Raw genomic sequence first — 57,671 nt, 5'->3', positions numbered from 1 at the left:
AGTTTGTTATGCTTAATAAGGTAATCCATTGTCCGAATGAGACGGTGTATAGAGGCAATCGTATGTGGCTTAGTTGAAGTTATTGTCTATTGTTCTTTTTCGTTTCTCATAAAAGTCAGCGATATGGCAAGGATTAGTATGACTAGCTGAAGCGATGTTGTGAATGCACTTGAACAAGATTTTTCTGACATAGGGATTTCCTCGTTTAGTGATGTGTTCCTTGGCGAGAAGTTCCCAGATTCATAGTGTCTCAGGTCAATACCAATAAAAGCGTTGATTTGATTGGTAGACTGAAAGCGACGAATATCTTCCAATTCGCCAATGATAGATGTCGCTGTGGTTTCTGCGATGCCAGGAATTGACCATAAGATGTCATACTCTTGTAAAGGCTGAACTAGAGCTATCATGTTGTTTAAGACAACTTGTCTGCGTTCAGAAAGACGAAGCAATTCTTGAGCATAGTAACGGACCTCTTCCATCATGGGAGAGGTTTTTTTGACCGCACAATAAGACCTATTAGCTAGTTCGACGAGTTTATCAGTTAGGTAAGCAATACGCTTTTCAGAGATACGTTTGGAGGTAGATTGGCGGATAATTTCACACAAGTCACTTTGAGAAAGGCTTTATACAAACTCTTTGCATGGAAAAGCCATCAGTAAGTTCCAATATTGCTCTCCAGTTGGTGTGGATAAGAAATTTTCCAATTGAGGAAAAGTGACTTGTAGAACCTTGTGCAGACGGTTTTTAGCTCGAACAAGATCTTCATTCATATTTTGATAGAAACGGCTTAAATCAGGTAGATGTTGATAAACTTCTTGCTGCACGTAAGTTGGTTTACGATTGTGCACAAGCTAAGAATTAGCCAACTTTTCAGCGTCAATTTTATCTGTTTTACGAACTCACAAACTGTTCAATTGCTTCTTAGCTTCTAGTGGATTTAGCTGTGTGTAAGCGTAACTATATTCCTCAAGGAAGGCTTGAAGACGTCGAGAATAGACGCCTGTAGCCTCAAATATAATCTCAGGGCTATGAACAGTTTTCAAGTCGCCCAACAGGCGATTGAATCCAATGGCATCATTGAGTATGGTGTAGCCATGAACCTTTTCACCGTTGACTAAAATTGCCACCTCAGAACTTGTTTTACTTATATCAATTCCAAATACTGCACGCATGACATTACCTCTTTTGTCTTGAATGATTCCTTATTTTAGTGATGTCCTTTTCAATACTCGACGTCTAGCATCCAACATACTTTGATAATATTCCATCTAAAACAGGCATCTTGCCAGTTTGTCAAGCGACATCTAACGCCATTGAACCCTACGACTTTACAAGACACCACTACTTTAACATAAAGAAAAAGTAGTGAGTACTCTCTCCCGTCGGAGATTTCTTCACTACTAATCTTAGTATGTTCTATTTCACATAATCCCTAACAAATACAAAGATAAAGCTTAATTAAGTTGTTTGCCTACAACTCAGAAGTCCATAAAATACCCTAATTGCTCAGCTTTGTAGATAGCCTCTTGCTTATTATTTACTAGAAGTTTTGAATAGATATGATTCAAATGATTAAATACTGTTCTCCTACTAATTTGTAACGTTTCCTCTATATCTTTAACAGAGAGACCTTTCTTACTCAAATTTAAGATTACTATTTCTCGGTCAGTTAAAGCTTCAACATAATCCTGAGATTCAATTTGTTCAAAATACTTTTTCCCAGAATCCACTTTTTTTAAGATAGAGATGAGTTGTTTAGGGTCTATATTTTTATCTACAAAACCGTATGCCCCTATTGTTTTTGCTCTCTCTTCATAGATTGACTTAACATATCCTGTCAGCATAACAACTTTCAAGTTAGGAGTAGACTGTATGAGTTCCTCCGCTATCTCCAATCCATTCTCTTTAGAAATATTTGTTAGATTAATATCAAGTAATATAATATCGTATTTAGATAAATCAATCGTCACATCGTTAAAATTAGAAGTAATTGTATCTATAACATCTACCTCATCATACTGTTGGCATAACAGTTGGATACTCTTTGCAAATAGTTTATGGTCATCAATTAATAAAATCTTCATAGCATAATTTCCAATCTATGGGAAGTAATATTCTGATATTGTATTGTTTATTATCTATTTGTAGCTCCATATCTCCATCAAAAGCTACTAGTGTTTCTTGAATTGATTTCAAACCTCTGCCATAATTTATAGATTGAACTTTTTCCACCACCTGATTGCTCTCTTCTATGATAATAATATCAGATTGAACCTTTAAAGATAAATGAATATCTTTACTGACTCCATATTTTATAGCATTATTAATTAATTCTTTTATAAACCTGTAAACAATATCTCCATATGGAGGTGGGATTATTGTACTACTCGAACAGTTGAAATACAACAACTTATTACTTTTCCTCCTTTTAACAATATCATCAAAAAGAGACTGTATGTTTTCTTTCATTGTTCGATTAGAAGGAACTATTGGGTGATAAGTATCAATTTCATCCCTGATACCAGAAACTAGATCATTCAACCCATTAACAATAAAACCATGTGTTATATCACTATTTTCTAAAGAGAGTAAGTTTTTTATCGCTATGACATTTTGCAAGACATCATCATGCAAATAATTTGAGAACTCCACTCTCATGTTTTCCTCCGATTTCATAAAATAGTTCAGTCTTCTATTTTCATAGTCAAAATTTTGCTTAAAGTTTTCTAAATAACAAAAGATACAAGAAATTACCACTAGACAAAAAAACGTGCTTGCATCAACAACTATAAAAAATAGTAAAAAATCTTTAACTAGTACCTTTATAAGTATTACCCAACAAATGATAAGAAGTAGAAATAAAAGTTCTATACGAGTTTTGTAATTACCTAACCATCTTCGAGTAACTAGACTAAATTTATCATGTATGACCTTAAAATAGTATATTGTACTCATTATAAGGGGAAACAGATACCACCCCAAATTATTAAAGGCTTGATTAACATCTAGCATCTCTCCATAAAATTCACTACCAAGTATTGCTAGCAAAAGCAATGAAAATAATATCAATGAACGTCTTACTACTGATATTTGTTGCCTAAAATACCTATAATATAACACTATAACCAATAATGGATAAAGGTGTAAAATAGTAAAAACAACTAAGAATAAGAAATTAAATAAAGTTCTATTAACTAAAAGGCTAATTATAGAAACAAAAATAATTATTAATAAGCTCTTGTCTAGCTTATCTTTAAACTGTTTCTGCCCATATAATATTAAATCAGTAATCTCAACGGTATAACAATAGAGCAATATAATTTGCAGACCACTACTAAAAAAGAGAGGAGTTTCCCTTGATAGCACAGATGCCAAGTATTGCCAAATTGTTAAGAAAACGATAGAAATAATTTTTTTAAAAATACCATCTTGTTTTTGGCGTAATATTGCTGCCAGCCAAATAAAACCTGTATCAATAAGAGTCATTACAAGAGCTACTTTTTCAGAGAAAAGAAGAGACAAGTTTTCTCGATTATAGACCAAAATCAAAAAGGCTATTAATTGTTGTAACAAGATTATTGTGATCCCCAAAAATTTACTCTTTGTTATTTTTTCTATTCTCATCATATTATTTACTAAATCGTTAAAGTTAAAAAGTTTTTAGAATTAATTGTTTATTATTGATTTCACTGACCGCAATGTCAATAAATAAAATGTGCCATATATTATCAAAAAGAAAAACAGAAAAAGCAACAAAGATAGCATTATAATATTGCCTGCAACCAATGTATCCATAAATAAATATTTATAGAAAATAAGCAACATACTACCATTTATTATCCCAATTAATACAGGAATAAGGAAAAGTATACCTATTTCATATCCGACAATCCGATTAATCATTTTTTTACTATAACCTAACTTACTCAGATAGCTATATTCTTCTTTATTTTCCATGATTTCTATGAGGCTTGTAAAGTATAGAATACTACCTGTACAAATAATAAAGAGTATGGATAGGAAGGTTATAAAGATATAAGTCGCAATATTAGCAGTCTTTACTGTGTGTTCCCTACTATAACTACTGATAACATCAGGAACCGTACTAAACTGATTGTAAAATGTTTCACTTGACCTAATTGAATCTCCATTAAAAGTCCTAATTGTCATTTTTTTCTCTGGAAAACGAGAACTAAGCTCAGCATATAATTTATCAGAAACCACCAGAGTCGTGACACTTGTAGAAAAACTAAAAACATTATTCGTTGATACTTGTTTTACAGTAACATCGTATGCATTTTCCAAATTAAAGGTTTTCCCTAGGCTAATTTCTGTTGGAAAATAATTTATTAACAATGGTAGTGACTCACTACCTTCAATAGAATTTTTTCTTCCTTGAGCTTTCATTAACTCTTTATAATCACTGTAATTAATTATATCAAAATAAGGAATTGTTTGCCCAGATTCTGTGATAGTCACTTCTGGGTTAGTGTTCAATCTCAATAGGTTAATATCAACTAAACTCACTTGCCCATTCTCTAAAATATTTGTAACATTGACTTGACCATTTTCTGATTCAACATTATATTCTATCGCAGATGGAGTCAATCTTTCTATTCCATTAAGAGAATAAGCATAAAGCATTACCATGATTCCAGTAACTGAAACGGTTAGTGTTAAAAGCCCCCCCAAGACTGTTAATAATTTATTTTTTGTCGCAATACGATAGTTAAATTTAGGATAGATAATATTAGAGAGAGGACGATATAACCTTTTTTTCTTTTCTTTTAAGAAAGAAATTACAAAAGTCAATCCATATCTGATTGTAAAAATTGAGCCTAAAATAACTAAGATAATTATCAAAAGAGAAATTGGTACCATCCCTACGCTTAATAGCATCTTTCGTGTGGATGAAAACACTGTCGTCAAACATAAAACATATGACAATAGCAATGCGGTAATAGCAATAATAGCTCTGACTTTTCTTATCCTGATTTTTTTCTCAGCCTTTTTTGAGAAATTAACAAATTCAATCAATGACTGTTTAGCAATAATAACTCCATTTGTGATGAAATTAATCAGAAAAACTACGACTAATATTCCTAAAGACTCTATAATCTCTTTAACTGTAATAAACCACTGAACTTCCATTGTTAAATCCAATAGATGAGTAATTACCAGTACAGCTAAAAAATATAAAGTAGGTCCTAGCAATAAACTTACCAAGTAACTCAGAACTAGAATAACAAGATTTTCTAAAGTTAGTAATTTTGTTAATTCTCTTTTTGAAAACCCTAGTATTGCTAAGACTCCAAGGTCTTGACTGCGTTTTTTTACAAAGAAATTATTGAAGTAGATTAAGAATACCACCAAAAATACAATCAAAAATAACAATGAACCATTAGCGATAACTAGAGCTTGACCACTATCCCCAATTTTTTCTGCGATGATTTTATCTGAAATAAAATTTAAAAAAGCTATAAAAATACTTAATAAACCGATCGTAGCTAGAAAATAGATACGATATAACGGAAAATTCTTTTTAATGTTAGATTTTGTAATTGACCAAATCATATTACTCTCCTCTATCGGATAAAGCTTGACTAATTACATCGTAAAACGACTCTCCACAATCTTTTTTATCAATCTCCATGTGATGTTTCCCATCTTTGAGGAGTATAACTCTGTCGGCATAAGAAGCTGATAAAACATCATGAGTAACCATTAGAATAGTTACCTTTTCCGTTTTATTGATTTCACTCAGAATCATCATTGTTTCCTCAGAAGATTTCAAGTCAAGTGCTCCTGTTGGTTCGTCAGCAAAAATAATTTCTGGGTCTTTAATGATTGCTCTGATAATACTGGCCCTCTGTCTTTGACCTCCAGAAAGTTGATAAGGGTATTTTTTCAACTGTTCATGTAAATTAAATCTTTTTGCATAGCTATTTATCAAATCATCAATCTTTGAAGAATCAACATTTTTTAAAGACAAAGCAACAGAAATATTCTCCCTAATGGTTAGACTGTCTAACAGCATATAATCTTGAAAAACAAAACCAATATCATTTTTTCTAAAATTAGTTGCCTCCTTATCAGAGAATGTGCTAATCTCTTTATCCGCACAATAAATATTCCCACTATCAATTTTATCAATAATTGAAGTAACATTTAAAAGCGTCGTTTTTCCACTACCGCTACGCCCCATGACAGCTACAAATTCTCCTTTTTCCACAATCAAATTGATATGGTCTAGAGCATAATTCAGTTGATTGGGATATTTTTTGCAAACATCTTTTAATACTAATTGTTTCATTTTACCTCTTCCTCCTGATATTTATTCATATATGAGTCATATAAGTCACAATAATACTTATTATTTTTGTACAAACAATAATGGTTTCTATAGTCAATAATTTTGCCATTATCCATTATTAAAATCTTATCAGCTTTTTCAACTGTATTAAGTCTGTGGGTAACCAAAACCCTCGTACAATGTAAAGCCTCAACATTTTTTTGGATTATTCTTTCAGTTTTTACATCTAAAGCTGATGTAGGTTCGTCAAGAACTAAGATTCTAGGGGTGGTTACAAGTTCTCTTGCTAAAGAAATACGTTGTTTTTGCCCCCCAGATATTGATGGATTTTCTCGAAAAAGTAGAGTATGAAAATTCATTGGCATACTCATGATATCATCATATATTGATACTCTTTTACAAGTTTCAATAACCTGTTTTCCTGAAACAGATTCTCTCCCTAGCGAAATATTATACATCACATCCCCATCAAATATGGGAGAATCTTGAGATACAAAAGCCGATATATTCCTAAAATCTTTTTTACCACCAGCTACTTCCATAAGTTCTTTTTCAGAAACCTCTTCGATAGCATTGATCAAAATATCTTTTGAGTTTTTCATGGCAATCATTCTCCCTTCTGTTAGTATGTAGTAAATATTTTCTACGCGCTTATTGTAACCAATACATCTTTATTTTTAGTGAGTAAAAAGTGCAAATATTGTTTTTTTATTAATATTTTTAAAATGTAAAATATCGCTTTATAAAAAGCAATCTCTCATATGATAAATAAATTTCATTCTTTGTAGCTATTTTACAATCCAATACCTCCTTATTATAAAATTAGTCCCTTAAATGCAGACTAGGTGACTTAAAAAGAGAAACATTCAAAATAGTGTTTGTCTACTTTCTAAATTTTCAAGCTCATATTCTTGTTTCTTGTCGGGAGGTTTGAGTATGAAAAAACAATTTAACTTATACATACTTCTTTTTGAGGTAATTATTATAATATTTTCATCACTACCTTTTTTATAAACTTAATTCAAAAGGAGTCAGAATGACTCCTTTTGAACATAAAGAAACTTTTTAACCAAATATATAACAGACGACTATTCCAAATATCTGAAACATTTCTATTTATGACAATCAATAAGAGAATAGGATAACATCTCCTCAAGAAGATATTATCCTTTTTTATGATTAAACGAAGTCAAATAGTGAAATTTCTTCATAGACTTCTACTTCTGCTTCTACTACCTCATTAACAGAGGTTTCTAAAACTATTTCTTTAGAAACATTATCATTATGTTCTTCAGTCATACCAAAGAGTTCAGAAATGCTTTCTAGGAAGTCATCAGCCATATCAAGAACTTCTTGTGAAACAACAACATGAGTCGTTTCTTCAACGATTTCTTGAGCAACTACTACTTCTTCCTCAAAGCCAGTTTCTGCTTCATCTACTGACTCATTAATAACTTCAACAAGTTCGCTTTCTTCATCAGGATCATAGCTAGCACTATATTCCTCGGTGATTGAGCTAACTTTTACATCAGAGTCCTCATCCATTTCTGGATGGTCTACCTTGTACTGCAATTCAAAAGCATTGATAGCCTCTTCAATTTGTTCTACAGTAGGCTTTTTAGACTCGTCCTCGACTTCGATAAGAGGATTAACAATGGCACGTTTAGCTGATACATAGTCAAGACGAGCTTGGTCTGCAAAAACATCTGCAGCTTCTCCTCGCTTAATAGTATCTGCACAACGGTCAATGTTTTCCTGCAAGAGTTTGGCTTGTTTATCCATACCATCAATAACATTGTTGATACGTTGGATAGTCCCAATACCACTCGCAAAGTCTAGACGAACGGCATAGCTATTTTGACCAATAATATGCAAGTCAAGCATGCGTTCTGGTTGCCAAGGTGATTTTTGTTCCAACGCACGAAGGACAAAACCACGATAATGAGCAAGGGTTGTCATTTTCATATGGAGTGGATCAGAGGCAACATTCATTTGCATCGCATAGTTCAGTTGATTACCTGCAACATCTTTCTTAGTTGCTTCGTATCCATCTGGTTCAAATGTCATAACAAATGGGTTATGTTCGACCTCATATTTCTTACCATCTTCTTTTTCAACCACTTCTTTCCAAGGTCTTGTCTTTTCTGCAAGCTCTTTATCCTGGACTAATAGAGAAAGTTTCTTCTCGTAAATTGCCTTATCTTTAAGGGCTTGCTTAATACGTTTTTGAGACAAATCAATATCACGTTTCCAAGCCTTACGACGATTAGACAACAACTCAAATTCGTTATCAAGTTCCATCTTAAGTTTAAGATATGGATTGCCTGTCGCAATGGCTTTAAATTCAGAGGCTGAGAGTGTTTGCTCGTCAATATCCTCTGAAGCTCGCATCGGTGTACGACTGGTCATGATTTGCGTAATATAACGGAGCTTTGTTTCTTGAATCTGCCAAAGGTAGTTATCAAAACTTCCTTTAGTTATATAGTGAAAAATATTTACCTTACGATAGATATTTCCTTGACGAACCAAGCGTCCATTACGTTGGATAATATCAGACGGTTTCCAAGGTACATCGAGATGATGAACAGCTTTCATACGACGTTGTACGTTAAGACCGGTTCCCCCTTTTTCCGTTGAAGCCATGAGAATACGAATCTCACCAGCATTCATTTGACGTTGAAGTTGAAGCTTAGCCTTTTTGTTAGCAGCATCGTGAATAAAAGCAATCTCTTCTTCTGGAATTCCCCGTTCAACAAGCAAATCTTTTAATTCTTGATAAACAGAGAAACCCTTGCCATTAGGAGTTCCAAGGTCAGAGAAAATCATTTGTGTCCCTTTATGCTTAGTCTCCATGTGATAAATCTTATCCACTCGCTCAACCACTTGCATGAGTTTATCTGCATCAGCTCTTACATAGAACTCCGCATCAAGCAAACGCATGTCTAAAGCCAACTTTCTGGCTTCACTAGTGATTTTGAGCATGTTATCTTCACTAGGATCTACATTCCCATTTTTAACTCGGTCTGAGCGTTCTACAAGCTCATCCAAATAAACTTTTTGGTTCTCCGTCAACTGACTTTCAACCGCTACCTTTTCTACCATAGGAACTGGAAGATTAAGGTCTTCAGTCATTTGGATATCTGCAGTCTGACGGTAAATCGCCATCAGCTCAGGGAGATTCATAAATTTAGCAAAGCGTTTACGTGAAATATACTTGTCTCCTGTAGGGTTAAGTTCAAGACTATTCTCAACAATCCCAAACGCACCAACCCAAGCATCAAAGAAACTTACACCGAAATGTTCCATGACATCTGGTTGAAGATAATTCATCATCGTATACATTTCACTGATAGAGTTGGAAACTGGTGTTCCAGTCGCAAAGACAACGTGACGTGTATCATACTCTTCTTGAAGCACGCGCACCTTCATTTCCATATCCATATTCTTTTTTGAGGTACGGTTGGTAATACCAGCAACGTTCCCCAAACGTGTCATAGGACGGACATTCTTGTACCCGTGGGCTTCATCAACAAAGAGCATATCAATACCAAGACTTTCAAAGTTGATAAACTCATCAATACCAGTCTTGTTTTCAAGCAACGTTTCCAAGTTTGCCTCAAGACTTCTACGCATAGATTGTGCTTGCTTAAAAGTAATTTTGTCGTCATTAGCTTTTGCGTAACCAATAATCTCATCAAGCTCATCAATCTTTTCAGAAATAAAGGCTTGTTCACGTTCTTGTGAGACACGAACTTTCTCAAATTGAGAATGCCCAATCACAATACCATCATAGTCGCTTGTTAGAATACGAGAAACGAACAAGCGACGGCGTGACTTTTCAAAGTCCTGCTCAGTCGTAACAAACACTTTCTTGGTAGGGTAGAAACGCATAATTTCTTGACCAAATTGTGCTGTTAGACTAGATGGAACCACAAACAATGGTTTATGAATAAGCCCTAGTTCTTTCATCTTGAAAGCTGCAGAAATCATGGTTAGTGTCTTACCAGTACCCACTTCGTGAGCAAGCAGTGCACGTCTCTCTTCAAGAATACGTTGTACGGCATTCTTTTGGTGAGGGCGAAGCTCTACTCCCTTAGCCAACCCATCAAATTCCAAGAGACTTCCATCATATTGACGTGTCACATAGCGATTAAAGACTTCATTGTAGGTATCTTCAATCACTTCTTGGACTGTTGGGTTTTCATGAATAAAGTTCTTAAAGCTTTCTTGTAGAACACATTCACACTCACGTAGGTTTGCTGTAGCCACTTCATCAACCTTACGTACAGGGTTTTCAGTCGTACCGAAATTACGCATAATTGTTGGTTGATTACTTGTAAGCAAGTGAGCCACAATATCTGTTGCGTGTGAGTAGCTTTTATTGTACTCATCACGTAGACCTAAACGCAGGTTAGATTGACGACTCATATAGCGGTTTAACAAGCGTTCGTTGAAACCTCGTCCGATTCTGGATGTCACTAATAGTGATTTAGCTTCTTCAGAATGGAGACCAACTTTTTCATCCAACAATTCACTAAACACCCATTGAGAAACAACGTTACTAGGAATCCAGCTAGAACCAATGCTGAAATCAATATCAGATAAGACAACTGGTTCTGGTACAACAGATAATATCAATTCCAAATAACGTTCCCAATCCGCTTGTGTATCTCCGTCTTCAATGAGAGAGTTAATGCAATCACGTTTAGCAAGAACATCACCTGAAAGGAATTTATCCTTAGTAACATAGTGTACAGTCTTATCATCAATATAGCGTTCCACATCAATCATCACTGTCTCACCTAGTTCTGAAATCATCATATCTTCTGAGACATCTGGATAAACAGAACTCATGAGGTTCAAATCAACGCCACGACCTTCCGAAAGCGACACATTCAAGGCTTCTACTGCTGACATCACTTGATGGAGGTGTTTTTTAGGACGAATAGTTGGCTTTTTAAAAGCATCTGACTTCACAAAAACTACCTTTGAGCTGTCATTCTCGTCCAACTCCTCTAACTCAAGACTAGCGATAAGAGGATAACGGTCATCTCGGTCAAAGAGACGAGCATTCACCGCTTGATTGATATAACCATACTTCTTCTTGAAAGTATCGTAGGCTTGATTAAGTGTTGCAAGCAGTTGTTTGAATTTCCCTTCATCATAGTCTGTCGTCATTTGAATATCAATAATGGCTTGATACGCATTTTTGATAGCAACCATGCCACGGATACGCTTATTTTCTGTATCCGTAAGGGGTGTTTCATAGAAATAAATACCTTTGTATAGCCCTTTACTTTTAGCTGCTTTAGAAGGTGTTTGACTTACCCATGTATTCGTAACAATATTAGGGTCTGCTTCTACTGCTGCTTCAAAGTCTAAAATGGCTTCTTCTTTGTATTTATCATCATATTTTACGAACTGTCCTTGTTCGTCTTGATAAAAAATCATTTCAGCTGCACGTGAGCTAGGACGAATAGACGTGTTATCACGATAATAGACACGCCCATTTTTATCACAAGCATACTCGTTCAATCGAATGTCAAGTGAAGTAAGTAAGTCTTGGTCAAGATGATTCACTTCTTCTTTAAGGATAATATCACGAGGTTCTAGTCTCTCTACTTCGAAAGGCACTGTTACTTTTGATAGTGCTTCTTGAAGCTCTGAAGCTAAGTCAAAAGAGCTATCTACCACAAGATCCAGTGTTCCACCATTGAAATGACGTACCTGATAATCACCTAGGACACAAGGATTTTTACAAACAGCATCCTGGAAGAAATAGGGATTGAGTGAGACACGTTTATCAAAGGGGAGTTTATTTCTATCTGAAGACCAGAAGTCGATATTATTATCGGGAACAGGGATAAAAGCTCCTTTTTGGAAAAAGAGGATATCTGTTACCACTCGTGTTCCAGCATCTTTAAAAGCAGTATTTGGTAAGCGGACACCACCTAAAAACTGAGTTCCGCTACGACGGAGTTCTGGCAGAATTGAACCAGCACTCTTATCTGCAGTACCAGTTGAAGTGATAGCAGCAACCATCCCATGATAGGGTACCAAATCAATAGCTTTCTTAAAGAAGTAATCATGAATACGATAAGGTTTATTATCATAAGCTTTATCGACAATGCGAACATCCGCAAATGGAACATTCGTAATGACCAAGTCAAAAGGTGTCCCTTCAAAGTTTACTGTTTCAAATCCTTGGACTAAAACAGTAGCATCTTGATGAAGGTGTTTAGCAATAGCACCAGTAATGGTATCAAGTTCAATTCCATAAAGAGTAGAATTCTTCTTGATATCCTCTGGCATTGTTTCAAAGAAGATACCAGTACCCATTGATGGATCAAGAATATTACCTCCTTTAAAACCACTTTCTACAATCTTATCCCACATTGCAGTAGCAATCTCTGGACTTGTGTAGTAAGCCGTAAGGGAGCTCATTTCCATCGCACGATATTCTTCTTTAGTGACAAGACTTTTTAGCTCATCACGTTCTTTTGCAAAACGATTAATCTTACTATCAAAGAAATCGTTAGCAAGTCCTCCCCAACCAACATAGTTAGAGAGAATTTCTTGTTCGGCACTATCAGCTACACGGTTATCTGCTTCGAGTGCTTTCACAAGTTTAATGGCAGAAAGGTTAGCTTGAACCTTTTCTGCTTTAGTCATTGTTTTATTTTGTTTTTGTTCTTCCATTCTTGTTCTTTCTCCTTAAAACTAAAAAAGACCTGGTATAATACCAAGTCTTTCTTTTTAGTTGTAGTATTTGTTTATACGACTCAAAAATATGTGAGCCTCTCGTGTTTTCCTGTTTTTGAGGAACTCAATAAAACTCTCTTGAATGTCAAAAGAGAATGTTCCAGCCAGTTCACATTGCTTATCAAAGCTTTTGCTGACTGTCATAGCTTTACTCTTACGAATAGCTACATGCGTGGGCATTGTTCTGGGAAAGGTAACTCCTAGAGAGTAACCAAAATCAAACAAAGTTAATAGATATGGCGGTTCATCTTTAGAAAAGATAATCCCAAAGTTATTCCAGTGTCTATCAACATTTAAGGTTAAACGATCAATCTCAAAGAGTCTGGCAAATATCGAATCAAGCTCAGCTTCTGAAAAACCAATCTCAGCCAACTCTTTTTTCAAAAAGTTATACTGCTCTTGAGGTTGTTTCTTGGCTATTTGTTCGATATCTGATTCCGTATACCCCCTTTGTTGCAGCAAACGAAACATCGTAACGAAGCTTCCACCTTCTGGTATGAAATTTTGTGAACGACAAAGATCACTACCTACTTTTTCGTAAGGTACATAATCTTCAATCCCACAACTTTTCAAAAACTCAGATACTAGAAACTCAGCTTCAGCCTCCCCACCAAAAAAGTCTCTCTTATAGAAATAGTCATCTTTCAACCATTTCTCTTGAGTTCCTTTGCTAGAGGTAAATACAGTCATAGTATCTCTCCTATTTTCTACTTAAATTAGGATGATGATCTTCTAAGACAAATGGCTCATCATTGAGTTCTGGTATTGATATCCAATAAAAATCATCGGTATCAAAACCGTGTGTCATAGCAATTTCGTGCCAGACATCGGGAGCTGTATAGGTATACCCTAAAAGTTCCTTTCGGTTTTTTCGTCCAAAATCAATTTGACGCCCTTTTAGAAAATCTACCATACGTTCATAGGTGAATTCTGTGTTCAACAAAAAATCATCTTTCCTTTCAAACGTATCTATGGTTTTACTGATTGTATCAACCAGGTATTTTCCAATCATCTTTTTATTGTTATAAAGAACAATAGTCAACTTCATGACGTTTCTCCCTGAATTATACATGAAATCACGTATAGTGTTATCTCTAGTATAACATGAAAACGCAGTTGACTCATAATGAGTTCTAAGTTTCATTTTTTCTCCTTTTATCTAAAACTGGATTTTAAGCTTTCCACAATGGGCTAAAAATTGTTCTGCTTCTTTCTTAGCCTCTTCATCTGCAGCTTTGTTCCGTTCTCCTCTCAGTTGAATAATCCTATTATTTTTCAATTCTAGGGTATAAAGAGGAGTTTCTCTGTCAGTTTTATCACGTACAAAGACAATAATAGAGGAACCGTAGACAAAGTGTTCCTTTGCATACCTTCCAACACAGTGATGTAGGTGTTTCCCCTCTCTGACAATATCACTTTCATTTTTAGGAAAGATAAATGCATACTTGTCAAATGTTGTCTGAGCCTTCATCATGTTTGCCAAGCGTTCAGCTGTTACAATTCTCAACTTCGCCTCTTTCTTTTCTTCCTCACGTCGTCTTTTCTCCGCTCTCAAATTACTTACGGCATTAGTTACACGTAAATGAGTCCCACGTTCTAGTTGATTCTCGAGAAGAACCGAATAATTTTCGACAATCTCTGTATGTTTGTTTTCCCAATTTTTAGGTATAACTACATAATCTCCATCAAATGGAATTCCCAGAGCTTCTACCATTTCTCGATAGTCCTCATAATCACGAAGACAGACCTCATTCTTCATCATCCAGTTAATGAAACGAATTGGTTTCACCGTGGATGGTAAGATACTATTTAAACGCTTAATTAGTGGCGTCCTAATAGGAACCATAGCATTTATAAGCAACTCGTATAAACCCTCGAACGTTCGACCATATTGTCTACGCATATCTTCCTCGAAAAATGCCTTTTCGATATTCATATCCGTATTTTTTAGATACTGTTTATTCCTTCTGAGAAAATTCATGGTAACCTTACCCATATTTGCATGCTTATGTCCAAGACTACGTGAGTAATAAGACCTATAAAACGTAGTACCTACCAATTCTTTGACGACTCCACACGCCTTTATTTTTTGAGCGAATTCAATACGTTCTCGATATTTATAGATATGAGGTAGCACTGAGCTTATCTCAAAATTATCTTTAATCACGTGTCCAAAATCTAAGTATCTCAACTCAGATTTTGATTGTAACTTTTCAATAAGATTTTCCATACCACCATAAAGCATATAGACACTAAATGCACCAGAACCGAAAAAGAGAGCATTTCTCTGATTTTGGAATCCAGTACTATAGATTTCTTTACCTTCTTTAGCTGAAAGATATGGATCCCAGTGTGCTTTTACCATCTTATTGTTGGCAAGCTGATAAAAGTTATAAAGGCTGACGTCAAACTTTTCTTTTCCTTCTTCAAATGATTGAGTCACTGCATACATTTGCATTTCAATGCGTTTCTTTGTGACTCCCATCCAGACAAAGTAAAAAGTATCTCCTACAAAGGTTAAACGGCTGTTAAGTGATAAGCGTTTTGTAACCTTTTCCGAGAATTTTTTTCGGTCGGAAGAGATAATTGTCTTAGACTTATTTGACCATTCATAGATAGGAAAATTATTCTTCGCCCATTTGAAAAATCCGTTAGGAACTTTTAAACGATTATCTACGATTTCTTGAATATTCTCTGCTTTTGTCATTGTTTTTCTCCTTAATTAATAAAAAATGGCCCTAGGACCATTTTTTATTTTGTTGTTGTTAAAATTCGCCTTCTTCAACAGATAAATCTGAAAAAAGATCTAACTGTCTCCCATCCTTTTCAGGAGTTTTCTTAGTTGGGATTTTCTTTTTAGTTTCTGTTTTAGTTAGGCTCTTATTCTGTTTCTTTTTTGGCTTCTTAGTTGGTTGCTTGGTTGATTTCTTACTACCAGTAGTCATTTCCCCTACAACTGATTTGGTCTCAACCTTCTCAGCGGTAAAATACTCTTTAACCCAAGAAAAGACTGTGGCATCATCAACCATAGCACCTTGACCATTTCTATAGTCAGATTTACTGGCTTTTCTGATGCAGTAAGCCATAGCATCCTTAATCGTACGATCAAGATGTTTGAGGATCCCAGCAATCAGCTCATCATCCTCTTGATGATCAACTATCCAATTATGAATAGCATCCTCAGTCGGTGTATGTGCTTCAGCCATCTCTTCATCAAAATGGCTTACTGCCATGAAGCGGTCAAATTCATTAATTTCCATCGTCATTGTTTTTCTCCTCTTAGAACTCAAACAAGCTTAACTGTTCTCCTTCAGTTGTTGGTTTATCTTCAAATGGCTTTCGGCAAGCTACTAGTGTTTTTGGCTCCTTCTCAACCTTATAAATAGGTTGCATTGCACGATAGTTCTCAAAGAACGTGTCAAAAAATGCGAACAAAAGGTGTCGACATTGCCTCAAAGCCCTATACTCTAATCGAGTATAGTAAGTTGCTTCATCAGATAGCAGTTCTGAATCTTTGGTATAAGTTTCAAAAACCCACCATTCAAAGCCACGTGCAAACACTTCAGTCGGTGTCAAATAATAATCCAACTTATTCTTAATATGAACAGCTTGAGCTAAGTCCGTTCTGCTTTTCTCTGCTATTTGAATAAGTTTTAGCAAGCTAGCCTTGTAGATATTACGAATATCTTTAAAGCTATGTGATGTAGAGCTAATGATACCTGATTGATCATACGTATAGTCTAAATAATGACCATACTCATGTATGAATGATGAGGTATCTCTTACATCAACTGCCATGATATTTAACCCTGGCACATAAAGTCCGCTTGCTTTATGTTTTCCTAGCTTTCGGAATTTGAGTTCAGGTTCTACGGTAGAATGAGGTAAGTGATTACACAACTTCTCCCATTCTTTCTCTAGAACCCTGAATTTCTCCTTATCAAAATCACTACGTCGATAACGCTCGGTATCTACTTCAACTTTCGAAAACCCTAAATCAAGAAATGACGTATTACTGTTCATTTCATGATCTTGAAAGATTTTATCCTCACGCACACTGGCTATCGTCTTAGTTGACTGATTAACATATTGTGCATTAAGGTTAGCTGCAAGAGCATCTTCATACTCTCTTTTAAGAACGTTAGCTATCTTTTGGATATTTCCATAATAACTACATTCCTTGTAGATACCTTCACTATGGATAGACATCAATTCAAGAAAGCTAAAAGATACTAGTCCATACCTCGTTTGAGAACTACTCTCTCTCCAAAAACTTAGGTTTTTCTTCAAAGGTACTCTAACCTTTGAATCGTCGACAATGAGAAGATACAAAGTGCGTTTGGTATCTTCTGCACTTTTAGTAGCAGGTAATCTACCTCCATCTAATGTGAGAAGAATCTGTTCACCGAAAAGGTGTTCGTGATTTACTTCATCTCTCAAACTCATGCCCTCGAACAGTCTTTTTAGCTTATTCGAAAAATGAGCTTGATCATAACCGATTGTTTCAATATCAGTCATAATGTCTTTGATTTTATAGGCTGTATAGACATTATCTTGTCCGAATACCTCTACTGCTACTGCTCCGACTTCTTGAGAAAAAAGTTCTTGACATTGATATCTGCGAATATTCGCATAATAAGTACAAAACTTTCTCACGATATTTGCAGCTTTATCAGTCTCTTTTATCTTCGGAAAAGTGACTTTTTTAGTCGTTTGTTGTGCTACTGCTAGTAAATTTGCCATTGTTTTTCTCCTTAATAGCAAAAAGGAAGGTAAAGCTTAAAGCTACTACCTTCCTCTTTCTCTTATATGTACTATGTACGATACACTATGAACTATACATAGTATGATATGCAATTTATTGCGTAAAAAAAGGAAACCTAATTATTGTTATCAAGTTTCCTTGCATAATCTCGTTTGTGACTCTCTATATTTCGAGAAATATCATTCTTATCCCAGATTTGTAATTCCCAAGGATAATAGAAATGACTCTTGTTTTTAAAGTAGAGATGGATGCCAGTATAGTCTTCAGTATCTTTTAAATACCAATTTTTAAGACCGTATTCTTCCTTCCAATCATCTAAACGATCCATCACTTCAGTAATGACAGATGTTGGCAAAATGACACGTGCTCCAAAAATATCATTTAAAACCGAATTTACTGGATACCCTTCTGGTTTTTTAGTAAAACGCTCAATCTTATCTAAAATAGATTCAGATGTCTTCACTCTATAGAAGTAACTAATATCTCTGACATCTGCTACCATTAAATAATCGTTGATAGATTCGTGCAGATTCAAACGATATTTTAGAATCTCATCAACTGGCACATTCGCAAAAGTGTGATTAAGATTGACTTTAGCAAGTTTACCACTTTCAAAATACTCTTCTGAATACTTTATATGAATGGTGTTGATTTCAAAGATCAATCGCTCTACTTTCTTGATATCCAACCCTTATACGTCTCCAAATAATTTTTCTTCATTATACCATATCCTGTTTATTATACGTTTTGAACTTAATCTTTTCTTCTGGAGAAGCTTTCAAAAGGAAATCATCGATTCCCTTTTCGTGAGGCCAGATTAGAGCACGAACCGTACAAGACTGCTTCGTAACTAGATCTTGAACCATGTCATACATACGTTCAAATACCGAGTCATTATCCTCAAAGTCTTGGTCAAATGCAAGATAAATTGGTTTAACCTTTTTGAGTTCAGTCTTTCCGATAAAGTCCGAGATAGGACGCCATGCTGCTACTCCTGCCATAGAGATAACACAGATATTCCCCAATTGAGAAAGACGTGTGTTTTTCGCAACTGACGCGGTGATATCTCCTTTAAGCAAACCTTCCGTAACTAGAAGGTTATCAACCTTACTCATAAGGTTGACTTTAGCCTTGCCTTCATCTGAAAAACGTGCTTGTTCTAAAATATCATCAGAATAAGCAAAATGGGGAAAGGATTTAGCACTAGTTCCCTCTGGCTTATATGCTGACGAAACAAAGACATATTTTTGCCCTTTTTTAAATGTCAACTCAAGTCCGGAACGAAGTTTAACACTAGTTTCCTTAGTTGTCCCACTTGCTAGTTCGTGTGATGAACCTTTAGCAAACACATACCAATCGAAACTTCCATCGTCATTTTGGAAGACCTTAGCAGTACGTGCATTTCGTCCCTCTTGAAAGACTTCGTTTACTTTGGCTTGATAACTAACGTTATCAAGACGTACTTGAAAACCTACAATTTGTCCCCAAGAATTGCGACATGGAATTAGGATTCCATCTTTTGATTCAAAAATAGGACATTTTGCGTTTTCGTTCCAATAGAAACCAGGAACTCCACGCCAAGCGTCTTTAGGAAGTCCATTTGCAACAAAGAGCTTTTCCCAAATAGTTGCTGGATGAGATACTGTTGTATCAACCTGCTTCTGGCGTGTTTGCTTTGTTGATGAAGCGTAGCCACGCAGTGCAATGGTCTCAACAGAAAGACCTCGTTCCGCACTTGTTAAGTGCTCGACATGTTCCTTAGTCAATCCCAACACATCAATAACAAGAGAATTTACTTTGTGAAGTGTTGAGATACTTGCCAAAGGTTGACTTTTCCAACTAGGTTCGAAAGTCACCTCTTTCGCTTTTTTAGGGTCCAAATCATAAATAGTCCCAGCACTACCAAATTGTGGTTTGTCTAGGTCAATCTTTCTAGCACAGACAGCCTTAATCTGATCTGCAAAAACCAGACACCAATCTGGTTTCCCACAAATAGGACAAGGGTAATCACGTCCTACCCTAATCATTTCGGTTTGTCCAATCGTAATAATTTTTGTCATTTTTTTCTCCTTATAAAATATAACATTGTTGTTGTAAAGTGACCTTGGAAAGTCTCAAACACCTGTTCGTAGCCTTTCCTCCGTTTGCCGACAAGTTAGAGTTGGGAACACCTGTTCCTCACCACTAATCATCGAGATGTCGCCTTCCTTTTTTGTCCATCTACCCAAACTCAAAACAAAAAAAGCATAACAAAGAAGCCGGCAAGCCTTGTCTCAAAAAACAAGGATGCACATACCTATGGAAAACCATAGGAAACTTCTCGTTATGCTTTTATCTGCTAATAACGTTTGTTGTAGCCTTTCAAAAAAATAAAGGCAAATTATCTCGTACCTGTTGTAAGCGTCAAGCCCCTTCTTCTGTCTGATGACTTAACTGATAGTTAAATGCGAGTACGCTCCCTTTTAACCCAATCAAACATGGTATGCTTATCGCTGGGACAGAACCAGTAATAGCATCTCCTCTTCCATGTTTACTTTTAAAATAGTCACTTGACTATGAATTCACCGTTAGAGGTGGTGAAATAGATATAAATATAATTATTTATGACTTTAGTATAGCAAAGAGAAACTAACATTACAAGTTAATCGTTATTCGAATTATAACTATATATACTACTCTTCATTGTATTATATACTATACATAGTCTATAGTTTACAACACATTATGTATAGCTCACCATTCGTAACAAACGTAGAACCAAACGTCATGAAACAAAAACATACAAGATACATTGCTAAACTATGTATCTTGTATCGTGAATCACCTATTATGCTCTTTATACTATTTTTTATATATAACTTATTAAACAATAAAATGTAATCATATATATAGTTTAAAATGTATCGTTCACTATACATCGTAGACTATCTACAATATACGATAAATAATAAACAATATATTATTTACACTACATATTGTATCGTGTATAGCAATGTATGTTGATGTTCTTTATTTTCAGAAGTATTTAATAAAAGATATACGATACAATACTTAGTAATACATTATTTAACTATATACTCTACATCGTCTAATATACATTATCTTATTTTATATAACATATAGTGTATCGGGTATACTCTAGTTATGGTTTGATACTCTGTAATATTTTTTGTTTTTGAATAGTATAAGGAATAGATGAAAGATATACGATATAATACCTAGCAATACATTATTTAACAATATATTTTACATCGTCTATAGTACACTATAAAGATTTATCTTTCTTTGTACTACACTATATATAGTCAGGTAATGTATAGTGTAGTGTATAATATTTAAGTAGAAACTCGAATATAGTGATATACACTATATATCGTTACATTATGTATTTTATATATGGAAAAAATACATCGTCTACCGTACATTCTTATATTTTATATAGTATATAATGTATCGTGTATTATTCTTGTTGAGTTTTGATACTATGATAGATGCTTTCTTTCAAAACATTATATAGTGAACGATACACTATGTATAACTTAATGCGTAACAATCCGGTTAGAAAAAATATATGCTATACATAGTGTATCTTGTATTATTTACGATATATCTATATACTACTTGATATTCGATTTCTATATGGTATACTTTAAGTAGTTAATTACATGTATCGTTTTGTTATACATAGTGTATCGTATATATTGTATTGAGAGGAGTAGATATGGTTGCAAATACAATCGTAGTAATGGATGAAAAAGGAGGAGCAGCCAAAACAACCTTGAGTTTATTATTGGCTCAAGCTCTAGGAAATGCTGGCTATAAAACGTGTGCAGGTGACTTAGATGGACAGTGCAATCTAACTACAGCAGCAGGAGTGAACGAAGACGAACAAGAAGGTATTTATTCTGTACTAAAAAAAGAAGTAGAAGTAGCTGATGCTATTGTCCCGGTTGACGGATATGATCTGCTTCCAGGTAGTAAGCTGATGAAGAACTGGGAGAGTGAAGCATCTGGTTTAAAAGATAGAGATTTTCGTTTAAGAAACGTTGTTCAAGATATCAATGACTACTATGATTTTGTTCTCTTTGATACCCCTCCTTTCTTTGGCGTTTCAACAACTAGTACGCTTTTTACTAATTCTAAAGTTTTTGTACTTATCCCTACAACACCTGATAAGTTTGGTATTGAAGGTGTAAAGGATACAATCGAAGATATTGAAGCAGTTCAAGAAGGATTCTCTTTCTTTGGAATTGATATTGTTATAGCTGGGATTGTTATAACTCAGGTTGATAAAGGGCCAGGCTTTAGTAAAAAATCAATTAAACAAGTCAAAGCAAGAGAAGCAGTATCAACTCTTGAGAAAATTGCGGAAGAACATAATACTAAAGTTTTTGAGCAATACTTATTTAATAATAAACAATACAAAGATATGATTGCTAATCAAGCAAATGTTTTTACAAATAGTGGCTATAGCATCCCTCAAAAACAAATCACAAATGTTATGAATGAACTAATTAAGACGATTGGAGAACACGATGCCGAAAAAGCTTAATACAATCCAACAAAGAAATTTTAATAACCTTTTATCAGCTGTTGAATCAAATGATCGCACAACAGCTAAAGAAGTATTTGACCGTTTTTTTAAAGGGAAAGAGATTGAAGAAGTAGTAATTGATAAACTTAAGGAGAAGCATGATATTGCTTTTCTAACTGAAGAAATTGTAGAACCCAAAAAGGCTGCTGTTTCTCCTAAAAAAGTAAACACTGTCACTCAGAAAAAAGAAAAAAACAAAATTCCTACTAAACTTGAACCAGCAAAAACCCCGGAAGAAAAAGTGCGTTCAAATCTAAACATGACACAATTATCAATGTCTCGTTTTAGTGCATTAAGAGCTGTTTTAAATAAAAAAGACCTCAAAGGAGAAAATGGCAATTATCCTAAACGTGGAGGATCTGATAAGCTATTCACTGAAATGTTAGATCAGATGTACCAACTTCTAGATGAAGAACAAAAAGAGTTGTTTAATACATTGGTAGAAACTGAGATGAGTTTTAAGTAATCTAATTTAACGTGTAGTTATCATACAAAAATGTAGGTAACTCGTATTGAAATCATTTTTTGCATACAAAAGTGTAGGTAATTACTACACTTTTTGTTTTGTAGTGATTTTAAATATAGTTTAGAGAGAACATATTGATGTTTTAAAGCTTAGTATTATTAATTTTGATTTAGTAATAATAGTTTAAATAGTATTAAGTAGTATTAAGTAGTATTAAGTGGTTAATAATAGTAACTAAGTAATTAATTATAGTTTAAGTAGTAGAACTCCTGAAACCCTTGCTGTTATTGAGGTTAGCTTACCGTTATCCTATAAAACTGTATGTATATCCTACAAATTGGTAGGTATATCATATAACTTTGCATGAAAGTCACACAAATTTGTATGTTAAGTCTACAAAAATGTATGTATGTCATATAAAATGGCAGGTGTATCCTACAAATCGGTATGTAAGTCCTATAAAGTTGCATGTTAAGTTTACAAAACTGCATGTATGTCATATAAAATTGTATGTATATCCTACAAAATGGTTGTAAATTTAAAAAAATACTATGAAAATCAGAATATTAGTGATATAATGTCATACAAAAGGGTTGTAATTTAATATTTTTATACCCTGTCACATATTGCAGTGAGTAATTAGCTTGTAGTAAAATAATTACTTTTATTTAAAATACGACCAAAATGTATGATGAATGAACTAAGAGAGGTAGAAGCATTTGGTAGAGAATAGAGAGTTCAGAGAAATCATCAAATATGATAATAAGTTCACCCAAATGTTTCAGCTGGGAGACCTTTCACCTCTTCAAGAAAATATGATTTACTCTATATTTGGTGAGTTGCGAGATGTTTATGATGAAAACGAAGCAGCAATATTTTCTTATTCGAGTCTGGCAATGCTAGCAGGTAATACATTTTACAGTTCTAGGGAACAAAAAATTGTTCCTAGGACTGGTAAGCGATTTGAAACTACAGTTGAGGAACTAGAGGAAAGAATGACTAAAATTGTATATCGACATCCCGAAAAGGTTGTCGATGGTAAGGTTGTCTCTTACACCTCCATCCCACTGTTCAAGACCTTTAGAGTAGACCACGAAAATAAACTCATTAAAATCCACCTGTCTGATGCGGAATATACTGAATATGATGAAGTAACTACAGAAGATGGATCAAAAGTAAAAGTAGCGGTCAGGCGTACAGTTAAAGACCTTTTTAACAACCCAGAGTGGGGTAAAAAAGCTAAGTACATTCAGTATGGACGTGACTACCATAACCTATTGAAGAGTAAGTATTCTAAACGATTATTTAGACATCTAGCAGACTGGCGTAAAACAGGCTTTGTAAAAGATACAGCTGAAGAACTAGAGCAAGAAGTTTTGATCTTGGATAGTCCAAGTTTACTTCGTTCGAAAGGTACTAAGCTGCAGCAAGCAATGGATGAAATCAATACGCTATTAGTTGATGAGCATGGGCTTCCTGTCATACAGGATTTAACAGTAGAGCGAATCAAAAAAGGAAAATCAATTACCCACTATATATTTAGGTTTAAACCGTTCGATGACGATTTGAGACGTATTGTTGCCACAAACGATAAAGTCATTACCTTTGAGAAGAAGAAGGAGTTAGACTTCAAACGTAAGATGGCTATCGTGATGGAGAAATTCTACACTGTTTTTCCTAAAGGGAGCAAGGCTGACAACTACAATAATAAAAATCAACTCAAACGTTGGCTTGAAACAATGGACCATGAACTAGTTATTGAGGCGTTGGAAAGAACAGGAAGTGATGCAAACCGTACTTTCGGTTGGACAAGAACGTTGCTCAATAAATGGGAAGTAGCAGGGTACACAAAACTTTCAGATTTGAGAGATAGTCATCCAACTAATAAGGATAATCGTCCTTCAAATGTTCCAGACTGGTCTGAGCCAAACTATGAAAATGGAACGGATGACAAAGACCGTTTAGGACTAGTAGTAGTAGCAGTTAAATCAGCAATTAAAATAGAACTCTCAAAGACGCCTGACGAAGATAATAAGGCGGATATTAAACATTTAGCAGAGAAACTGTTGCAAGAGAAGCTGTGGGAACTTAAAGATAAAGGTTTAGAGTCACTGTCTGATAGTCATTTTGAAGAGACAAGAGAACAACTATTGACTGAGATACTTGATTATTTTAAAGTATAACTTCAGATGTATTTTTGTAGATAGATTATATATATAATAGCGATACACGATGTATCGCTATTTTGTTTTAGAAATTTTTTTACTAGATAAATCTAAAATCAACATGCAATCTTGTATGATATAATAGGTTTAAAAATATAAGTGGTAAACCTGTAGTTAATTGCTATCATTATTGAGAGGAGGAGAATTATGTCAAAACAGAAAGATAAATATCTAGCACTTAGAAGGCAATTACCAGATATTATAGATGAGTATATATCTTACCTTCAAGTAGATGTTGAAGAACCTTCTCCCAAAATGGTCGAACGTTTGTCAGTGATCCAGAAATTTTTAAATAGCTATGCAATTACGATTGATAAAGAGGGTGTCTCACTATCATTGACAGACTTAGAAAAATTACCACGAGAATTTGTTCAAAATTATTTGGCAAATTTACGTCTTAAACCAGCGGGAAAAAGATTTATTCTCTATACTTTGGCAGGATTTTGGAATTATCTTACGAATACCTCTTTTACAATTGAGAGAGGGATGCCGTTGTTTTATCGTAACGTGTTTAATGAATGGAAGATAGTTTATAAAGAGAGTTATCACAACATAATATATTCCGAATCAAAGAAGAAGACTATTTTGTATACGCAGCAAGAACTCGAAGAGTTGCTTGATTTCATGGCAAACAGTTATGTTACAACGCTACCAACTCAGAAGAAGGCTGATAATTGGGAAAAGGAGAAGGAGCGAAATATTGCTATATTTGCAATCATAATTGGTACTGGAGCAAGTACTCAAGAAGTTGTTAACTTGACAGTCAGGGATATTGATATGCGTAAAAAAGGAATTTGGGTTGTTAGAAATAACGAGAAACAGTTTATACGTTTTCTCCCCTTCACAGTTCCTTACATAGCTCCATTTGTTAAGGAACGTCGGGGACGCTGGGACTTGGATCCTTCTATACCATCATTATTTTTAACCATGTTGAAAAAGCCTATGGGAAGAAATACAATAGGCCATTTGGCAAAGAACATTGGACATGCTTATGGTAAGGTAATCACGCCTAGTATTTTAAAAGACAGCCACGCCTCTATTGTTTATAAAGAGACAGGTGATATTAAGAAAGTTGCTGAAATACAAGGCTATAGTTTAGACAAGAATCATCTCATAAGATTTATCGAATAATAATATTGATAAATTTCTATATTAGTAAAAGGCCACTTGAGGCCTTTTTGATGTCACTGGGTTACGAATAGTGACTTCTAGGTCTATAATGAATTTATTGAGATTTAAGGAGGTCTTATGCTAAAAAAAAACAATGAAAAAAGAGGTTGTCTTGGCAGTCTGATTTGGATACCGATATCTATTATTGTTATGTTTTGTATAGCTGGATATGGTATGTCCCAGGGAATTAATGTACCCGGTATTTTGTCTGGTGGTTTTAATGTTATCAATAAGGGTGAACATGCCAACTTATTTGAGAAATTTATTCCAAAGTCAGAATCGTCGGAAACAGGGACCAGTTCTTCTAAAACCAGTGGAGGGAAATCAGATACTTTCAGTTATACTCCATTGCCTTTTGAAAACCATAAGCTAATGGTCAATGGAGATTTGGATAGTCTTGGTAGAGCAACATATGGGCACATCAGACTAAAGTATTCAGATAAGCCACAAGATGGTAGGGAAAGTAAAATTAATGTTGACCCAGTTGGCTGGCATAACTATCGTTTTAAGTACGAAGATGAGCATGGAAAAGTCAAAAAAGCTTATCTGATGAATCGCGGGCATCTGATTGGTTATCAGTTTTCTGGATTAAATTCTGAAATCAAGAATCTAGTGCCTATGACACGCTATTTGAATGCTGGAACGATGGCTGATAGTAAAACGGATACTAATAATCCAAACGGTATGCTATACTATGAAAACGCACTAGCCAAATGGTTGAAGAACAACCCAAATATGTACTTAGATTATTGTGTTGTTGCAAACTATACTGGCAATGAGTTAATTCCTAGAACTGTAACGCTTTACTGGACGTCCTTTGATGAAAATGGTACACCGTATGGTGTTGAACTATCAGAAGAAGGATTAGCAACAAGTGATGGAAATGTGAGTTCTGTCACACTTCAGAACGTTTCAAAGAATGCTAATATTAACTACTTAGATGGTACAGCCACAAGTAATTACTAACATTGATTATAGAATGTTCTATACTACAATATTAATCAGCGTAAACTTTTGAATACTAAAAAGAAGATAAGCATCATTTCTAAACGTGGTTATCATGCAGAAGCACACAATGAAATTTTTGAAGTTACCTTTATATTTTGGGTGCTCTAACCTTGCATTGATATCAAAAATCTATATAATAATAATTAATACAGAGCCAGAAGAAAGGGTGAGAATTATGTTTATGATCTTGGTTCTATTACTAACATTAGCGAGTTTCTTATATGTTACCATCGGTATCGCCAAGAAAATATTTTCAATTTTCGCCTTAATTACACCAATTGTAGTCTTGTGTGTCGGGCTTCTTATCGCAATGAATTAACAAAAGTCAAGGGGTGTCACTATCTTACAGATAGTGACCTTTTTTGTTATGCTTTTAATGTCAAAAAAGACATTAAAGGAGAAACATATGAAAGCACTTAAACTTATAAGAGAGGACGGTTATGAAAACGTCCATTATGCTAGTTTAGGGGAGCAAAAATTTAAAACTTTGGTTGTTGCAGATAGGAAAGATGAACAAGAACAATGGTTTGAGCAACCAGGAATTGAATGTGTCCCAGAAGAAGTATCAGACATCATTCGAAACTATACACTCCCATATATTGACCTCGGAAATACTGAAGATGAGTATTTGTTAGAACAAGCAACTAATAAGGTTGTATCAGTTGTGGTAGAAAATGTGCTTGAAACACAACCATTTATTCCTAGAAATAGAAATGGTCGCCCTATCGGTGAAGGTGTAGCTTTCTGCGATATGTTAGTAGGTCGTATCCAAAATGGAGAACTTGCTGGAACAACAGTTTATATTAAACAAACTGAATCTGGTTTCCGTCAGCCAAAAGATTTCTTTAAAATGGTCGGACGGATTTTTCCTTGTAAATTAACTGACATCCATATCCAAACTATCGAAAATTATAAACTCACAATCAATAACCCATCAAACTATGTTGTTGAAGGTAGTATTGAGTTAGCTGAGTGGTTAACGAATTATCAACTTCTTCAGCAAATTGAAAAGAGTAAAGATAACTCTTCTCGTAATCGAGATAGAAAAAACATCTTGGAACGTACTCATGAAGGTATTGTATCTGCCGTGATTAACAATGGTAGCAATGCAGGTATCATGGTAATGACCAAAAAATTACAAACGGTATTTATTCCAAAACATAGGGTAAGTTATGAGTGTGATTCTTCATTTGTTAACCTAGACGAAGTAGTATCAGTCTTTGATAGGGTGGAATTTAAAATTACTGGGGCCAATCCCCAAAAACCAAGTCCAAATCAAAGAGAACGTCACATTATCCATGACTATATTCGTATCGAGGGAGATATGAAAGTTCTCGAAGAAGCACCTCAAGATGCTTTGATTGAGATGATTGATAATAAGAAAGTCATAGGACGATTGTTTAAAGTGCGATTTATCAGTTTTGACCCACAGAGTCTACATACCGTAGAGTTGGTTGACTTTCCAGGTATCAAAATTAAGATGAAGGACTCAGGTTCTTTAAATCGAGTTCCTTTTAAGCAAGGAGATGAAATTTCAGTTGTTATTCAAGATGCTCATTATCGCTGGGTAGACGCAAATAGCAGGGGGCGTCGAGTGGCTAAAAAAACTGAAGAAGTGAGCAGTAATTCACAGAATACGGAAGAGAAAAAATGTCTGTTTCGTATCAAATCACGTTTCAATAGTTTCTATCCAAATCGTGTGAACAGTAAAATCTTATCAACATTTTTCACTAGTTGAGTCGCATATAGTTCCCTCTGAAATGGGAACTTTTTGTTTACGTTCGGAACAGAAAAATTTAACAAGGAGGGAACATGAATCATCATAATATCAATGCTATTGTCTATTATCTGATAGTCTTTATTCGCTATGTCTTACCTATTACCTTGGTCTTTATCGGTATCGGTAGGTGGAGTTATGCTAAATCTATCAATAATCCAGAGAAACAAATCATGGGAGTAAATTTTGCCTTAAAATCAATTTTATTCTTATATATCGTTACTTTTATCCCTATTTTCATCATCTATGGACTCGCAATGATATCAAAGGGAGGCACACATAGTGGTGACTTCTCTATGATTAGTTTCGTAGAGGTCTTTACCCTAATAGAAATTCTAGCAGTTGGAATATTACCTGCATATGGTTTCATACAGGGATACATATATCACTATCAATGGTTGTTTACAGAGGGTAAGAAAACAACAAGCTTACCTCGACGAAATCTATTCATTAGACTTGGAATAATAAGTCCGATTGCTATTGTTGTATTTATGGAATTCTTGAAAAGAATGTTTGCTTACTAGAGAGGTACTTTATGCGGAAGATCTTGAAATTATTTTTTAATCGTTATTATACAAATGGTAAGCGAACTATAGATATCTTACTGTTTTGTTGGCGAAAATATATTGATTGGGTATATCATATATCTTTTGGATTATTTGCTTTCAATATTATTATGTTTATCTTTAGATGGCGTTTACCTAATTGGGTATTTATATCTTTATTTATATTTTTGTTCGTTAATATGGCTTTAGTTTTATACATTGGTGTATGGCACAGTAATGTTACAAGTCGTCAAATTTTCGTGTTATTTGAAAAATATGATACCTTAAAACGAGCAGAACGAAAGAAGATTATTGGTAAGTATGCTATAAGAGCAGCGCTAGCAGCAGTACTTATATCTTCTGGATTATATGTATTAACAATCAATAACTTTATCTTATCCCTCATCAATCGTATGTATGATGTAGCCGATAATTATCTCAAATATATGCCCTGGTCAATACCAAATGGAAGTCAGACAGGTATTGTATTAAGTTATCATACCCTAAAACCCTTAATAGGAGCTGACTGGTTTAACAGTTTATTATTGTTGACTCCGATTGGAGCTATTGGTCTTATTTTTTACAATAGCTATGCGACTGGGATTGCTGAAAAAACCTATGAGAAACTTGTTGAGCAATGGCTAGGAGGACGTTACTTCCAAGATAGTGTATTAAGTAATATTGTTCATAATCAAGATGAAAAAGGTCAAGCGAATTTGGTTATGGGACTTAACTCTAAAACTGGAGAGCAAGTGATTTTACATGCTAATGAGAGGACTTATCACACTATTATCTTTGGTTTGATTGGTACTGGTAAATCGGCAACGATTCTGATTCCAGCAATGCTACAGGATATGGAAAATATGAAATACTATCTATTATCCTATCGTAAGTATTTGATGAAAGTAGATGAAGAACTGGAACAAGAATTCTTTAGCACAGAGTTTGAACGTAAGAAAAAAAGACGTGAATTGTTGGAGCAGTGGTATAACAATGGTTATGCTGCAGAGCTTACAAATGGTATTTATATGACTGAACCATCAGGTTCGATGTATGGCACAATTGTTAAGTACGCTCATAAAATGGGCTTCCCTGATGAAATGATTTGGACTCTAGATCCTACTAACCCAGGAACTGGTGCAATCAATATTTTGGATGGAGATACTACTCAGGTAAAAGGGGCGGTTCGAGACTTATTTAAACGATTTAGTGATCCAAGTGGGACTGGTTCTTCTTTCTTCCTTAACCAAGAAGGACAACTTACTGATAATATCATTACGGTCATTAAAGAGGTAGCGTTGATACCAGATGCCCCAATAAACTACATGTTAAAAGGTAAGTCTCCAACACTAACTGAATTCTCAAATATGTTACGTTCTAGTGATTGGATTGAAGCCTATATTGCTGTTTTTGAACAATTACTCAATCGAAAGAAAAGGCTTTTTGAAGAAACGTTGAAAAAGCATGAAGAGTTCTTAGAGCAGGAAAAAAAGAAGTGGTTAGAGGAATCAGAGTACAATCGTGAACACGAACACCTCTTTGATACTATCCTTAGACCAGAGAATGTTCATGAAGCTATAAACGCATTTAATGATGAAAGGAATAAACTTGAAAACCTCCAAAGTTCTTATGATTATTTCATCAATGCTCATCAATTAAATTCGTACACAGAGGAATATTATTACACCTTTGATGCTAACGTATCTGGTCTAAAAGCAGTCATTGATGACCTATCATCTTCACCAGAAATCCGTCGTGTATTTTTCTCTCAAAGCACCAAGGATTTGGATATCGTTTTAAAAACGGGTGGGATGATTTTGGTCAATTCTGCTAAAGGTGTTCTTGGTAAAGAAAAGTCTCGAATGGTAGCACAGATGGTAACACTAGTTATGCAAAATGCTGCTCAAAGACGTCTTCCAGATAAGTCTCCTTTCTTTGCTTTTTATGAAGATGAAAAGAATGGTTACTTGATGCCAGGTAATGATAGTAACTTCCTAGATGAGTCTCGTAAGTTCCATGTTCCAGTTATGCATGCTTATCAACATGACGAACAAATTAGGGATTCTATTGGCGAATCTGGGGCTGATGCAATCAAGATGTCTTATCGTAATGCCTTTACCTTCCAACAAACCTCAACAAAGGTTGTAGAGTTCATTAATCTACGTTCAGGAGGAAAACATTATGCTCTTAAAGAAACCAAACGTGCAGCAAACGATGATCTCCTAGCAGGGAATCAAGGGAACTCAAGTGCGACTTCAGAGGAAGTAGTAGAAGAAGATAACTTCACTGCTAGAGATGCAAATAACCTAGAGAAATTCCAAGTTGGTGGTGTTATCGTCAGTGATGATGAAGTCTCAAATATGATTTATTTGACAACATCTCCGCATTTTGAAATGGATATTTCGAAGGACTCTTTTGTCTCACATACACCTTTCAATAAGGTTTATGGGCTTGGAGAAGAAGAACCGGAAATTGCAAAAGCATATAAGTTGTGGAGAGCAGAAGTGATAGAATATTATGCTCAAAAAGAGTCTGAAAGCCACCTCTATGAAAGTGATTTTACTGACGAAGAATGGCAAGCAATCATGGATGTTAAGGTGCCAAATGTTGATAGTAATGTGAATGATACAGTTGGGAAAAAAGATGATTCCCCATCAGTTAAAAGAACAATCTTAGTCAACGATAGTATAACAGAACATAGAGAAGGTACTTCAATTAGAGAAGAGGTAACAGAGGATATTGAGCAAAAAGAAGAGGTCAATAACTCAGAGAACCCACCAGTTGTTGAAGAAAAACAAAATGTAAATAGCAAAAATGATATTGGTGAGTTAAAGGATAAAGAAATAACTCAAAGAGTGATCCTAGCTCCATCATCTACACCCGAAACAGTTGATACTCAAAATATACAAGCACCTAATCAAGAGTTTGAATTACCTCAAGATCTCTCTCGTGTAGCTCGTGAGAAAGCAACTAGAACTTTAGAAAGTAATGTAGAACAAATGGATATTGATGAAGAAGAAGGGTTTTAGATAACATAAAAAGCGACGGAAATTTCCGTTGCTTTTGTTCTAATTTTGAGAGTCATTATACGTTTCTTTATTTGCCTTATAGGCATCCTTTCTTGCTTTTTCTTCTGCTCTTTTTCTCTTAATTTCCTCTTTTACCTCTTTGACCTTATTTTGTGTTTCAACAACTAAATCATCAATAGATACATCTGGATTTTCTAGTTTTTTCAATTCGAAATAGATTTGGCCTAGTTTATCTGTTTGTGATTTTTGATAAGCCTTAAGCTGTTCCATAGCCTCTTTTTTTTGTTGTTCGTATGCCTCAATTTCCTTAATAAAATCTGATTCAGTTTTTTTGTTTTTTCCTGCCATAATTTGCCCCTTAATTATTAATTATATCTAATAGTATAGAGCAAGAATATTAAAAGTCAACCCATGTCACTCCCTTGAAAATAATCTATTCTAGGGTATACTGAACACTATAGCGACCTATTATAAATGAATCCTAATAGTAGTTATTAAGTGCTTAAAACCCTATAAAACCGGTTGTTACGAGTGTTATGTAATAACCAGATTTTATGAATGAAAGTAGAGAGAGAACAAAAGTCTAAGAGTTTACTGTATTTATAGGGTTGACGACTAATATTAGAAACTCGTAAATCATAAATGAGTAAATAGTGGCAACTATATAGCTAGAATAAACCATGTTTTTAGGGATTATCGTTATAAAAATAAACTACGACGTTATGAATGAGAGGAGATGAAAGTATCAATCAGTATTTTACGGGTACAAAGGAATGTTTGAGCAGGTCTATATCAAAGGCTAAGCATAACTTTAAAAATAATATCTATACTCTTCGAAAAAAGACCAGATTATATACCCTATTGATTGACTATTTTAGGACTAAAAAATGCAAGATATAAAAAATAGAGATTTTACCTCACTTATTTCAAATAAAAAAAATAAAATTCATTACACTCAGAGAGATAAAATAGCTTCTTATTTTGTTTCAAAAAAGCAAAATATCTCACTGTCGTTTTCAGAAGAGGAGCTTATCATCTTTTATCATTTACTGAGGTTTGGTTATTTTGATAAGGAAATAGTAGACCTCATTTATACTGCAGTAACTCGAAAATCCAAAACTCCTAATTCATGGTTTTATCGTCTTGTTGGAAAGGTGAATCATCCTATTTCAGCATGTTCGGATGCTAGAAGCGGTAAGAGAAAAATATATTATCTGAACAAAGGTTTTAGTACCTGGTTGCTTACTATGATTAAGGGGATTGATAAAATACGTTTACTAACGACAACGACAGAATATGATAGGTCAGTATATAGCATTGTCAGTAATAACCTTCTAGGAGGGAAACCTCAAACCGTAAATATTCATGATCTAGAGACCAGACATTTAGTTGCTAAAATCTTAAACAAGCTTTTTTTTAAAAACCAAGACAAGTCTGTTTATGACCTAAACATACAAGTCGTATTTCCTATTAGTCGGATTAATCTATTAATGGTTCCTGATGCTGTCATGTTCATAAACGATAAACCTTTTTTTATTGAGTATGACAGAGCAACTGAGCGACAAACAATTCTACTTTCTAAAATATTTGGTTACGCAGAAGAACCAGCATTCGAAAATTCTAGTTTATTTTTCGTTTTCGAAAATAATCGTAAAGATAATACACAAGTGTCTAAACGTTTAATGAACTTTTTAGAATATGTAAATGACGTTAAGGTTGAAGGTGTGACTGGACATGACATGTTAAAGCGTAAAAATATTTCTTTGTTTAGTCAGACCACAACAAATGCCTCTGACGTTATTGTAGAAATCATGCAAGAAAAGATGTTTTCAAATCGTAAAGATTGGTGTGATTGCGAGGCATATGATTTTTCAGAACTGCAGAAAATAGATTATCTCGTTAAGGAGATATCAGAACCTTTAGATGATGATAAATTCCAGTTATCAGCTGTTGTTGAAACTGACTCATGGGAATTGAAAGAGTACCCTATGATACCTATGGCATATATCAAAAATGACTTGATTCCACACTTAACTAGTCTCTATGAAGAACTCTCAATAGAGTATGAACATATGATCATTGTATTCCCAAAAGAAGTCTTGCCAGAAAAAATCAAACTTCCTTTTGATGATTATTTCTTTGTTGTTTATAGATAGAGTAAAGGAGTTTGTGAATGGATTATTTGGAATACTTAGGAAGAAGACTTGTATGGTTAGTTGTTTCGCTTGTAGTTGTAATCGTAGTAAAAAGACCAAGACTTTTGAAAGGATTGGCCCTAGTAAGTGATGAAGTTATCGGTAAAATCAACTACTTTATTTTCTTAACGATTGCTTGGCTAGTTCTTGTTACATATTTTATTTTGTACTTGTTTACGGTAGTTACTTTTTTCCTATCATGGCATTCGCTAACCCTGAATAATGTGCTGGAAGTGATTTTACAAACCGTATTAATCATACCAACACTCTATACGTTATTTGTTCCACATAACGAGGTTGTCAAGAGAGTTGATGAGTTCTTATCAGCGAAAAAAGAATAAGTCACGGGCAGCAACTGCAACATGTAATCATTTTCTCAACTATTTAAAAATATGTAAGAAAGTCACATGATAGTTTGAATTTGTTGTAAGTATCTGGTGTTGTTTTAAAGATAAAAAAGATTGAAAGGTAACGGTAATTAATGAAAATAAAAATTGAATCTGCTTGGAAAACCCTTTGTGATGCATTCCCCAAGTTAAAGGATAATCCTCTTTACAAGGGTTGGTATATTAGCTATGCGATTCTTGTGACGTTATCTATTTTGATGGTAGTTGTAGTGAACCATAGGGTTGTCTATGCATTTCCGTTTGATTGGTTTGGTTTGCTTTTTGGGATTATCTTACCTTGGGTTCTTACGACCTTTTATATCGTATATCAAGGTGTGGACCATGCCCATCAGTTTACATCGACTAAAGTTGTTCTTGGGTTATTTATGTTACCAGTCATTCTTATTGGTTTTACTTCTAATTTTAAGAATACATACAGTTATAGTAATCGTATGGTTACGATGGTTTTTGATCAGGAACTCACGCAACAAAGTTTCCACGCAACAAAGATTACATCAAACCAGCTTGATTATTTTAAAGAAGATAATGTCATTTTTCCTTATAAGAAGAATACAGATTCAGAGATATATGTGTTCTTTCGACCTGATTGCCCTTACTGTCAAAAATCAATTCCAGTACTCAATAAGAGTTTAACTGAAAAAGAACGAAACAAGATTATCTATGTTAATGTTCTTGACGAAAGTGGCAAGGATTTAGCTAAAGCTATGGGAGTAGAGAAAGCAGCAACAGCAGTTATCTATCATAAGGATAAGAACTCTGGTGGATGGTCCAAACGTATTGAACGAATGGCAGAAGGGAAACATGAAGCACCTCGTCTTGATGAGGATGCTATCCATGATATTGTGTCAGTCGCAAAGGAGGAAACAAAATAATGTATTTATCAAAAAAAGATATTTCAGAATGGATTGCTAGCCTAAAAGTAGGTAACGAGGTTGCTATCCAAATAACACGAATGGATGGTGTCATAGTTTCTAGTGAGCGTGGCATTGTCGACAAGTGGTTAGGAAAGAGACTTATAGTTGTCAACGGAAAGCATTTTGTTCCTAGCACTGGTTTAAGACAAAGTAACGCTTTTGTCCCTGGTCAAAAGACAATCGTGGAACAACTTTTTCCCTTGGATGCTTTGCTTTTAGATGAGGAAGAACTTGCCAAAAGAGACACCATTATTCAAAAGTTGAAAGAGTCTGCAGAACTTCTAGAGCACGCGCAGACTTATTCTTCATTAGTCGTTTCTAGGGTTCTTCGTAAGCTATCAGTCCTAGACGTTGGTGATGTATATGATCTAAATGAACTACGTTCCTCTAGTAACACAGAAGACTTAGAAGATAGTGCTTTATTGGATAGAAGAAAACTCTCAGAGAAGAAACGTTGTCTAAAGACTCTGGATCGTATGCTTACCAATTTAAGTCAAGATAATACTTTGGGTGCTTTTAAGTTAATCTCTCTTTTGGGAGATGTAGCTTCTGAATTTACTGATGCTGAAAATGAGGTAAGTGAATGTTAGCCTATGTAGTTATGTTTGTAGTTATGTTTGCCATCAAGTATGTTACTCTTACCTTTGTGAAGAATAAAGAGTCTACAGTAGTCAGTACTTTTCTGAGTGGGACGAATCAGATTTTTCTTAATACGATTGTCTGGTTTCTACGACTAACAGCCATGTTCCAGTTTTATCTTTTGGTGGTAGACAATAACCTAACTGTTATCCCTATAATTGTTGGTTTCATTTTACCTAATGTCTTGTTCTGGTTTAAGGGAATCAAAGCTTCTTTATCGGATTTGTTTGTACGTTGGTTAAAATCAGTTATTGGTCATAAGTATAGAACATGCCCATTTTGTCATGAATCACATTTATTCTTTCGATACACAGAAGACCGCACAGCTGCTTATTACTATCTCTTGACAGAAGATGATAGTCTTGTGGCCATTGGAGATTTTGATAATAGTGATCACCCTGCACGTTTCTTTTTAAGTAACGATGAATCGCATTTTGATGAACTGGCTGATACCATGCTACCTTATATGTTGCCTGGCATGGAAGAGGTGGTCTATGTAGGTGGGCGACAACAGCGGTTGGCTAGAGAATTGTATTGTGTCGATTGCCAGGAACGAGTCAGTGAGGATAGTGGAGTACAATTTGGTGAAGTACTTTTAAGCGAGCATCGGCATGAAGATCATAAAGCCCTTGTTTAGTTTTTGGTATTGAAGCTATTTTTGAATCAAAACAGCACCATTTCAAGTAGGACAAAAGATGCTGTTTTATTGACAATATTTTCCTTAATTGAAGTATATTTTAGTGTTTATTACTATTTTTGCGGAAGTTATATCTCTTGACAAGGATTAAATTTTTCGATAATATTAATATTCAATAAAATTAAAAGGAGATGTTGTGAAATTATTTGTTAAATATGGGATATTTCTTTTTGCTTCTGTTATAGCTTTGAACTCCTATAATATTAAAGCTGATGAAAGTTCAACAACAAGTACAGATACTAATGTAAGTGATACTACGGAAACAGCTACACATGAGATAATTATAGGAAATAATGCGAATGCACTTTCAAGTTTGAAGCAAGACGAAAAGAATGGAAGTACCGAACCGACTATTACTAATGTTGAAATTTCTGGAGGTGTAGACCCATCAGTTACAGGCACTGATTTCTTTAAGGATGTTGAAATAAATCTTGAAGGAAATAACTTAACTGATGATAACTTCTTAACAGAAGAGGGACTTCATTGGTCAGACAAGACTTATACAGAAATTATACAGGGAAAAGAAAATGGTATCATAAATGATCCTGAGAGGTTTGGGGCTTCTAATACACCCTCTACACCTGTTATAGCTTATAGCACGAATGTAGGAGATAGCGGTCGTATCAATTATATAGGTAAGACTTTATCAGGGATAGAGTTAGACTTGCTGTGGACTGTTCTAGAAAGTGATAAAGATGAATGGGCCTCTAACTCTGGATACAATGATAATCGTCCTAAAGGACTTGGATTTGCTGGAGAGCAGTCAATCTTGGGTGCAACAGGAAATTCAATTGTTATCTTATATAATAATGCGAGCAATCTTGCTCTCCATTATCAAATTGTCAAGCATGGAACAAAAATAGAACAGCCTGTGGTAGTAAGTTTCATATCAACAGATATTGATGCAGCCCAAGGGGTACAGACTAATCTTGCAAATTTGGTTGAAATTATTCCAACGGAGTCTAATCTTGTAAAAAAAGATGGCATTATTTATGATGCAACACCGGGTGTAGTAGGACTTAATGGGTCTAAGGATTTGCCGAAGGGTGGCTATTTAGGTGCAGGTTTTATTTCAAATTTTGATTATACCTTTTATTCGCCAGCACCAGAAAGAGTAAATGATTCTTATTCCTATCCAATGGCTGTTCGATATGACATTTTTGGAAGCAGTTTACAAGCAAATATCAAATCTCGCATTTCTAGGTCTATTATTGTTCAGTATGTAGACAATCATGGCAAAGAACTGAAGAAGACAGAGTTTTATAAAGGTTTTGATGATGAATCCTATAAGGTTGATTCTATAAGGATTAAAGACTATCGCTTAATTGATGTAAAGAAATTCTCAGAAAGCTGGGGTAGGACAAGGATTCAGTTTGCTTATCAGAAAGAATTTCCAGTTACTTTAAAATTCCAAGATGAAAATGGCAAAGTCTTATCTGAGAGTGTGAAATATATTGCACTTGATGGCCAAAAGGTGACACATACACCAAAAGTAATTAGTGGCTATAGAACGCCAGAAAGATTTGAAGTTTTGGTTAACCAACCACTTACAAAGGTTTTTACTTATAAGAAAATTCAACAACCTATACATCAAGTTCTGATAAATAAGAATAAAGGTAAAGAATCTCAGTCATAGCTCGCTTTAGTTGGTCATCCTTTGGTGCCACCAAATAGTGCTAGCCAATCATATGATACTAATACTAGAGTGCAATACCATTCTTCAAAAAGCTATGTTCCAACGCCGACTTTTTCTCATTACGGCAATCCTTTAGGAATAGAACAATACAATAGTCCAGGTTTACCAATTCCAAAAACTATACCTAAGAGGCAAGAAAAGAGTCAAGAAAAACCATCAAAAAATGAGAAGGAGAAAGATCCATTCTTAGTCAATACCAATATGACTAAGGATGAAAAAAAGGACTTTCTTACTTATATTAAGTCGGTTGGTGATGAAGCTCGGAAAAAATATGGTAAAGATCATGATAAAATTAATCATACAATTGCAAATGCCATTGCTAGAGTTTCATATGCTGATGATAAGCTACAATCGATGACAAATGACTTTGGCGAAGCATCGAAATTTTTAAACAATCAAGTTACTTCTTTATTAAAAAATTCACATGAGTATAAATCTTACACAATAGATTTTCCTCATCTGGCTGCTCCTATTGCTACCTCTTATAGAAGTGGATTTTTAAAAGAAATAGTTAAATTATTTGCAGGGCTGTCCCCGTATAATACTCGTTTATCTACTGAAGAGATTCTCTTCCAAAATAACTCCTTAGTGGGGGATATACTAACGACTATCGATAAAAAGGATTTGCTCACGGATATTGATGCTTATATCTTGAAACATCATAGTGAGTTTAAAGATATGGATCTTGATCAAGCCATTGAAAAATATTACAGTACTGATAATCTGGAACAGAAACGCCAAGAATACTATTCTCAAGCCTTAGAAGAGCAGTCGAAAAATACACCTACAGATAGATATATGAGTCTCTTATTAATTGGAAGCGTTGCAAGTTTATCTGGTCTAGCATTGATTGCATTAAAAGAACTAAAAGACATTGAAGCTTTTGTAGGAAGGTTGTTTAAAGACCCGCTTGGAACTTTTCGAACAGACCTCTGGGAGCCATTAAAGTCTCAAGCTATTACCTTTATCAAACAACCACTAAAATTCTTCGAGAAAAACCTTACTGCTCCAATTAGAAAAAATTTGGTTAGATTAAGCAGTAATACCATACAAACCATTTCTAAAGTTAACAAAAATTTCATCAAACCAGTAGCTAATTTTACTATTAATAAAATCGCAAAACCAGTATATAATAGTATTAGGACTGTTGCTAAACCAATTGTACAGGTTGTTAATAATACAGTGGTTAAACCTGTTGGTAAGGTTGTTTACAACAATATAAGTAAGCCAGTTTATAATCGTATCGTTAAACCAGTATCTGGGTTTGTCAATAGGAAAGTTATAAAACCAGTTTATAATAATATAGTTAAACCTGTCTACAATCGTGTTGTGAAACCAATTGTTAGACCGATTTATCAAAAAGTTGTTAGACCAATTGTAAGAGCAACAAAACGTTATATTGTAAAACCTGTCGTAAATACTGTAAAACGTTTTGTTGTTAATCCAGTCAAGAAATTGTTTGGTCGTAGAAAAGGAAAGAGAAGATGACAATGCAAAAACGAATTTTTTTAGGGCTTTTAGTGGGACTATATGTAGTCTCGGGAATGAGCCTATTTACTTTTTTTAATTTAAAATACAACTCTGTTTATTATGCTCAGCATATGCCTCATAAGGAGGGAACAGAACCCGACATCATTATGCTGATGGAGAATAAGGTTGGGGCCTATACACCGGAAATAGATGGTATTAGTTATGATGATGATGGGTCGTATTCTATAACTAGAGAAAAAGGAACTAAAACGTCTGTATTAGATCTTACAGGTGATACTCTATTTTTTCATTCGGAGTCAGATGATATGTATCTTCTTAATCGTAATTTTTCTATCAAATCTGCTCTTGACAAACGTTATCACAAGATTAAATATAATCAACGAAAAGTCTTAAAAGAAATTAGAGAAACTGTTCAACCTGTGATTGATGCTCAACCAAAACCCTTCATCAATCTTCAATGGTTGTTTAATTTAATTTATCAAAGTAGGTTTAATTAGAGAATAAGATAGCAAAAAAGCATTTTGTAAGGTTATTTATGTCTAAGGATGAGTTTATCTATATTACGGCAATTATTGTGAATTTAATTCAGGACACCTAGCAGGGTGTCTTTTTTATTTACTAAATTTGGAGTAATATTAATGATTTTAAAGCTATTTAGAGCATGTAGAATGCACGTGAGTCGGACATCCTGTAGGTTTCAAACACAAAAAAACTAGGGCAATGACCCTAGTTGTAAAGGAGGTTTGTTCACATCTGGATTTATAAGAGATTATGATGTGAACTGGATTGATTAGGAGTCTCTGTTTCTGTTAGGAGGATTAGAGACAGAAAGGATTAATTTTCGAGTGTAGTTTCATCGAACTACAAGAAAATTATAGCAGTTTATGGGGAAGGACACAATGCAGTTAGGGGGTGTCACACCCCCTATTATTAGAGAATAACTGACTTAAGGTGTAGTGGTATGTTTTATTGTGTGCTATCCTATAATTAGGCTAATAAATAACATAAATTATAGGTTAAGAGAATCCTAGCGAGGTGATAAATGGGTACATTAGTTACTGTGTAAATCACTTGGTAAAAACAGATTACTAGAGAACGAGAAGGATCCTAATCACAAAAAGTCTCTCTATTTTTAGTTATATCTATTGTTTTAACTGCTAGGATAGACGAAGAAAGACGTTGTTTGAATGAAGGAGAAAAAATGTTTAAAAAAAACAACTATGATTTTGAAATTTATAAAGAATTACGAAAATTAAATGAAACAATTGATAAGCGAGGAAACTTACATGAAGACACTGACATCAGAAACAAATTAGAATTAGAGTACATTTTGGATAATGTATGGAAGTATTATTCCGAAAAAATCGTTGGAGAAATTAGGTTTTTACCTGAAAGAATTAACTTCTCAGATGAGAGTGGTCGTAAATATAGATTTTTAGTAGCTTTGGATGTTAAAGGTTTATATAATAAGTCGAATTTAAAAATAAGAGGTTTTAATAGATTTACAAAAGAGTGGACTGTTGAGTTTGAAGGAAATGAATACTCCTTAGATAATTCATTGAGACTACTTAGACATTGTTACTTGATTGATCTTAACGAGTATCCAAGTGCTGAGGAAATTGTTAAGAAGAAGTCTATTTCCTTAGATAGTCTCTCTCAATCATTCCCCAATATCATTTCAGCAGATAAGTTCGTTAATACTATGGCTCTATCTCATGGATGGAGATTTGGCCTTCAACAACAAAGGTATGAGGGAGTTAAACAAAATCTGGAATTAATGGACCACGTAAAAAAAGAAATATCCCTGCGTAATTATTTCATTAGATTTTCACCCACTGATGAGGAATTTGAGGAACTTCATTTCTTTATTGAGCTTCAGGATTGTTTAATGGGATCAGGAACTCCTGAAAGACTTGAGCAATTGGGTTTTTACTCAATAGAGCCTGTCACTTTTATGGAAGAGTTTCCTTCAATTCCTAGATATCTATTGTTTGGCCGAGATGTTCGTGAAATTAAGGTTTTTGGTTATCCTCTGATTGAAAATGAGCTTACAAACAGTTATTTAGGTTTAATTAACAAATTACTATCGTTTTGTAGTGACACTATAGGCTCCCAGTCGTTTACTTACCAGCTAAATGAGGTAATAATAGATGGGTAGGCTATTGGACTCAAAATATTCCAAAACGGATATAACGGTAACAATTTCTTTCATGATGATTCTTGGTTTAGTTGTAGGTATGATGACGTGGTCAATATTTACTCCAAAAGGACATCTCAAAGGCATTCAAGGGGACCTTAGTGCTATATATGAACCATATGTTCATCAACTAGAAAGGGGAGTGGAGAAAAATGAAAAAAGTCGTTAAAAATAGTCTAGAATGGACGATTATAACGATAGCTTTGTGTATCTTAGTAGTGGTTTTAGCAGCAGTAACTAAAGGTATTGTTACTAATAGCAATCATCATTCTTTCTTTCAAATGATAAGCGATAGTTTACCTAAAGATAACTCATTGATAAAAGAAGGGACACCATCTCAGTCTATTGTCAGTAGTTCATTGGGTATTCTAACGATCTTGCTAATTTATGTAGGAATGTTCTCGATTCATATCTTATTAAAAAAATATGATTGGTCTTTAGAAAGATTAAACTGGTTTGTCATCCTTGTTGGAATCACTCTAGGCTTACTGTTAATGAATGTATTGGGCTTTATGACATTCAGCAATAACATTTTGATAAGATTATCGTTTAGTGTTTTAGCAGGGGGTAACTTTTACTTGCTGCTTAGACTGATTTTAGCTTTTCCATATTCATTTTTAAGGTTTCTTTCGGAGAAAAGGAATCACTTTCCTGAAGGGATAGCTACAAGCCATCATAAAGCAGAGAATGATAAGGAACAGTAGTTACTTTGAAACCCCATTTGGTCGAAACAGAATAGAGGGGAACGAGAAGGCATCATAAATGGTGTCTTCTTGTTTATTTATATGGGGTGCTTCTTGGCTTATGGTGGTAGGCTAGCTACTGTATCAACAAGTTTGTTAAATAAAGACATTAGGCTGTAGACTATTGTCCTTTTTTTATTTTATTGCTATGATAGGTGGATAATAGGGTTGCCACTATTTTTGGTGATAGATAACTAGTAGCAATTCATTTGAGTATAAGTCAGATAGAGGTCTATATGGCTAATTAGCAAGGATAAGTTCTTAGAGAAAGGAGTAGTAGAGTGTATACTTTAGAAATCCCTTTGAATACCAAAGGTTACGATGATTTTCTAGCCAAACGTTTTAAATATGGCTACAAGTTAAAACGAGCCGTAACAAATTGGATCAATTGCCAAGAACATCGTCGTGTTAGCTCAGAGGAATATAAGTCTTTGTCTCTACGTACTAAAGAGCTAGCAGAGTTAAAGGAAGTTATCTCTAAAGAGAAAGACAAGACAAAGAAAATCTCTATGGAGGAAACACATAAGGAGCTTTCGGAGACACTTAAAGCAGATTGGATAGCCTTAAATGATAGATTTGGTCTTAATAGTGGCAAATTCATCCGATATAAAGAATTAGGACAAGCAACTGCTATGTATGAAAGGTATGCAGAAGAAGGGATAATCCACTGGTCTACTATGGAAATTCTTAGTCAGACAGTTAAAGGGGCCTATCTTCAGCGTCGTAAGCAAGGAGAAAGTAGCAATCATGTCTCAGTTGGTCGCTTAGTGGATTTTACGACTTTATGGTACCGTAAATGCAATAACTACGTGACTGATGAAGGGGTATTCTTTGCGACTGGTAAAGGCAGAAACGACAAGTTATTTATTCCTTTTGCTTTTCGTCGAGGCCAAGAGATTAAGGTTGCCTATGCACTGGAATTTCAAAAGTTAGCGTTATATGCTCTTAAACGGACTCTTGTTAAGGGAAATGTTTGGAAATACAGTATCTTATTAGTCTTTGATGGTGTTCCTTATGGATTAGACCATGAGCTACCAAATAAAGGAAACGTGGAAATCAAGTTATCTGTTGAGCAGATGGCGATTACTGCTGCGCGTGATAATGAGACTATTGTTTATGACCTCTCCAATGATTTTGGGTATAGTGAACGGTTGGCGGACTTGGATAAAGCGATAGAAAGTAAGCATAGAGCCTTAAACCCAGACAACTACGATGAAAATGGTGTTCCGAAAAAAGGGAAGAGAGCATGGGTGCAGGACTCAGCCTATAAGAAACTTCTAGACCAAAAACGTTATATCTGGCATAAGGTAAAAAAAGCACGAAAGAACCGTTTTGGACGGATTGCTAATCAGATCTTGATGTTGGGTGATACCTTTACTCTTTATCAAGAGGACTTCAAATCCTTGCAACCTCGTAAGGACTACAATCCAGAAGAAATGTCTTGGTTTGACCAGCGTAAACAAAAAGGCTTTGAAATTATGTTTAATGCTCCATATGAATTTGTGGCTATTTTAGAGAATAAACTTTCTTTCAAAGACCTTAAACTGAACAAGATTAAACATAAGAAAAAGTGATATAGGGTTATTTGCTTGATTCCTTACCTCAAACGATAAATATGTTATAATAACTAAAAGGGTTTATTTAGGAACCTTCAAGGTAATTATGAATAACCTTGTAAATACCAGATAGCCTAACCGGAAGCCAAGGCAAGAAGGTCGGGAGCTGGTCCATGTCGAGGTTTTGTTACTGTTCTATTTGACATGGTACTAAAACTTAGAGGAAGGTTAACCTTTAAAGTACAAGGTTTTGTTACTGTTCTATTTGACATGGAACTAAAACATAAACTGTATATCATGCACCTTTTAGGTGTTTTTTTTATTTTACGGTAAGTCACTTTTATTCTTAGGTTGCTATTATTTTATGTGTTTGCTATACTAAAGACATAAATTTTTAATTTATATCTTTTTTTCACCACCTCAAACGGTGAACCTTTGGTCACGTGACTAAAGAAAAGAGGAAACATGGAGGAGGAGATGTCATTACTGGTTCTGTCCCAGCAATAGGCATACCATGTTTTATAATGGGTTAAAAGGGAGCGTACTCGCTTTTAGCTATCAGTTAAGTCATCAGACAGAAGAAGAGACTTAACGCTTATAACAGGTACGAGATAATTTGCCTTCAGTTTTTTGAAAGGCTACAACAAACGTTATTAGCAACTAAGCATAACGAGAAGTTTATCCTATGGTTTGCCATAGGCACGCGCATCCTTGTTTTTTGAGACAAGGCTTGCCGGCTTCTTTGTTATGCTTTTTTTGTTTTGAGTTTGGGTAGACGGACAAAAAAGGAAGGCGACATCTCGATGATTAGAGGTGAGGAACAGGTGTTCCCAACTCTAACTTGTCGGCATACGGAGGAGGGCTACGAACAGGTGTTCGGGGCTTTCCAAGGTCACTTAACAACAACAATATTATATTTTTAAAGGAGAAAAAAATGACAAAAACTTTCAAAACGAGCTCTACTTATAGAGCGGCACGAAAACAACAGAAAACCGCATATCGTAAAACATTTTACGATGAAATGAATTATATCATCAGTCCTAGTGAGTGGGCTGATGGTGTCATTAGCGGTTTCATAGATCCGAAGACCTCTTGTTCTAATGATCATGTTAAAGGAAAACTTGAGAGAGTTACCCCACGTAGTCATTGGACTAAGAGGGGGTATAAGGAATACCTTGGTAAATCAAGGTATGTTTCTCAGCAAGAGCCTGAAGCGGAAATTGTCGAGATGATGGATCTCGAGTTAGTGTTTTAGAAATTAGTGTTTTAGAAAAAGGAGAAAAATATGGCAAAATTTGTTGAAATTTCAACTGAAGGTATTTTTTCAAGAACCTTCAGAAACGAAAAAGGAAATACCGACTTATGTAATCCCACTGGAAGGGAATTACGTGAGTCTCAAGACCCAGCAGATTGGTGGGTAGAGTATGAGGACAGTTTAGGTGGTCTTCATTACGGTCGTTAAACAACATTCAATATCAAAGGAGAAAAACATATGCTTAATAAGGTAATTATTACTGGTCGTTTGGTCGCAGAACCGGAACTTCACTACACGCCTTCGAACAAGGCGGTAGCAACGGCTCGTATCGCTTGCCCTCGTGATTTCAAAAATCAAAATGGGGAGCGAGAAAGCGACTTTTTCCCTCTAGTTATTTGGGGTAAGTATGCGGAGAATTTCGCAAACTGGCTAAAGAAGGGATATCTTGTGACCGTTGAAGGACGGTTGCAAACTCGTTCTTATGAAAACCAACAAGGTCAGCGAGTCTATGTGACCGAGGTTAATGTGTCAAACTTTGACAACTTACAGCCTCGTGACCATAGCAACAGCACTTCTCAACAAAGTCCAGATTTTGGACCTGCAGAAGGGGGCTTTCCTGGAGGTGGAGAAGCTATGGACCCGACTATGTTTGAGAATATTCCTTTCTAGTATAGCAAGGTCTTTAGAAGAAAATAGAGAGAGTTCAGTCATACTGAGCTCTTTTTGTTTTGGAAAGGAGAAAAATGCTAGAAGTAGAGTTACTTCCTCCATTAACGGAGGATAATTACTACCAAGATAGGCATTACATGTCCACTTCTCGTTTTAAGGAGTACATCAAATGTCCCTTAAGGCAGGAAGTTGTTGACTTGGGCTTTTGGCCTGAGAAGACGGAGACAGAAAGCCTACTTGTTGGTAATTATGTCCATTCGTATTTTGAGACTAAAGAAGCTCATGAAGCTTTCTTGGAAATGAATCGAGAGAAGATCATCAGTCAACGAGGAAAAACCGCTGGCCAGGTAAAAGCCTCTTTCAAACAAGCAGATAAGATGATTGCTGCTTTAGAAAAAGAAGAGCTTTTTAATCGTTTGTATCATGGTACGGATGATGAGATGGTGGAGAAAGAACGGATTATCACTGGTACGCTGGAAGGGATTCCTTTCAAGTGCAAAATTGATAGTCTGAATCTTTCAGGCGGTTATTTCGTTGACTTGAAGACGATGGAGAGTCTTCAGTCGGAAAAATATTCGACGACACTTCATCGTTATACGAAGTCTCTTCTCTATAACATTGTAGAATATCAGTATACGCTACAAATGTACGTATATCAGGAGTTGCTGAAGCAAACCTACGGTTATGAGTTTACACCTTATATTATGGCAGTTTCGAAAGAACCTGTTCCAGATAAGGAGTTAATTCTAATCGATGATACTATTATTGAAATGGGGAGAGACATCTTCTATGGAAATGTTAAAGCACTTAAAGATGCTTTAGCACATAATTTTGTCGAAGGATGTGGTCACTGTGATTACTGTTTGACGAATAAGTCGTTAACAACAGCAAAAACAGTGGCAGAATTTTTACAATAATAATAAATAGTAAATAAAGTGGTCAAGAGACCACTTTTTATATTAAGGAGAAAAACAATGACTGAAAATACTGAAACTATGGTAAATAACACAAACATGCTAGCTGAACTCATTGAGGCAAAGGTGGCTCTAGCTAAGGCTGAAATGCAATTAGAATGGCAAAAGGCTGAACAAGTAAAAAAAGACCATTCTAAACCGGAACCAGAGCTTATGGCTCCATTGTTTGAGGCTTTGGCCAAGGCTCAAGCTGAGTTCGAGTCTGTAACAGCAACAAGTAGAGTCACGTTTAAGAACGTGGACTTTAAGTTCGCCCCTCTATCAGAGATTTTAGGGGCTGTACGTCCAGCACTTAACAAGTACGGCTTGACGTTGACTCAGCAAACCAAACATATTCCGTTTGGTAATGCCAATGGGATCAAAGTTGTGACGACACTACTTCATGAAAGTGGTGTTTCTTACGACATTGAGTCGGTTCCGGTATTCTACAATGTCAATGATATTAAGAATCTGGGAGCACAAGTAACCTACCTACGTCGATACGAGGTGAAAACATTGCTTGGTATTGAGGCTGATAGCGAAGAACTAGATATGGACAATGTGCCAAATCATTCGCAATCAGCTCAACAGACTGGTAATTATGATAGTAACCATAATTATCAGTCAAAAGCCCAAGCGAAAACACCTCGTAAGCCAACAGGTGCCCGCTATGGAAAGACTGCTCAGTCAGCGTCGCTTACTGCTTCTTTGAGTAGCAGTGAACAGACATCACTTAGTGAGGTGACATCAGATAACAAAGTGGCAAGTGATAGTGTATTGCAAGCAACTAGCGAGTCTGAAGTAGCTCCACAAACGAGTGAAACAGCTACAAAAGGGATAAAAGCTGCTTGTAACGATGATCAACTGATTCAAATGGTTGCTCGTGGTGAAGAAGCTGCATTGTCTCTTGGAGCAACAGAAAGCCAGTTGCTTGAGTGGTCTCAGCTAGGAGAAAGCCAAGGGTTGACTGTTCAACTCAAAGCTTTATCTGATTTTGTTTCTAAACAACGTCAGCAGGCACAACAACAATAGTAGTAGAACAAAAAGTGGTCAGACTTTATTACGGCAACAAAATAAGATAAATGTTAATTAGAGGTGTTTACCTGATTGGCATTAATTGAACATTATCCAGAGGGTAGAACTATACCTGGGTGAGAAAGAGTATGCTATAATAGGAAGAGAATTATACAACATGATATTATAAGGACGAAGGTAGGAATGGATATGCAAAATATTAATGATCTTTTTGAAGCATATATAGCAGAAGAGGACCCTATTAAGAAGGAGCTTTTACTAAATATGTACAACCATGCTTTGCAACAGAAACAAAAAGAGGTGATTAGTCGTGACTTTGTCAGATAAACAATCACCAGTATTTTAAATTTTTTCCATTCAAACCGAACATATGTCGAACAACAAGTTTGGTACACTTTCTTTAAATAGACACTTCCAGAGCTGTTGGTTATTCGGGTTGTGGCCATTCTAGGCTATTTTTCCTATGCAACTTGCTTCGCAACCAATTGGTTTTTAAACTATTAGTTGCCGTAGTATTTCTAATCCCTATTCTTTTGATAGAAGGGATTCAACACTTCTTTCGTAGTTGAACAAAGGAAGGAGACGTCTATTATTAATATACTGTGTTTTTTAGAGGGTGCCCACAAGCCAAAAAAACATAGGCAATGTATGGCTAAAGTGTGTACTTATCTAAAGAACGATGGGCATAAGGTTCGAGTAGGGTATGTTTCACTAGCGGGTCTTGAAGCTTTGGATAACAGAGGAGTCAATTCAATGAGTGAAGCCGTTCCCGGAAAAAGAGTCTGGTTAATCGTTTTTGATGAAAATCGTCCCTGTAAGTCCTATACAAATGAAGATATTCATTACTATAAGGAATTTGTGGATTTGTTTTCGTCACGTCTGAAACGTAGACTTTATTACGAAGCTATGCTTAACGAACTGACAGCCCTCAAAACAAGAACAGAAAAATGGTCCTAGGGGCCATTTTTTGTTTTATAAAGGAGAAAAAACAATGACAAAAAGAGAAAAAGCCTTGTGGTTACACGAGCACTATAAGAACTACTCCCTTAAATGGTACCTAGAGAATGATGCCAGATTAAATGCGATGTTTAGGAAAGTTTATCATCGCTATATGACTGACCTCAATGCACGCGCTTCGAAAGCGCAATTGTCTCATATTGAGGACCTAGGCAAACGTATGAGAGAAGTATACGAAGATGTCTATGGTACTAATTTTGATAGTGATTGTCGCTTAGACCGTGCAGAGACGAATCGAAAGGTGCAAGCTATCCGCTCTATGTGGGTAGTAGCGCCAGCCTAGGAGGAGGTAGTTATGGATAGAATTATGATTTTGACCAATACGCTACCTCACGAAAGTAACATTTCGGTTATCTATAAGGGTGACGTTGCTATTGTCGTTGCAAGAGATAACCAGGAGCGTTTGCTTTTTAAAGTAACCACAACCGCAGCCGTCGCTATGCAACTGCAGGCTGAATGGCTTGTGGTTTAAGAGGTAAAGGAGAAAAACAATGACAGAAACAATTACTAGGAGACAAGTTAGACATCCTAAAGACTTTGGTGATAGAGAGTTATTCAAAAGGGCTTTCACTCACTGGATCCCTTCAGAAAAGGTCGATGCCTTGTATTCTGAATTGCAAGGAGATTTTAAGAAGGTCTTTAAGAAGGTCTGTGAGTTAAGTATCGAGGAGTTAAAACATTATGGATTAACTCAGAGAGATGCTATTGCCTTTCTTTCAATGCTTGAACTTTTCAAACGTTCAGAAGGTGAGGAAGAAAAACCAACTTGTGTCACAGGGACTGGATATTTTGCTCAAAGTATCCAAAAAGCCTATGGACATAAGAAACAAGAGCATCTTGTAGTGTGGTACTTAGACGTGCATTATAACGTTATCGAGGAGCGAGTAGTTTTCATCGGTAGCGTTCATCGTAGTATGGCGTGTCCAAGAGAGATTTTACACTATGCAGTGAAGAATTTAGCTCGCTACGTGCTGGTAGCTCATAACCATCCCTCTGGAAGTGTATATCCTTCAAGTAATGATATTAATGTTACTGAGGCCCTTGAAGATGCTGCAAAGCTCTTTGAGATGGAGGTCTTAGACCATGTTATCGTAACGAAGGATAAATACTATTCTTTCAGAGATAACGGAAGAATGCGTTGTTTCTAGGAAAGGAGAAAAACAATGGGAAATATTTCTGATGCCTTTGGAAAGGTAACTATTTCCGCACCAACATTTTCAGATATTGAGGTGCTTGTGGCTACTCATAGGGTAATCAATGCCAAAGCTTGGAGACCTACGACTATAGAAGGTTCTCCAAGTGAAGCAGATTGTATCACAACTGAAGAAGGACTTGTCTCAGTGACACTTCCTTTTACAGCTTGTGGGAATTGGAATATTCGAGAGAATATCGATAGCTTTTTGCCTAACATCTTAAAGCAAGATAGCACTCTTAGTGATATCCCAATGTCTGTCACATTTGATTATGTGGATGCAGAGTCTGGCGTGAACTTTATTTATAAAGCAACCGTACTGACTTGCAATGTCCCAGGTAAAGGGGTAACCACTAAACTTTTAACAGATGAAGACCTTGGAGATTACTCAGAGTCTTATCTAAAAGAGCTAGAGGAAGCCTATGACCAAGAGCTTGCTTTAGGCCGACTGTCTATCTAAAAATGGTGTTATAATAGGTATAAAGAAAAAGATGTAGCGAGGAGACAAAGCATGAAAGAGACCTTCTTTTGGACCTTTAGTTCAGATGCGATTTCGACCTTATCTGATTTGACGTCAGAAGGTTTTGAAGTTGATTGGACGGTAAGGAGTTCATCTGATGCGATGACCAGTGGTTTTGTGATTCAAGGGGAGATTTCTGGAATGATTGAGTTCACTCCAGTGCCTAGAGATGCTTACACCTTTGTTCATAAGCTAGAGGTTCGTATGGATAAGAAAAATCAAGGGATAGCAGGGCTTTTGTTAGCACATGTTGCCCAAGATGCTTTCAATCGTGGTTTCGAGGGGGTCATGATCTGTCTTTCAAAGACTGCTCTTTTAGATTACTACGTACGTCGCTACGGTTGCAGTCGTATTGCAAACACCAATCGTGTGATGTTTCATACGGCAGCATGCCAGTTGCTCATTGACCGATTTTTGAAGGGAGGCGAAAGCTAACCATGAGGATAGTTGAACAATTTAAGGCAGACTGGAAGTCTTCAGGTTTACCGAATAAACCTTACAAGACACTAGAGGAGATTGAAATGATTAAGAATGGCAATCTTGTCTGGGCTGCGCGTGTTGAAGAAAAATTGGGGCGTAAGTTAAGCCCACGAGAACTTGATGAGATGCAGTGGTGAGTTACTGCTATAAATAGTGTATCGTGCAAGATACATCGCATATTTGATACATTAGAGAAAGAGGAAGGTATTAGCCCTAGGCTACACCTTCCTCTTTTTCTATGGAGGAGAAAAAACAATGACAACATTATCAACAAATTTACTAGGAAGAAAACTGTTTGAACGTATTTCCTCTGATAAAGAGGTTAATGGTTCATTTTCAGGAATGACCTTACATCAGTTTTTGAATAAGACTGGTAATAGCCATCTTTTTATTAAGAAGGATGGAATGGTTGCTATCAATACCTTGTTAGAACAAAGTGGGTTAAAGCCTATTTCTTATGATGAGGCGTTGGTAGCAATGGAAGACTTAAAGATGACTAGTTTAAGGTCACAATTTGGGTTTTTCATTAAACCAACCCAATATAAACGTCAAAATCCAGAAATTTTGGTACGTTTGGGAAGCAATCGTAAGGTTGTATTCCATCGCTATTACTTTGATAATGGCTACATGGCTAACCTGGTTTATCAGGTAGAAGATGACCAGATTGAGTTCTGCCAGTCTTCTGTCTTTAAGAGTTGGGACAATGGTGAGTATCATCTTACTTACTATACGCCAGTAACAGAAGATGTTGAAGACATCAACACGCGCAAGGAGCTTCCTTCTGTTAAGTAGAGAAGTTATGGTAGTCCAGTTTCTAAAATAAAAAGGAGAAAAACAATGACAAAAAAACATATCTATATTTATAAAAACAAAAAAACTCAAGAGGTCTTTGCGGATCTTTTTGCCAAAGACCTTCTTGAAGGCGTTACAACTTTCCCTCAGATTGATAACGCTCAATCCTATTCATTCTTGGAACTCTCTTGTCTTTATCTCAAGAGAATTCTGGAAATGAAGGAGCGTAAGGTTCAAACCCTATTCGTTGAGGGAAAACCCGAACCAGCACTCGCTTCAGCATTGTTACAAGCACGTGCTATGGGGCTGAATGTTGTCATCAAATTGAAGACAACTGAAAGCAATAGCGAGACACAAGAAGAGTTCAAGGAGCTCGGTCTTGACGATGTTGTAATGGCTTGACCTGAATAAAAAAGGAGAAAACAATGACAATCACTCAAGGACTCTATTATATTGAAAAGGTTCACCAATATAATAGTAATATTGCTGGATTTCCGTCAGACCTAATTGATGACCGGATTGCGTCGATTATTGATAGCAACAAGTCGGATATGCAACAAAGTTTGCTATGCCGACCAGTTAGGAACGTGGTCTTGAATCGAGAGGGAGTATCTAACCTTCCTCCGATTGAGATCCCGTTTGAATCTTCACTTTATTATGAAGTTGAGGAAATCAATCCTGGTCTATCAAAGTTGATTATTACCACAGAGCATGCAGAAGCTTTTCAAGAAGCTGATATACACATGTTGGAAACTCGCTTGATTATGTTACAGCGAGCAAAAGAATGTGGAAATTTTACGACAAGTAATTTTCCGAGTCGTTTTCCAAAAGAAGCAAGAGATGATTTAAGTCAATTAGATCTTCTAGCTTGGGGAACAAAAGATATGCCAACCTATCTTTTCTGTCTGATGGAATCTGCATTAGACAGTTACCGAGGATTTTATTCCTTGAGAGACCTAATGGAGGATGCTAACGGTACCCTTCAGCAAGGTTACGATAAAGCTGTGTATTGGCTCTATAGTGGAGTCAAAGGTCAGTACGAATATTAAAGGAGAAAGATAATGACTAAACATAGTTATACAGCAACATTTAAGCGTAAAGACGAAACAGTCTTTACAAAAAGGTTTCTAGCTTCAGATTTGTTTGAAGCTGATGAGCATGCACTACAGTATGCGACTAAGCGAGACATTCTCTATCTCGACTTAGGGCCTGCAGTTCAGTAGAAAGGTAAGCTACGTATTTTATACGTGGCTTTTTTAAAAGGGTTATACGGTCTACTGGTTTTTATTGCTTGCCAAAAACTCGTGCTCTGGTGGATCCTTATTGAAGGAATTAAACCCGAAATAGTTGATAAAAAAGAAATAAAATGCTAACATTTAATAAAAGTGTTAGCATTTTATTTCTTACGAAAGGATAGTGCTATTATGAATAATATTGAAATGATTATGGCTTCTTTTCAACAACATCAAGGATTTTTGACCTTTCAACAAGTACTTGAAGAGAAATTACCTTACAAAATATTGCTGAGAATGATTGATGAGGGACAAGTAGAGATTGAAGGAAAGGGGTTATATCGCCTCCCTGATACTTATCTGGACGAATGGTTTGTGGCGCAGCAACGTTTTTCAAAAGGAATTTTTTCTTTAGAAACAGCTCTTTGGTTACATGGATTATCACTAACAGTTCCCTTTGAGATGACGATGAGCTTTCCTTATGGAACCAATACAAAAAATGTTAAATCAGAAGGTATACGTCCGTTAGTTCTTCGTTCTTATTATGATGAAGGAATTATTGAGCTTGAGCGACAAGTGGGGCAGAAGATTAAGGTTTACGAGCCGGAGAGAGTTTTAGCAGAATGTTTGAGACCAGTTTATCAAGTTGATGTTCAAGTTATAGCTCCTGCATTTAAGATGTATTTTCAAAATCACAAAGTTAACTCTTCAAAACTGTTTCACTATGCACAGTTATTCAAGGTGACTAATAAGTTGCAATCTTACATGGAGGTATTAACCTAATGTTTTCCAATGCAAATAGCTTTAAGGCAAAGATTAAGAATATGGCTAAGGATAGAGGTATTCCTGCCCAGCAGCTTCAGCAAAACTTCCTGATTGAACAGGTATTGAAATTGATTGCTAAAAGTTCCTATAAGGATTCTTTCATTGTTAAAGGCGGTTATCTAATAGGACAGTTGATAGGACTTGATAAGCGAACGACAATGGATTTAGATGTGACGCTTAAAGGGACTACACTTAGTCAAGAAAATCTGATTACCATCTTTGAAGAGATTCTTTCGGATTCGGACGATGTCTTTTCATTTGAAGTAGATAAACTAGAGCCGATTCGCCAAGATGACGAATACGGGGGATTTTCTCTAAAACTCAATGCTACATTTGATACTTTAAGAGAGGTTGTTTTCATCGACATTACAACGGGTGATAAGATTACACCTAGAGAAATTACTTATTCGATGTCATCCCTATTAGCAAATGAAACCATTGAGGTTTGGACTTATAATTTGGAAACTGTTCTAGCTGAAAAATTGGAAACGATCATTAGCCGAGGAGTAGCATCAACACGTCCTCGTGATCGTTATGACCTTTTTACCTTGTACCATACCAGAAAAGATGAGATAGATTTCGATGTGTTGCGTAAAGCTCTGGCCAATACTGTAGAAAAACGAGGAAGTAAAGAGGCTATTGATATTTGGGAAAGTCAGCTAAATAGTATTGAAACTGATGAGTATCAAAAGCAACTTTGGACACGTTATCAAAGACAATTCAAATATGCACAAGATATTTCTTTTGAGAAATCAGTTCAGATTGTTAAAGAACTCATGACAACTATTATGTAATATAAAACGGTTCATTACCATATATTGGGTAGTGAACCGTTTTTTGTCTCTAATCCTTCTGGTAAAAGGAACATTCATATCCATTCGCTCGAAGGTTGCTATCAGGCATCCAGTTAGGTGCTATACCCATTAGACTTGCTATATCTTCAAGGCTTTGGTCTTTATCACACTCAATGAAGACTTCATCATTAAGGAGTTGCTATGTATTGGTGGTAGTGTAAAATAAGTTGTGTAAACACAAAATAATTGACAGTATATTTTTGGTTGAAAAGTCTTTACAAATATGGTAAAATAGCTTTAGAAACGATAATATTGTTATTCATGGGGATATCTCACCATGATAATGGAACGTCGTGGAATATCAACATGACGTTTTAACGCAAGGGGGAAAACTCTTGCGTTTTTTGTTTTGAAAGTCTGTTATAGTTAAATAGACAAAATGTATTTAATAAAGAGTGTCCCCCAACCCAAGATTAATGTGATGATATTTATGTGTTAAAAAATTAAGCTAGGAAGTTAAGAATATGGAAATCAAAAATCACTTTGGCGTCTATGGAGTTTGTCTTCAAGAGGGGAAACTGCTCTGCATTGAAAAAACAAGAGGACCTTATCAGCATCGTTTTGATTTACCTGGTGGTAGTCAAGAACCAGGTGAGGGCCTGACAGAAACTCTCAAGAGAGAAGTTCTGGAAGAGACGGGCTATATGCTTAGCGATTATTCAAACCCTAGAATCTATGATGTGCTGGTTCAAGAAGATGGGCAAGACTTTGTCGTACACCATATCATGGCCTTTTATGATATAGTACTTGACTTGGAACACTCTCAAAAATCCCTTCCTCATGAAGTTCTTGATGGAAGCAATGATTCAGCAAATGCCATTTGGCTTCCGATCGAGCAGATTACCGAAGAAACTGCCTCACCCATAGTATTGAAGGTGAAGGCAGAGTTACTAGGATTTCCAGAATTAGAACTGACAAGCTATAGAAATTGGAAGGTAAAAGAAAAGAAGGAGCAATCATGACACCGCAAGAAATGTGGAATGCCTACAAGCAAATCACCCCCTCTATTGGAGATGAGATAGACGCCTGGGCTTTTGGTGTGGAACCAGACCTTTTAGCGGATTTGGTGTTTACAGGTGAAAAAACAGCAACTGCCTCAGCCTGCGACCTCTATGCAGTAGGGGACGAACCCCTTCCACAAGAAGGAACCTTTGATGTGATTTTAGACAGCCAACATCAAGCTATCTGCATTGTCGAAATCACCAAGGTTTCTGTTCAGCCTTTCAATCAAGTGTCAGACGACCATGCCTTTAAGGAAGGGGAAGGAGATAAGTCCCTTGCCTATTGGTGGCAGGTTCACGAGGAATTCTTCACGAAGTGGCTGGAGAAAGCGGGCCTGACTTTTACACCTGACAGCAAGGTTGTTTTAGAAGAATTTCGCAAGGTTTATCCATTATAGAACATGAGAGTGGGACAGTTGAGTAGGGCTGTAAAAGCTGATGCAATCAGCGTAGTAGAGCCCACTCAACCACTGCGTCTTGCTCGGCAATCCAAGGACAATTGAGAGGCTAGGACTTTTGTCCCGCCCTCTTTTTAAAGGGGATATTCGAGATGCGTTTTAATTCTAAAAGTGAAAGAAATTTGGCTTTTGAACAGGCTCTTTTGAGATATGATATCATAAAAAAAGGGCTACTTAAGATTTCGAAAGAAGAGCTGTC

54 protein-coding genes and 2 pseudogenes (1 of these 56 running past the window's edge) are annotated in these 57,671 nt (G+C 35.5%); 40 read left to right on the top strand and 16 right to left on the bottom strand.

The annotated features are described in order from the left end of the window. The 15 genes and pseudogenes from H7U02_RS08855 to H7U02_RS08790 all read right to left on the bottom strand — a co-directional run. A pseudogene (locus H7U02_RS08855) lies at nucleotides 1-1,172 on the bottom strand (IS110 family transposase); it reaches 22 nt to the left of the window's first position. Between the two features lie 306 nt (nucleotides 1,173-1,478). Next, nucleotides 1,479-2,084, bottom strand: a complete 606-nt coding sequence (locus H7U02_RS08850; RefSeq protein WP_002887188.1) for a response regulator — start codon at nucleotides 2,082-2,084, stop codon at nucleotides 1,479-1,481. After that, a complete protein-coding gene (locus H7U02_RS08845) occupies nucleotides 2,065-3,627 on the bottom strand; it encodes a hypothetical protein (RefSeq protein ID WP_201043203.1) in 1,563 nt (520 codons plus the stop codon). Before H7U02_RS08845 ends, H7U02_RS08850 begins: the two co-directional genes overlap by 20 nt. A 39-nt stretch (nucleotides 3,628-3,666) precedes the next feature. Next, nucleotides 3,667-5,574 carry an ABC transporter permease gene (locus H7U02_RS08840; protein WP_002887185.1) on the bottom strand — a complete coding sequence of 636 codons (1,908 nt, stop codon included), beginning with the start codon at nucleotides 5,572-5,574 and terminating at the stop codon, nucleotides 3,667-3,669. A gap of 1 nt (nucleotide 5,575) precedes the next feature. Further along, nucleotides 5,576-6,313 carry an ABC transporter ATP-binding protein gene (locus tag H7U02_RS08835; protein ID WP_201043201.1) on the bottom strand — a complete coding sequence of 246 codons (738 nt, stop codon included), beginning with the start codon at nucleotides 6,311-6,313 and terminating at the stop codon, nucleotides 5,576-5,578. Beyond that, on the bottom strand, nucleotides 6,310-6,855 hold the full coding sequence (locus H7U02_RS08830) for an ABC transporter ATP-binding protein (protein ID WP_311637597.1): 546 nt from the start codon (nucleotides 6,853-6,855) through the stop codon (nucleotides 6,310-6,312). Before H7U02_RS08830 ends, H7U02_RS08835 begins: the two co-directional genes overlap by 4 nt. After that, nucleotides 6,844-6,915, bottom strand: a pseudogene (locus H7U02_RS11625) (type A2 lanthipeptide); the annotation flags it as partial. The gene H7U02_RS08830 and the pseudogene H7U02_RS11625, both read right to left, overlap by 12 nt. 577 nt (nucleotides 6,916-7,492) lie before the next feature. Then, the gene (locus H7U02_RS08825; RefSeq protein WP_201043197.1) at nucleotides 7,493-13,012 is read right to left on the bottom strand and encodes an SNF2-related protein; all 5,520 of its coding nucleotides are present in this window, start codon (nucleotides 13,010-13,012) and stop codon (nucleotides 7,493-7,495) included. 57 nt (nucleotides 13,013-13,069) lie between these two features. Beyond that, a complete protein-coding gene (locus tag H7U02_RS08820; RefSeq protein WP_070847721.1) occupies nucleotides 13,070-13,765 on the bottom strand; it encodes a hypothetical protein in 696 nt (231 codons plus the stop codon). Between the two features lie 10 nt (nucleotides 13,766-13,775). After that, nucleotides 13,776-14,123 (bottom strand): hypothetical protein, encoded by a 348-nt coding sequence (locus H7U02_RS08815; RefSeq protein WP_260318472.1) that lies wholly within the window; start codon nucleotides 14,121-14,123, stop codon nucleotides 13,776-13,778. Between the two features lie 111 nt (nucleotides 14,124-14,234). Further along, the gene (locus H7U02_RS08810; protein WP_201043193.1) at nucleotides 14,235-15,782 is read right to left on the bottom strand and encodes a PcfJ domain-containing protein; all 1,548 of its coding nucleotides are present in this window, start codon (nucleotides 15,780-15,782) and stop codon (nucleotides 14,235-14,237) included. 58 nt (nucleotides 15,783-15,840) lie between these two features. Further along, a complete protein-coding gene (locus H7U02_RS08805) occupies nucleotides 15,841-16,341 on the bottom strand; it encodes a Cas9 inhibitor AcrIIA9 family protein (protein WP_201043192.1) in 501 nt (166 codons plus the stop codon). Nucleotides 16,342-16,354: 13 nt separating this feature from the next. Then, complete coding sequence (locus H7U02_RS08800; protein ID WP_201043191.1) at nucleotides 16,355-17,818, bottom strand: hypothetical protein; 1,464 nt, start codon at nucleotides 17,816-17,818, stop codon at nucleotides 16,355-16,357. Nucleotides 17,819-17,955: 137 nt separating this feature from the next. Continuing rightward, complete coding sequence (locus H7U02_RS08795) at nucleotides 17,956-18,528, bottom strand: GTP pyrophosphokinase (RefSeq protein ID WP_201043190.1); 573 nt, start codon at nucleotides 18,526-18,528, stop codon at nucleotides 17,956-17,958. Between the two features lie 31 nt (nucleotides 18,529-18,559). Next, a complete protein-coding gene (locus tag H7U02_RS08790; RefSeq protein ID WP_201043189.1) occupies nucleotides 18,560-19,900 on the bottom strand; it encodes a DUF3854 domain-containing protein in 1,341 nt (446 codons plus the stop codon). Between the two features lie 1,661 nt (nucleotides 19,901-21,561). Here H7U02_RS08790 and H7U02_RS08785 point away from each other — a divergent pair. From H7U02_RS08785 to H7U02_RS08750, 8 genes are all read left to right on the top strand, one after another. Further along, nucleotides 21,562-22,392 (top strand): ParA family protein, encoded by an 831-nt coding sequence (locus tag H7U02_RS08785; protein WP_002887170.1) that lies wholly within the window; start codon nucleotides 21,562-21,564, stop codon nucleotides 22,390-22,392. Beyond that, nucleotides 22,376-22,900, top strand: a complete 525-nt coding sequence (locus H7U02_RS08780) for a hypothetical protein (RefSeq protein WP_002887168.1) — start codon at nucleotides 22,376-22,378, stop codon at nucleotides 22,898-22,900. The genes H7U02_RS08785 and H7U02_RS08780 overlap by 17 nt, the downstream gene beginning before the upstream one ends. 719 nt (nucleotides 22,901-23,619) lie before the next feature. Further along, nucleotides 23,620-25,083 carry a replication initiation protein gene (locus H7U02_RS08775; protein WP_201043188.1) on the top strand — a complete coding sequence of 488 codons (1,464 nt, stop codon included), beginning with the start codon at nucleotides 23,620-23,622 and terminating at the stop codon, nucleotides 25,081-25,083. 189 nt (nucleotides 25,084-25,272) lie between these two features. After that, nucleotides 25,273-26,256: a tyrosine-type recombinase/integrase gene (locus H7U02_RS08770; protein WP_201043186.1), complete on the top strand. Its 984-nt coding sequence runs from the start codon at nucleotides 25,273-25,275 to the stop codon at nucleotides 26,254-26,256. A 213-nt stretch (nucleotides 26,257-26,469) separates the two neighbouring features. Then, nucleotides 26,470-27,261: a DNA/RNA non-specific endonuclease gene (locus H7U02_RS08765; protein WP_256262648.1), complete on the top strand. Its 792-nt coding sequence runs from the start codon at nucleotides 26,470-26,472 to the stop codon at nucleotides 27,259-27,261. 448 nt (nucleotides 27,262-27,709) lie between these two features. Further along, entirely contained in the window at nucleotides 27,710-29,041 is a 1,332-nt protein-coding gene (locus H7U02_RS08760) for a hypothetical protein (protein ID WP_201043184.1), read from the top strand. A gap of 74 nt (nucleotides 29,042-29,115) precedes the next feature. After that, complete coding sequence (locus H7U02_RS08755; protein WP_201043182.1) at nucleotides 29,116-29,604, top strand: hypothetical protein; 489 nt, start codon at nucleotides 29,116-29,118, stop codon at nucleotides 29,602-29,604. A gap of 221 nt (nucleotides 29,605-29,825) precedes the next feature. Beyond that, entirely contained in the window at nucleotides 29,826-32,654 is a 2,829-nt protein-coding gene (locus H7U02_RS08750; RefSeq protein ID WP_260318471.1) for a hypothetical protein, read from the top strand. A gap of 39 nt (nucleotides 32,655-32,693) precedes the next feature. Here H7U02_RS08750 and H7U02_RS08745 read toward each other — a convergent pair whose 3' ends face one another. Next, nucleotides 32,694-33,002, bottom strand: a complete 309-nt coding sequence (locus H7U02_RS08745; protein WP_201043180.1) for a hypothetical protein — start codon at nucleotides 33,000-33,002, stop codon at nucleotides 32,694-32,696. A gap of 539 nt (nucleotides 33,003-33,541) precedes the next feature. Here H7U02_RS08745 and H7U02_RS08740 point away from each other — a divergent pair. The 32 genes from H7U02_RS08740 to H7U02_RS08585 all read left to right on the top strand — a co-directional run bounded on the left by H7U02_RS08740 (nucleotide 33,542) and on the right by H7U02_RS08585 (nucleotide 57,412). Continuing rightward, complete coding sequence (locus H7U02_RS08740) at nucleotides 33,542-34,810, top strand: replication-relaxation family protein (RefSeq protein WP_260318470.1); 1,269 nt, start codon at nucleotides 33,542-33,544, stop codon at nucleotides 34,808-34,810. Nucleotides 34,811-34,827: 17 nt separating this feature from the next. Then, a complete protein-coding gene (locus tag H7U02_RS08735; protein WP_201043178.1) occupies nucleotides 34,828-35,190 on the top strand; it encodes a hypothetical protein in 363 nt (120 codons plus the stop codon). 140 nt (nucleotides 35,191-35,330) lie between these two features. After that, nucleotides 35,331-36,128 carry a thioredoxin family protein gene (locus H7U02_RS08730; RefSeq protein ID WP_201043176.1) on the top strand — a complete coding sequence of 266 codons (798 nt, stop codon included), beginning with the start codon at nucleotides 35,331-35,333 and terminating at the stop codon, nucleotides 36,126-36,128. Next, the gene (locus H7U02_RS08725) at nucleotides 36,128-36,760 is read left to right on the top strand and encodes a hypothetical protein (RefSeq protein ID WP_070847886.1); all 633 of its coding nucleotides are present in this window, start codon (nucleotides 36,128-36,130) and stop codon (nucleotides 36,758-36,760) included. The genes H7U02_RS08730 and H7U02_RS08725 overlap by 1 nt, the downstream gene beginning before the upstream one ends. After that, nucleotides 36,754-37,446: a hypothetical protein gene (locus tag H7U02_RS08720; protein ID WP_201043175.1), complete on the top strand. Its 693-nt coding sequence runs from the start codon at nucleotides 36,754-36,756 to the stop codon at nucleotides 37,444-37,446. The genes H7U02_RS08725 and H7U02_RS08720 overlap by 7 nt, the downstream gene beginning before the upstream one ends. Before the next feature lie 196 nt (nucleotides 37,447-37,642). Continuing rightward, nucleotides 37,643-39,142 carry a MucBP domain-containing protein gene (locus H7U02_RS11620; protein WP_201043172.1) on the top strand — a complete coding sequence of 500 codons (1,500 nt, stop codon included), beginning with the start codon at nucleotides 37,643-37,645 and terminating at the stop codon, nucleotides 39,140-39,142. Nucleotides 39,143-39,163: 21 nt separating this feature from the next. Continuing rightward, nucleotides 39,164-40,690 (top strand): hypothetical protein, encoded by a 1,527-nt coding sequence (locus H7U02_RS08710; RefSeq protein ID WP_201043170.1) that lies wholly within the window; start codon nucleotides 39,164-39,166, stop codon nucleotides 40,688-40,690. Further along, complete coding sequence (locus H7U02_RS08705) at nucleotides 40,687-41,190, top strand: hypothetical protein (protein WP_398578099.1); 504 nt, start codon at nucleotides 40,687-40,689, stop codon at nucleotides 41,188-41,190. The genes H7U02_RS08710 and H7U02_RS08705 overlap by 4 nt, the downstream gene beginning before the upstream one ends. Before the next feature lie 704 nt (nucleotides 41,191-41,894). Continuing rightward, nucleotides 41,895-42,851: a hypothetical protein gene (locus H7U02_RS08700; RefSeq protein ID WP_201043168.1), complete on the top strand. Its 957-nt coding sequence runs from the start codon at nucleotides 41,895-41,897 to the stop codon at nucleotides 42,849-42,851. Nucleotides 42,852-43,042: 191 nt separating this feature from the next. Beyond that, complete coding sequence (locus H7U02_RS08695) at nucleotides 43,043-43,594, top strand: hypothetical protein (protein ID WP_201043166.1); 552 nt, start codon at nucleotides 43,043-43,045, stop codon at nucleotides 43,592-43,594. 320 nt (nucleotides 43,595-43,914) lie between these two features. Continuing rightward, nucleotides 43,915-45,207, top strand: a complete 1,293-nt coding sequence (locus tag H7U02_RS08690; protein WP_201043164.1) for a hypothetical protein — start codon at nucleotides 43,915-43,917, stop codon at nucleotides 45,205-45,207. 916 nt (nucleotides 45,208-46,123) lie between these two features. Further along, nucleotides 46,124-46,444 carry a hypothetical protein gene (locus H7U02_RS08685; protein ID WP_201043162.1) on the top strand — a complete coding sequence of 107 codons (321 nt, stop codon included), beginning with the start codon at nucleotides 46,124-46,126 and terminating at the stop codon, nucleotides 46,442-46,444. 30 nt (nucleotides 46,445-46,474) lie between these two features. Next, nucleotides 46,475-46,651, top strand: a complete 177-nt coding sequence (locus tag H7U02_RS08680; RefSeq protein WP_201043160.1) for a hypothetical protein — start codon at nucleotides 46,475-46,477, stop codon at nucleotides 46,649-46,651. 30 nt (nucleotides 46,652-46,681) lie between these two features. Continuing rightward, complete coding sequence (ssb, locus tag H7U02_RS08675) at nucleotides 46,682-47,113, top strand: single-stranded DNA-binding protein (RefSeq protein WP_201043158.1); 432 nt, start codon at nucleotides 46,682-46,684, stop codon at nucleotides 47,111-47,113. Nucleotides 47,114-47,187: 74 nt separating this feature from the next. Next, on the top strand, nucleotides 47,188-48,030 hold the full coding sequence (locus H7U02_RS08670) for a PD-(D/E)XK nuclease-like domain-containing protein (RefSeq protein ID WP_201043156.1): 843 nt from the start codon (nucleotides 47,188-47,190) through the stop codon (nucleotides 48,028-48,030). A 57-nt stretch (nucleotides 48,031-48,087) separates the two neighbouring features. Further along, complete coding sequence (locus tag H7U02_RS08665) at nucleotides 48,088-49,098, top strand: ERF family protein (protein WP_201043154.1); 1,011 nt, start codon at nucleotides 48,088-48,090, stop codon at nucleotides 49,096-49,098. 192 nt (nucleotides 49,099-49,290) lie between these two features. Further along, nucleotides 49,291-49,428 (top strand): hypothetical protein, encoded by a 138-nt coding sequence (locus tag H7U02_RS08660; RefSeq protein ID WP_171963505.1) that lies wholly within the window; start codon nucleotides 49,291-49,293, stop codon nucleotides 49,426-49,428. 426 nt (nucleotides 49,429-49,854) lie between these two features. Beyond that, a complete protein-coding gene (locus H7U02_RS08655; protein WP_260318469.1) occupies nucleotides 49,855-50,058 on the top strand; it encodes a hypothetical protein in 204 nt (67 codons plus the stop codon). A gap of 34 nt (nucleotides 50,059-50,092) precedes the next feature. After that, nucleotides 50,093-50,401, top strand: a complete 309-nt coding sequence (locus H7U02_RS08650) for a hypothetical protein (protein WP_070439505.1) — start codon at nucleotides 50,093-50,095, stop codon at nucleotides 50,399-50,401. A 12-nt stretch (nucleotides 50,402-50,413) separates the two neighbouring features. Next, nucleotides 50,414-50,590 (top strand): hypothetical protein, encoded by a 177-nt coding sequence (locus tag H7U02_RS08645; RefSeq protein ID WP_201043150.1) that lies wholly within the window; start codon nucleotides 50,414-50,416, stop codon nucleotides 50,588-50,590. 19 nt (nucleotides 50,591-50,609) lie between these two features. Then, nucleotides 50,610-51,266, top strand: a complete 657-nt coding sequence (locus tag H7U02_RS08640) for a JAB domain-containing protein (protein WP_201043148.1) — start codon at nucleotides 50,610-50,612, stop codon at nucleotides 51,264-51,266. 15 nt (nucleotides 51,267-51,281) lie between these two features. Further along, nucleotides 51,282-51,770: a hypothetical protein gene (locus tag H7U02_RS08635; protein WP_201043146.1), complete on the top strand. Its 489-nt coding sequence runs from the start codon at nucleotides 51,282-51,284 to the stop codon at nucleotides 51,768-51,770. A 51-nt stretch (nucleotides 51,771-51,821) separates the two neighbouring features. Beyond that, the gene (locus tag H7U02_RS08630) at nucleotides 51,822-52,265 is read left to right on the top strand and encodes a GNAT family N-acetyltransferase (RefSeq protein ID WP_201043144.1); all 444 of its coding nucleotides are present in this window, start codon (nucleotides 51,822-51,824) and stop codon (nucleotides 52,263-52,265) included. A gap of 2 nt (nucleotides 52,266-52,267) precedes the next feature. Then, nucleotides 52,268-52,447: a hypothetical protein gene (locus H7U02_RS08625; protein WP_070839484.1), complete on the top strand. Its 180-nt coding sequence runs from the start codon at nucleotides 52,268-52,270 to the stop codon at nucleotides 52,445-52,447. Nucleotides 52,448-52,565: 118 nt separating this feature from the next. Next, on the top strand, nucleotides 52,566-53,102 hold the full coding sequence (locus H7U02_RS08620) for a hypothetical protein (protein WP_201043142.1): 537 nt from the start codon (nucleotides 52,566-52,568) through the stop codon (nucleotides 53,100-53,102). A 45-nt stretch (nucleotides 53,103-53,147) separates the two neighbouring features. Next, nucleotides 53,148-53,504 (top strand): hypothetical protein, encoded by a 357-nt coding sequence (locus tag H7U02_RS08615; protein WP_070839478.1) that lies wholly within the window; start codon nucleotides 53,148-53,150, stop codon nucleotides 53,502-53,504. A 23-nt stretch (nucleotides 53,505-53,527) separates the two neighbouring features. Then, on the top strand, nucleotides 53,528-54,151 hold the full coding sequence (locus tag H7U02_RS08610; protein ID WP_021151529.1) for a hypothetical protein: 624 nt from the start codon (nucleotides 53,528-53,530) through the stop codon (nucleotides 54,149-54,151). A gap of 12 nt (nucleotides 54,152-54,163) precedes the next feature. Beyond that, nucleotides 54,164-54,325, top strand: coding sequence for a hypothetical protein (locus H7U02_RS08605; protein WP_171963507.1), 162 nt, complete (start codon nucleotides 54,164-54,166; stop codon nucleotides 54,323-54,325). Between the two features lie 201 nt (nucleotides 54,326-54,526). Further along, nucleotides 54,527-55,117 carry a type IV toxin-antitoxin system AbiEi family antitoxin domain-containing protein gene (locus H7U02_RS08600; protein WP_070839476.1) on the top strand — a complete coding sequence of 197 codons (591 nt, stop codon included), beginning with the start codon at nucleotides 54,527-54,529 and terminating at the stop codon, nucleotides 55,115-55,117. Further along, the gene (locus H7U02_RS08595) at nucleotides 55,117-55,953 is read left to right on the top strand and encodes a nucleotidyl transferase AbiEii/AbiGii toxin family protein (protein ID WP_070839475.1); all 837 of its coding nucleotides are present in this window, start codon (nucleotides 55,117-55,119) and stop codon (nucleotides 55,951-55,953) included. Before H7U02_RS08600 ends, H7U02_RS08595 begins: the two co-directional genes overlap by 1 nt. Before the next feature lie 524 nt (nucleotides 55,954-56,477). Further along, on the top strand, nucleotides 56,478-56,975 hold the full coding sequence (locus H7U02_RS08590) for an NUDIX hydrolase (RefSeq protein WP_070839473.1): 498 nt from the start codon (nucleotides 56,478-56,480) through the stop codon (nucleotides 56,973-56,975). Continuing rightward, a complete protein-coding gene (locus tag H7U02_RS08585) occupies nucleotides 56,972-57,412 on the top strand; it encodes an ASCH domain-containing protein (RefSeq protein ID WP_080610211.1) in 441 nt (146 codons plus the stop codon). Before H7U02_RS08590 ends, H7U02_RS08585 begins: the two co-directional genes overlap by 4 nt. Nucleotides 57,413-57,671 lie beyond the last annotated feature (259 nt).

This window comes from Streptococcus sp. 3.1, from assembly GCF_016648915.1.
GTDB lineage: Bacteria > Bacillota > Bacilli > Lactobacillales > Streptococcaceae > Streptococcus > Streptococcus salivarius_E.
This window is presented reverse-complemented; position numbering and strand designations above follow the sequence as displayed.

Excerpts from the sequence above, each read along its gene's own strand:
- H7U02_RS08585 (WP_080610211.1), top strand. The coding sequence starts at position 56,972 with ATGACACCGCAAGAAATGTGGAATGCCTACAAGCAAATCACCCCCTCT.
- H7U02_RS08790 (WP_201043189.1), bottom strand. The coding sequence starts at position 19,900 with ATGACAAAAATTATTACGATTGGACAAACCGAAATGATTAGGGTAGGA.
- H7U02_RS08620 (WP_201043142.1), top strand. The coding sequence starts at position 52,566 with ATGACAACATTATCAACAAATTTACTAGGAAGAAAACTGTTTGAACGT.
- H7U02_RS08845 (WP_201043203.1), bottom strand. The coding sequence starts at position 3,627 with ATGATGAGAATAGAAAAAATAACAAAGAGTAAATTTTTGGGGATCACA.
- H7U02_RS08735 (WP_201043178.1), top strand. The coding sequence starts at position 34,828 with ATGGATTATTTGGAATACTTAGGAAGAAGACTTGTATGGTTAGTTGTT.
- H7U02_RS08665 (WP_201043154.1), top strand. The coding sequence starts at position 48,088 with ATGACTGAAAATACTGAAACTATGGTAAATAACACAAACATGCTAGCT.
- H7U02_RS08850 (WP_002887188.1), bottom strand. The coding sequence starts at position 2,084 with ATGAAGATTTTATTAATTGATGACCATAAACTATTTGCAAAGAGTATC.
- H7U02_RS08810 (WP_201043193.1), bottom strand. The coding sequence starts at position 15,782 with ATGACAAAAGCAGAGAATATTCAAGAAATCGTAGATAATCGTTTAAAA.
- H7U02_RS08610 (WP_021151529.1), top strand. The coding sequence starts at position 53,528 with ATGACAATCACTCAAGGACTCTATTATATTGAAAAGGTTCACCAATAT.
- H7U02_RS08765 (WP_256262648.1), top strand. The coding sequence starts at position 26,470 with ATGTCCCAGGGAATTAATGTACCCGGTATTTTGTCTGGTGGTTTTAAT.
- H7U02_RS08805 (WP_201043192.1), bottom strand. The coding sequence starts at position 16,341 with ATGACGATGGAAATTAATGAATTTGACCGCTTCATGGCAGTAAGCCAT.
- H7U02_RS08685 (WP_201043162.1), top strand. The coding sequence starts at position 46,124 with ATGACAAAAACTTTCAAAACGAGCTCTACTTATAGAGCGGCACGAAAA.
- H7U02_RS08740 (WP_260318470.1), top strand. The coding sequence starts at position 33,542 with ATGCAAGATATAAAAAATAGAGATTTTACCTCACTTATTTCAAATAAA.
- H7U02_RS08825 (WP_201043197.1), bottom strand. The coding sequence starts at position 13,012 with ATGGAAGAACAAAAACAAAATAAAACAATGACTAAAGCAGAAAAGGTT.
- H7U02_RS08815 (WP_260318472.1), bottom strand. The coding sequence starts at position 14,123 with ATGAAGTTGACTATTGTTCTTTATAACAATAAAAAGATGATTGGAAAA.
- H7U02_RS08625 (WP_070839484.1), top strand. The coding sequence starts at position 52,268 with ATGAGGATAGTTGAACAATTTAAGGCAGACTGGAAGTCTTCAGGTTTA.
- H7U02_RS08720 (WP_201043175.1), top strand. The coding sequence starts at position 36,754 with ATGTTAGCCTATGTAGTTATGTTTGTAGTTATGTTTGCCATCAAGTAT.
- H7U02_RS08680 (WP_201043160.1), top strand. The coding sequence starts at position 46,475 with ATGGCAAAATTTGTTGAAATTTCAACTGAAGGTATTTTTTCAAGAACC.
- H7U02_RS08755 (WP_201043182.1), top strand. The coding sequence starts at position 29,116 with ATGAATCATCATAATATCAATGCTATTGTCTATTATCTGATAGTCTTT.
- H7U02_RS08730 (WP_201043176.1), top strand. The coding sequence starts at position 35,331 with ATGAAAATAAAAATTGAATCTGCTTGGAAAACCCTTTGTGATGCATTC.
- ssb (WP_201043158.1), top strand. The coding sequence starts at position 46,682 with ATGCTTAATAAGGTAATTATTACTGGTCGTTTGGTCGCAGAACCGGAA.
- H7U02_RS08660 (WP_171963505.1), top strand. The coding sequence starts at position 49,291 with ATGCAAAATATTAATGATCTTTTTGAAGCATATATAGCAGAAGAGGAC.
- H7U02_RS08670 (WP_201043156.1), top strand. The coding sequence starts at position 47,188 with ATGCTAGAAGTAGAGTTACTTCCTCCATTAACGGAGGATAATTACTAC.
- H7U02_RS08605 (WP_171963507.1), top strand. The coding sequence starts at position 54,164 with ATGACTAAACATAGTTATACAGCAACATTTAAGCGTAAAGACGAAACA.
- H7U02_RS08745 (WP_201043180.1), bottom strand. The coding sequence starts at position 33,002 with ATGGCAGGAAAAAACAAAAAAACTGAATCAGATTTTATTAAGGAAATT.
- H7U02_RS08655 (WP_260318469.1), top strand. The coding sequence starts at position 49,855 with ATGAGTGAAGCCGTTCCCGGAAAAAGAGTCTGGTTAATCGTTTTTGAT.
- H7U02_RS08770 (WP_201043186.1), top strand. The coding sequence starts at position 25,273 with ATGTCAAAACAGAAAGATAAATATCTAGCACTTAGAAGGCAATTACCA.
- H7U02_RS08615 (WP_070839478.1), top strand. The coding sequence starts at position 53,148 with ATGACAAAAAAACATATCTATATTTATAAAAACAAAAAAACTCAAGAG.
- H7U02_RS08590 (WP_070839473.1), top strand. The coding sequence starts at position 56,478 with ATGGAAATCAAAAATCACTTTGGCGTCTATGGAGTTTGTCTTCAAGAG.
- H7U02_RS08645 (WP_201043150.1), top strand. The coding sequence starts at position 50,414 with ATGGATAGAATTATGATTTTGACCAATACGCTACCTCACGAAAGTAAC.
- H7U02_RS08650 (WP_070439505.1), top strand. The coding sequence starts at position 50,093 with ATGACAAAAAGAGAAAAAGCCTTGTGGTTACACGAGCACTATAAGAAC.
- H7U02_RS08725 (WP_070847886.1), top strand. The coding sequence starts at position 36,128 with ATGTATTTATCAAAAAAAGATATTTCAGAATGGATTGCTAGCCTAAAA.
- H7U02_RS08760 (WP_201043184.1), top strand. The coding sequence starts at position 27,710 with ATGAAAGCACTTAAACTTATAAGAGAGGACGGTTATGAAAACGTCCAT.
- H7U02_RS08840 (WP_002887185.1), bottom strand. The coding sequence starts at position 5,574 with ATGATTTGGTCAATTACAAAATCTAACATTAAAAAGAATTTTCCGTTA.
- H7U02_RS08695 (WP_201043166.1), top strand. The coding sequence starts at position 43,043 with ATGAAAAAAGTCGTTAAAAATAGTCTAGAATGGACGATTATAACGATA.
- H7U02_RS08820 (WP_070847721.1), bottom strand. The coding sequence starts at position 13,765 with ATGACTGTATTTACCTCTAGCAAAGGAACTCAAGAGAAATGGTTGAAA.
- H7U02_RS08635 (WP_201043146.1), top strand. The coding sequence starts at position 51,282 with ATGGGAAATATTTCTGATGCCTTTGGAAAGGTAACTATTTCCGCACCA.
- H7U02_RS08800 (WP_201043191.1), bottom strand. The coding sequence starts at position 17,818 with ATGGCAAATTTACTAGCAGTAGCACAACAAACGACTAAAAAAGTCACT.
- H7U02_RS08705 (WP_398578099.1), top strand. The coding sequence starts at position 40,687 with ATGACAATGCAAAAACGAATTTTTTTAGGGCTTTTAGTGGGACTATAT.
- H7U02_RS08750 (WP_260318471.1), top strand. The coding sequence starts at position 29,826 with ATGGCTTTAGTTTTATACATTGGTGTATGGCACAGTAATGTTACAAGT.
- H7U02_RS08595 (WP_070839475.1), top strand. The coding sequence starts at position 55,117 with ATGTTTTCCAATGCAAATAGCTTTAAGGCAAAGATTAAGAATATGGCT.
- H7U02_RS08780 (WP_002887168.1), top strand. The coding sequence starts at position 22,376 with ATGCCGAAAAAGCTTAATACAATCCAACAAAGAAATTTTAATAACCTT.
- H7U02_RS08630 (WP_201043144.1), top strand. The coding sequence starts at position 51,822 with ATGAAAGAGACCTTCTTTTGGACCTTTAGTTCAGATGCGATTTCGACC.
- H7U02_RS08700 (WP_201043168.1), top strand. The coding sequence starts at position 41,895 with ATGTTTAAAAAAAACAACTATGATTTTGAAATTTATAAAGAATTACGA.
- H7U02_RS08600 (WP_070839476.1), top strand. The coding sequence starts at position 54,527 with ATGAATAATATTGAAATGATTATGGCTTCTTTTCAACAACATCAAGGA.
- H7U02_RS08835 (WP_201043201.1), bottom strand. The coding sequence starts at position 6,313 with ATGAAACAATTAGTATTAAAAGATGTTTGCAAAAAATATCCCAATCAA.
- H7U02_RS08640 (WP_201043148.1), top strand. The coding sequence starts at position 50,610 with ATGACAGAAACAATTACTAGGAGACAAGTTAGACATCCTAAAGACTTT.
- H7U02_RS08785 (WP_002887170.1), top strand. The coding sequence starts at position 21,562 with ATGGTTGCAAATACAATCGTAGTAATGGATGAAAAAGGAGGAGCAGCC.
- H7U02_RS08830 (WP_311637597.1), bottom strand. The coding sequence starts at position 6,855 with ATGGAAGTAGCTGGTGGTAAAAAAGATTTTAGGAATATATCGGCTTTT.